The following is a 49,573-nucleotide window of genomic DNA, read 5'->3' as shown; positions in this document are numbered from 1 at the left end:
GAGGTGGAAACGCCAGAGGCTTACCTATCGCTATTCGGCCAGATACCCAACTTTGACAAGCTGATCGCCACCATCCGAAGCCGTGAAATCTCGGCTTCTATTATTTTGCAAAGCCAGTCACAGTTAAAGGCCATCTACAAGGACGCTGCGGAAATCATTTCCGATAACTGCGACTGCACGCTTTTTCTTAGTGGGCGGGGCAAGAACGCCAAGGAAATCTCTGACGTGCTGGGCAAAGAAACCATCGACAGCTACAACCAGAGCGAAAACCGGGGCGCACAGACCTCTCACGGATTGAATTATCAGAAGTTAGGAAAGGAGTTGGTGCCACTTGTAGAAAAACTGCTGCAACGTGCCAAACAAAAAGGTGAAATCCATTTCGATGATTTGCAGGCCGCCGCGACATTTTGCGTATATGGGCAGCTTGGTATTCTACTGGCAGACGATCTTACACAAGAAGATAAATCCAAACGGATTCGTGAATTTCTCATATTTGCACTTCACCTTTGAGATGATCCCCCGTTTTGGGACGGGGGATTTTCAAAAAGCAGGAAATGAATAGCTTTCATTCAACTAAGCGTGCCGCAAACAGCGGTGCTTATTTTGGGCTTCAATATGAATGTTGTTCATTCATTATCTATGGAAAGGATAGACTATTTATGCCAACGAAAATTGATTTTATAGGTGGTAACACAAAGCGTTGCCTTATGGCAATGGCGCTGCCGATGATTGCCGCCATGTTCCTTAATATGATGTATAACCTTGTAGACAGTCTGTGGATCGGAAATCTGCTCGGTGAAACGGCCTATGCCGCTTTAACAAATTCTACCCCTATCATTTTAATTTTGACTTCTGTTGCAATGGGAGCAACAAACGGTGTGTCTATTTTGATCTCCCAAGCCATTGGTGCAAAGGATAAGAAAAAGGCCGAAAGTTTGATAGCCACATCGTTCTGCGTAGCAGTGACATTTTCCCTACTTGTCACCATTTTGCTTGAAATTTTTCTTCCGGGAATTTTGAAAGCCTTGAACACTCCTGCCGAAACTTATGATATGGCATACAGCTATTTGGCAATTTATATCCTTGGCTATCTGGCAGTTTACCTCTACTTGTATTTCACTGCGGTTTTGCGTAGCTTTGGTAATTCCATGTTTCAGGCTGTTGCAATGCTGGTATCAACCATTTTGAACGCCGTCTTTGATCCTGTTTTTATTCATTTCATCGGGTTTCATGGTGCCGCGATTGCGACATTGCTTTCACAGATGATTTGCCTGCTGTTTATGCTGACCTATCTGAAAAAGAAAAAGTTATTTACATTCAAAATCTCTGCTTTTAATTGCAGTGATGTCCTGCTGCTGATTCAAAAAGCAATTCCCTCTGTAATTCAGCAAAGTATTCCAGCAATCAGCACAACTTCCCTTACGGCACTCGTTAGTACATATAGTGTAACGGCAATAGCGGCTTATGGGGTAACGGGAAAACTGGAAACTATCCTGTTCTATCCGGCTATGGCTCTGAACATGGTTTTAACTACAATCATCGGCCAATGCGCTGGTGGAGCGCGATATGATCGAGCAAAAGACTATTTGAAATGCGCTTTGGGATATGGGTGTGGCCTGCTTGTGATCCTCTCTGTTCTGGTGGTTGGATTTTCCAAACAGCTTTCCGGCCTGTTCGTCAGGAGCAGCGATGTCGCGGTCATTGTCGGTACATATTTCCTGATTGTCAGCATCGGGTATGTTCTCAACACAGTCACAAACTGTTATTTGGGTGCGCTTAACGGCATGGGAAAACCGTCAATAAGTATGTTCTTGATGATTTTCTATTATATCGTGGTTCGGATGCCTTTGGCCTATTTGCTATCTTATTTGGGATTTGGCCTAAACGGGATTTGGGTTGCGGTACTGGTTAGTCATATAGTAGCCAGTCTTGCAGCTACTATGACGGGGACAGTTCTTATAAGGAAGAAAGGAAACATTAAAGCGTAACGACTTCTTTCGGACATAATATGTTGAAATAGCTGCCGGACGACGGCAAAGAAAAAAAGCCGTCGCCCAGTAGCCCTTTTGACGCGCCCATACGACCAACGGCGGCTTTGAGTAATCAAGGCCGCCGCTTCTCTTTGCCCGGCACAGGATCGGCGGCCCACGGAGGGAGCCGCCATGCTGATATGTCCTGTTTTTCAAAGGCATAGCTTGTTAAAAAAAGCCTATACCCAACAGGGGGCAGCTCCGGCCAACAGTATGAACTATACAATGTAAATAAACTTCATATTGCTTTCATTTTCGCTCGGTGGGTCTACGACCTGTCGGGCGAATTTTGTCATTTCTGCGGTTTCAAATTTGCTCTGGAAGTTTTTCAAAAAAAAGTCCAAAAAGGAGGCGTGCAGCGGGCAGCAAAGGGTATCGCAGGATTAGTAGTAGCGGAAAGGGAGAGAACCACCCAATCCCCCAACAGAAAGGGGGTGAAAATGATGGAAGCTATCCCCCGCGACTATGGACAAGGCCAGTTCGATGCCTTTTGCAAAAAAGTGTTGAAGAATGAGGCACGGGCTTATCTGCGGAATATGAAGCGTCAAAGAGATCGTGAAACGACGTTCAGCGACCTGCCGCAGCATGAGTTGGACAAGCTCTGCACCGTAGACCGCTACCCCAGCGACAGCTTTGTATTTAGCTCTCATGGGTACGATTTACATATCGACAACGAGCTTGTGGCCGACGCTTTTGCCAACCTGCCGCAACAGGAACAAAGCATTTTGATCCTGTACTGCGTACTGGATATGGCAGACGGCGAGATCGCCAGCCTCACAGGGATGTCCCGCAGCGCCGTCCAGCGCCACAGGACAAAGACACTGAAAGAGTTGCGTGTAAAATTGATGGCGCTCATGCCGGAAGGAGGTTGACGCGGATGAAAGAACCTGCCTACAAAGGCAAAGAGCCTTTGCCCCTTTCAGTGTATGTGTCCGCCCGTGCAGGCGATCCCCAAGCCGTAGAACGGTTGCTTCGGTACTATGACAATTACATGAATTGTCTGTGTACCCGGACGCTCTATGACGAGGACGGCTATCCTCATTTGTGTGTGGACGAGTACATGAAACGGTGCTTAGAAATCAGGTTGATCCAAGCTATCGTTAAAGTTTAACGATAACCGCCCGGCTGGATGCAGCGGCTTACCCTTTCCCCGCCAGCAAAAGGTCTGTGGCGTCACAGTTCCTTGACAAAAATGCCCGCAAGATAACGGCGGCGCATCATAGGGCAGCGGACACATTCTGCAACTTCCGCATCGGCGTGGTGCGCCATGACCTCATATCTTATGAGAGAGCGAGAACCACCGGGCCGAGGGCAAGGCAGCTCTTAAACAGCGGAGGTAGCGACAATGATACTCCCTTATAGCTAAACGAAGCTCCGTTTTTTCCGGGGTTTCCAAGTCCGAGCGTTAAAAGCGTCGCAGGCAATAGGTAGGGCCGCGTGAGAACCACGCGGGGGTGAAATTCCCGTGGAGCTGCGCCAACAGCCGTCCGTACTGCCCATTTCGTTTTACACCAATGTAAGCGAAAGGGGGATTACTGTATGAGTACAGTAACAAGTCAGAACCAGACCGCCCCCGTAGTACGTCAGTACGAGATCGGAGGCGTTCGATATATTGTGAAAGCGACCGTCAAAGACGGCGCGAAAGAAACCGCAGTCAAGAAAATCCGTCGGCTGCTTCAAAATGATTTGAGCAAGGCAGCCACTTAAAAATTAAAGATTTTTTCATTTCCTACAAGCAGACGGATGGGGCATGATATGGTATAATATACTTGTATCATGCCTCGTTTTCCGGCTGCGGAATAGGAGGAACTTATGAGCAAACAGCCGGAAATGGTGATTGCACGGAACTCCCGTGCGACACGGAATAACGATACTACTTTGAACCTTGACAATCAAATGTACCAACAGCCAGTCACTTCCTTTCAGCGCGTATCCAACGACGCGCCGTTGAGCGAGGAAACCAAGACGGCCATCCAAAACACGGTGCTGCAATTCTATGTCCACAGCCAGCCGCAGGAGGAAGCCGAGGGCATTACCGCCTGCTATGAGCGTCTTTCCCAAGAAGATAAGCTGGACGGCGAGAGCAACAGTATCAGCAACCAGAAGCGGATTTTGGAAAAGTATTGCCGGGATCACGGCTATACAGCCATCCGCCACTACGACGAGGACGACGGATATTCGGGAACCAACTTCAACCGGCCCGGATTCCAGAGGATGCTTGCCGACATCAAGGCGGGCAAGATCAAGCGCGTTGTCGTTAAGGATATGAGCCGGTTCGGGCGTAACTATCTGCAAGTCGGGATGTATACGGAAATGCTGTTTCCAGAGTACGGCGTCCACTTTATTGCCGTCAATGACGGTGTGGACAGTGTGCGCGGGGACAGCGAATTTACCGCCATCCGCAACGTATTCAATGAAATGTACGCCAAGGACACCAGCAAGAAAATCCGGGCAACGTGGCAATCCAAAGGACGCTCCGGCGAACACCTTACCACTATCCCGCCTTATGGGTACAAGAAAGACCCGGAGAACAAGAAGCGGTGGATCGTGGATGAAGAAGCTGCCGCTGTTGTCCAAAAGATTTTTGCACTGTGCATGGACGGCATGGGGCCGACGCAAATTGCAAAATGGCTCCAAGAAAATAAAGTTCTTTCGCCTGTTGCTTACTGCTACGAAAACGACTTGCCGACAACATCTAAACGGCCAACTGACCCTTATAAATGGGCAACAAAGACGGTAGTACATATTTTGGAACGCCTTGACTATTTGGGCCATACGGTCAACTTCAAAACTTCCAAGCAATCGTTCAAGAGCAAGAAAGTATTATGGAATGATCCGGCGGATTGGGTGATCTTTGAGAACACACAGGAACCTATTATTGAGGAAAGCGTGTTTCTGATCGTCCAGAAAATCCGACAAGGCCGCCGCCGTCCCACTAAGATGGGCGACATGGGTATGTTCTCCGGCCTACTGTTCTGTGCGGATTGCGGCGGAAAGATGTACTTGTGCAGAGCCAATCACTTCAAACCTGAACAGGAATATTACCTTTGCTCAACTTACCGTAAAGACCGCACTTTATGTTCGACCCATTCTATCCGGCGCGTTGTCCTTGAAGAAATCGTGCTGCGAAACCTGCGGGAAGCCATTCAGTATGTGACGCAGTATGAGGACGACTTTGTGCAGCGGGCCGCAGATCAAAGCCTGCGGGAACGGGATAAGGAGCTGGCACAAAAGAAAGATACTCTGGCGCAATCGCAAAAGCGGATTGCCGAGCTGGATGTTATCATCAAGCGACTGTATGAGGATAACATTTCCGGCAAGCTCTCCGACGAGCGTTTCATCAAACTGTCCCGTGACTATGAGCTGGAACAGACCAACCTTACAAATCTTGTCGAACATCTTCGGCAGGAAGTCAAGGAACAGGAGAAGCAGAAAGTCAACGTCAGGCAGTTCATTGCAGCGGTCAGAAAGTACACCGATATGCAGCAGCTTGACGCTTCCATTCTCCGGGAGTTTGTGGATAAAATTTATATCTCCGAGGTTTACACGCCGGACGAGAACGAGCCGCGCATTAAGGTCAGAGAAATTGAGATTGTCTATAACTTCATTGGTGCATTTGATTTTGAGGAAGCAAGGGAGCAATCCCAAGCAGCCCAAAAAGAAAAGAAAACCGGCGTAGCCTAAACTACGCCGATTCTCTCACATAAATGTTTTCTTACGGAACCACGCCTTTTTCCAGTCCCTTTTTTCTTTCGTTTTGTCTCATTATTTCTTTCATTATTGTATACTTTTTCTATGCGTTTCGCAATCCATATGTTATACTATTGAGTAAAGGTATCTCAAGGAGGATTTTACAAATGAAAATAGCAGTAACATACGAAGGCGGATCTATTTTCCAGCACTTCGGAAAGACAGAAACTTTTAAAATGTATGAGGTAGAAGACGGAAAGATCACTTCCATGCAGATTGTTCATGCTGGCGGCGCCGGACACAGTGCGCTTGCAGGATTCCTTTCTGAGCAGAGTGCAAATGTTCTGATCTGTGGCGGTATCGGAGAAGGTGCACAAGAAGCGCTGAAAGAAGCCGGTATCAAAGTTATATCCGGTGCAGCAGGAGAAGTAGATGCGGCAGTGAATGCCTATCTTGCAGGAGAACTGGAATCTGCAGGTACAAATTGTGACCATCACCACGAAGAAGGTCATTCCTGCTGTGGACAGCATGAAGAAACAGCAACAGAAGAAGCTTCTGCTGAAGAAGAACATTCCTGTGGCGGACACTGCAGTGGATGCAGCGGATGTGGTGGCGCACATGTGCCGGATTTTGAAGGTCCGAATGTCGGAAAGACCTGCCGTACCCATTACAGAGGTACCTTTGATGATGGTACCCAGTTTGATTCTTCCTATGACCGCGGAGAGCCATTGGAATTTGTATGCGGAGCCGGACAGATGATCCATGGTTACGATAAAGCCGTTGCAACAATGGAAGTAGGACAGACCATCAACATCCATCTGATGCCGGAAGAAGCTTACGGCATGCCGGATCCACGCGCCATTTTCACGCTGGAAATCGCACAGCTTCCTGGATCAGAAGATTTGGAAGTCGGTGCACGTGCATATCTGACCAACCAGTATGGACAGCCATTCCCGGTAACCGTAACCGAAAAGACAGAAACCAACATCACATTTGATGCCAACCATGAGATGGCTGGAAAAGAACTGAACTTCCAGATCGAACTGGTAGAAGTAAAATAATAAATATGAAAAGTGATTTAAGCGCCCCTTTTATTTCGTCATAAAGGAGGCGCTTAAATACTAAGATTATATTTTTGAAAATCGATAATTTAGACAACGGAAGGGAGATTTGCCCGTGCTAGATTCAGAATTAAAAACATATCCATGGAATCCAACCGTAAAAAAGAAAGCCCGCCGCGTGTTCATGCTGAGATGGTTGTTCGTTATCCTGGCTGCCGCTGCAATCTTTTTTCTGACCTATCAGAAACTCACTACCAATGTCTGGGGACTTACGGCTTTCCTTTGCCAGCTTCTTGCCGTTATCGAACTTGCTTTCGGGCTCCAGTTTGTAGAAGCCGGATGGAGCAGAAAGATATCGAGTAGAATGCCACTGGACGAACACTATGAGTACACGCTTTATATGTATCATATACAATCTGTCCGCGATCTTGCTACGAATAACCGCATGCTGCTCCTGATTGCAAGCCTTGAAATCCAGCTTGGAAAATACGATCATGCTACACAGACAATTACACAGATTTCTGTTGGAAAATGCACACCAGTCCAGTTAAAACAGTTGTATTTTATGCAGATCTTACTGGCAGCAGAAGTGGGAGATACTGATACAAAAAATCAGTTTTTAACCCGTTATACAGGAATTCCTGACACAAACGGTGAATATCCATCTGAACCAGAACTTACCACCTGGATTGAAGCAGAAGAAATGGACAGACTTATTTCTGCATTAAAAAAATTTACTCCGACAAGAAAAGAGCATATCCTGCGTACCTGTCTGATTACAATCGTTCTGGCATACAGTACCTTTTTCTACGGTGCATGGTATGGTATCAATAAAAGCGCAGGATATGCAATCCGCTATTATTTTGCTGAAATATCCGCCATCTGCGTTTCCGTCACCTTGTCCTGCCTGCTGATCTGGGGCATGATCTGTCTGTATAAAAAGCAAAAAAGTCTCCTTAATAGGAAAGCAGCCAGACGAATAATTGCCATTTCTTATGCCGCACTGACTCTTTTCTTACTTTCTCTGATTGGTTACAGCTTTTTAATTGTGAGCTTTGGCGTAGAAGGAACGGAAACCGTAACCGGTCAAGATCAGCATTATATTTATCTTTCCGTACAGCCTGATTACGGCATCGCTACACAGTACAGAACTGATAACCTGATTTATATGCAAAAAACGGGTTTGTTTTTGCCGAATACAGACACTTTAACAGAATCCTCTGTACCGGATTCTGACCTGAATGATTCGGAAACACAAGATAGTAGTACCACTGATTCTACCGAAAATTCTCCGGCACAGGAATCCCAGAAAGCTTCACCGCTTCAGGACGAAATGCGTGCTGTGTATCAATATATCCAGCAACAGAATCCCCTTCCGGATATGAATTTCACTTACACGGCAAATGCAAGGGGAGAAAATTACGCGATCCTCTCTGAGACAACAGAAGAGAAGGATGGTACAACAGTAAATGTCAATTACTGTCTGTATGATAACGGTTCTAAGACAGATGAAAATAATAATACTTTCGAAGAATTGGTTCTGGAAAAGGTATATCCGGATGGTGGATATGAGACAGAACTGGTTGATTTCTATCTGGTAAATCCGGAGACTTTGGAAGTTATAGATGAGCAGAAATCAAGCTGGTAATTCTATTTATCCTATTTAAAAAATACTTACCAAATGATAAAGATTACCGGTCTGCTCATAAAGCGTCTTTCCGGCATCTGTAAGTGTAATTTTCTTTGTACCTCGCAAAAAGAGTGATACCTGTAATTCTTCCTCCAGCATCTTCATCTCCTGATTATTTAAAAATGAAAATATATTATCCATATGATTTTTATTGAATTATCATATAAAAACAATAATTTACATATATATTACATCATGTTAGAATTAAAAAGCATGAAAAATAAAAAGGAATGAATTTACAAATGAAACGAGTCGATTTTGAAAATGGAACGATAACCAGCAATATCCTTGGAGCATCGCTCCCGATGCTGGTCGCCCAGATTTTAAGCTTACTTTATAACATTGTAGACCGGATTTATATTGCACGTATCCCGCACATCGGAACTGCAGCACTTGGTGCAGTCGGTCTTTGTTTCCCGGTAATTGTCATCATTACCGCATTCAGCAATCTATTCGGAAGCGGCGGTGCACCATTATTTTCGATTGAGCGCGGCAAAAATGAGCCACAGGAAGCGAAAAAAATTATGAATATTTCTTTTTCCATGGTCTGTATCTGTGCCATTGTACTCATGGTAATTGGCTTTTTATTTGCCCGCCCGATCCTGGTACTGTTTGGTGCCTCAAAAGACGCTCTGATCTATGCATATCCGTACCTGATGCTTTACCTGATCGGAACTCTGCCTTCTATGATTGCAACCGGTATGAACCCGTTTATCAATGCACAGGGATATTCAACCATCGGCATGCTTTCAGTTACCATAGGGGCAGTAACGAACCTGCTGCTTGACCCGTTGTTTATTTTTGTGTTCGGACTTGGCGTGCGCGGTGCCGCAATTGCAACGGTCATTTCTCAGACACTTTCTGCTGCATTTGTATTTTTCTTTCTTACAAAGAAAGCAGAACTGAAAGTGAGGCTCCTCAAAAAAGAGGAACTTGCCAACTGTACAGCTTATGCAAAAAATATTGTAAGCCTGGGAACTGCCGGATTTATCATGCAGTTGACAAACAGTCTGGTAACGATTGTCTGCAACAATGTACTTTCCGTCACAGGCGGAGATATCTACATTTCTGTTATGACCATCGTATCCAGTGTCAGACAGCTTGTAGAAACTCCGATTTATGCAATCAACGAAGGAACTTCGCCAATCCTGAGTTACAATTATGGTGCAAGACGCCCATGCCGTGTAAGAAAAGCCGGTGCCATGATGGCACTTATGATTCTCGGATACACAGCTGTGATGTGGAGTATTATCATCATCGCGCCGAAAACCCTGATCGGAATTTTCAGTTCAGATGCTACGTTGATGAAAGATGCAGTTCCTGCCCTGAAGCAGTATTTTGCAGCGTTTATCTGCATGGATATGCAATACATTGGCCAAACGGTCTTTAAATCCCTGAATAAGAAGAAGCAAGCAATCTTTTTCTCACTACTTCGGAAGGTATTTATCGTCGTGCCTCTGACATATCTAATGCCGTATGCCCTGCATATGGGAACAGACGGCGTATTTCTCGCTGAGCCGGTTTCTAACGTCATTGGTGGAGGATTATGCTTCATCACCATGTTACTTACCGTATTGCCGGAATTAAAGCGTATGGAGCGGAAGAATGCTCTCTATGAGACAGGCACGATCTTATAAATGCGTAAACCACTGTCAAGCTGTAGCAAATTTCGTTATACCGTATTATAAATCTACAATATTTCAGGAGAAAATGACAAATGAGCAGTAGAGAAGTAATAGAAAATGTACAAGCAGATCTCTTTGCAATACAGGATCTTGCTTATCGGGATTTTCAGGCAAAACTGATGCCGACAGTCAATAAGGAAACCGTCATCGGTGTGCGGACTCCTTCTTTGCGCGCATACGCAAAAAAATTCGGTAAAACAGACAATGTTTCTGCATTTCTTGAAGTGCTTCCACATAAATATTATGAAGAAAACAACCTTCATGGACTGCTGATTGAACAGATTAAAGCGTACCCATCCTGTATTGCCGCACTGGACCGTTTTCTCCCGTATATAGATAACTGGGCAACCTGTGATATGATCGCGCTCCGGACAGTAAAAAATCATCTGGACATATTTATCCAGGAAGTCTGCCGCTGGATAGCATCGGATCACCCGTATATCGTCCGTTTTGGAATTGGAATGCTGATGCGGTATTATCTGGATGAACAGTTTAAACCGGAATATCCCAAAAAGGTAGCCGAAGTTAAATCAGACGAATATTATGTAAACATGATGCGTGCCTGGTATTTTGCTACCGCTCTTGCAAAGCAGTATGACCAGATCATTCCTTATCTGGAAGAGAAAAGGCTGGACACCTGGACACATAATAAGACGATTCAGAAAGCAATTGAAAGCTACCGGATCACGCCGGAACAGAAGATCTATTTAAGGACATTAAGAGTAAAAAAATAATAAAATGCCATCATCATATCAGTTACATCGATGAAATGATGATGGCATTTTATTATTCACCAATTTTCATTTGTAAAAATTTATCCATATTAGGATATTATTTAACCGTACTTTGACAATTTACGGTTCCCGCAATTTTACCACATTTGCAGCACTACGTCGTCTGTCTTCATCGATTGCAGCGTAGTGCTTTTTCGTTGTATTGACATCTTTGTGCCCCAGAACATCCGCTACCAGGTAAATATCCCCCGTTTCCTTATAAAGGGCAGTACCATAGGTACTTCTGAGCTTATGTGGCGTGATTCTTTTATTTGTAATCTGACTGGCATACTTTTTAACCATATTTTCAACCGCCTGCACACCGATCCGGCGTCTTTGGGTTGATAAAAACAGAGCATTTTCATAGCCAGCAAGGGGCGTTACCGCTTTACGGTATGTCTCCAGATAATTGCGAAGTGCTTTTTCCACCTCTTCACCAAAATAAACAACCATCTGGCTTCCACCTTTTCGTGTCACCATGACCCCATTATTGTTGAAATCCACATCTGACAGGTCCAGTCCAACTAACTCCGATACTCGAATACCTGTTCCAAGTAGAAGAGTAATGATCGCAATATCACGTTCTTTCGTCTTATTATAATAGGAGAGTGCTTGACCGGTTAATTTGGAACCACAGGATTCCACATAATCCAAAAGCTTTGCAACCTCATCGGTATCCAAACGTATGATCGCCTTATCATGTAGCTTCGGCATATCTACAAATAAGGTCGGATTTTTCTGAATTATCTGTCTTTTAAAGAAATAATTATAAAAGCTGCGTAATGCAGACATTTTGCGAAATAAGCCGCGTTCAGAGTTTGTGACCTGTTTGGTTTCTTTGGTATGAACATCTGTAGTATCATAGACCTTCAGATATTCCAGATATTCCTCAATATCAACCGGCTGAATAGCTTCCAGATCCTGTACCTGAAAGTCCTTAATTGAGTGATGTTTATAAACAGGATTTTCTTCAATTAAAAACTGAAAGAACAAACGGATGTCATATGCATACGATATTCGTGTCTTTGGTGATGTGGTTGGTTCAATGGCACGAAAATAATCACGTGCAAAGTCAGGCATGGTGTTTAAAACACCACGAAGACGAATAGTATTATCAATATAAGTTTCTTCCTGGTATGTTTTTGTATCAGATGGCATGATCCTAAGAACCTCCTAAATTCCATAAATTTCCCCGATATAGGTATGATTATAGCATGGTTTCGGAAGATTTGTCTATATCTTTTGGAAAAATCGGTATTTGTCGTATAGATTGGTTATTCAAAATACTGCTGTCCCAAGACAACTTTTTGCCAGGGACAGATGATTCTAATTACTAACACGGTCTGTTTCCTTTTTCAAATGGATATTCAATCCCCCAGTCTTTTCTAAGTCCATCCATCTGTTCCATGATGCGAATACTTTCTTCATGCGGCATTTCCATACATTCAAGTTTTCCTTCACGGATAGCCTTCATAGAAGCGCGTACTTCATATTCAAACCCAGTGATCTGTTCTGGCATTGTAATTTCCCTTACAAATTCCCGATCCGGTGTATATACTTTTACCGATGTAATATCATTAATATTTTCCGCAATCAGATACCCCTTGGTTCCATATATCATACCATATTGTTCTGTACCGGTAAGTGCACTGCTTTGTATAGAAGCCATCGATCCATTTTTGTATTTCAGAATAATGGAATTCTGTGCATCCACTCCACTGTCAAATTTTACGCAGGAAGAAAGCGTTTCTTCAACATCATCGCCTAAAACCATGCTTGCAAAATTCAGTGGGTAAATACCTACATCTAATAGCGCTCCACCGGCAAGCTTCGGATCGATCAGACGTTCTTTTGTATGCATATCATATCCGAGATTTGCTGAAATCCCCTTTATTTCTCCGATTTCACCACTTGCAATAATATCATCGATTATTTTACGGGATGGAAGGTATCTTGTCCAAATTGCCTCCGTAATAAAGACATCTTTTTCCTTTGCGAGAGCAAATACTTCTTTTGCTCCAACAGCATTTACAGTAAATGGTTTTTCACAAAGTACCGGTTTCCCATGATTGATACAAAGTTTGGCTTGTTCTATATGAAACGGATGTGGTGTCGCGATATAAATCAACTCTACTTCCGGATCATTTACCAGTTCTTCGTATGAGCCATATGCCTTTTCAAATCCCCATTCTTTGGCAAATTTCTGCGCTCTATCAAGATTTCTTGCAGCAATGGCATATGCAGCCGCATCGTCCATACCGTCCAGTGTTTTCGCCATATTTGCTGCAATTCGCCCAGCACCGATAATTCCAACTTTCATCTGTTCCATTTCTTTACACTCCTTTTTTCACATATTATTTTATTCTACATGGAAATCCATCCAAATGCATTCGCCACAGAACTGATCAAAATAATCAGAACAAAGATTGGACACAGATATTTAATCATAACAGCAAAAATCTTCTTTCTGCGGAATGCACTTTCTCCATGAATAATCTCTTCTTCTATCTTCTTTACCCCAACAACTCTAGCTACCAAAAGACTTGTCATCAGTGCCGCGATCGGCATCATTACCGAATTAGTCAGGAAATCAAAGAAATCCAGGAACTGCATACCAATAATTTTCACAAATGCAAGTGGTCCATATCCAAGTGAAGATAAACTTCCTAATACTATCATGATCACACCAACAAGCACAGTAGACTTTTTACGACTCCAGCCGATTTCATCTTCAAATGTAGATACTGCACTCTCTGTCAATGCGATTGAGCTTGTCAGCGCAGCAAAAAGAACAAGCAGAAAGAACAGAATTCCAATTGCTGTTCCCAATCCCATATTCTCAAACACCTTTGGTATTGTAATAAACATCAGTGCCGGCCCTGCCTGTAACGTATCCGGATTTCCACCTGAAAACGCAAATACGGCTGGGATGATCATAAGTCCTGCCATAATTGCAATCGCTGTATCAAATACTTCTACATTTCTTGTAGAATCTTCAATCGAAATATCTTTCTTCATATAAGAACCAAATGTGACCAAAATTCCCATAGCGATCGATAGGGAATAAAACATCTGTCCCATAGCAGCTACCACAGACATCCATGAGAAATTCTTTGGATTTGGCACCAGAAAATACTTCACGCCTTCCATTGCACCTGGTCGTGTTACTGAGTAAATGGTAATGATCAGCGAAAGCATGATCAAAATCGGCATCATAAACTTTGAAACACGCTCAATTCCATTCCGAACACCTGCATAAATAATAATCAATGTAATCAGACAGAATATGATAAAACAGATTTCTGTAGAAAATCCATTTGAAATAAACTCTGAAAAATATCCATCTTGAGCCAGACTACTGCTGTTCCCTTTTACATATTCCAAAAGGTACTTGATAACCCATCCTCCAATTACAGAATAATATGGTACAATCAGAACCGGAATAATCGCATTAATCCATCCACCAAAAGAAATCCATTTTGACTTTCCGAAAGATTTGAACGCACCTACCGGACTTTTTCTTGTCATACGGCCAATTGCTGATTCAGCAATTATCATTGTATAACCGAAAGTAAGGGCTAACAGAATATAAATAAGCAGAAAAATTCCTCCGCCATATTTTGCCGCAAGATAAGGAAACCTCCAGATATTTCCAAGACCTACAGAAGCTCCTGCTGCTGACAGTACATATCCTAATTTGCCAGAAAATGTACTCCTTTTTTTATGATTATCCATAACAAAATCTCCTCTTTTATTCTAAAATTAAATACACCTGTTTGATTTTATCATGATAATCCTTTAAAGTCACTAGTAAAATCAAGTATAACCTTAAAAATATAAAATAAGTTTTGTCTTATAATTCATCCATACATTCCGTGTATTCTTTTAAAACCTGTTCCAGTAATAATTTCTTAGTATAAAATTAAAAAGTCCGGAAAGACTAAGACGGGGTGAGCGATGGGATCTTGGTTAGAGACCTTAAGAATGTCTTAGTCTTTTAGACTTTTATAAAAAATAGAGTGTATATAATGTGCTATCAGACAGATTATTCGCTGCTACCTGACAGCACAGATGGTCTTTAATAAACAGAATCATCTCCATAATACGAAACAACCAGATAGTCTCCTTCCTGGAGATTATTCCTGTCTTTTAAACTTAAATGATTTGCTTCTGCCAGCTCATCCATATATTCATATATGGAATCTTCTGTTCGTCTGTATCTTTGTGCAATGCTCCAGAGTGAATCCCCTTTTTCAAGCTGGACACTTTTATAATATCTCTCTCCGGAAGGTTCTTCAGCTTTGCTATCGTGCGCACTGGAGAAAAAGCTTCCAAATCCAAAACTCAGTGACATAACCATCACCAGAGCCGCAATCCCTGTCACAAACCGTCTGATAGAATTCGTCTTACGGTGCTTTGCATAATGACAGTGCTTCTGTCCTTTTGCTCCTGCATGATATCGATCTGCATACATATCTTTTCTTTTCTCTGATCTCATGATAAATTCCTCCCTTTTCTTCTGTAATCTTTTCAGTTCTCCTATATACCAGAAAGCATGTTCCCGAACAACTGTTCTGCTACCAATATACAGCAAGAACATACGTTTGTCAATATGCAAATCGAACGTATTTTCTAAACATTTGTTTGCTATTTTTTCTTCTGTATGATATGATAATTTTAATAGTTCAGATAATACTTCAAATTGATATAGATACAGATTTAGGAGGTCTTTTATGAGTAAAGGTAATATTAGCAAGAAACAGGAAGAGATACTTGAATATATTAAGTCCCAGATCCTGCAACGTGGTTTTCCACCGGCTGTACGTGAGATCTGTGATGCTGTGAATCTGAAGTCAACTTCTTCTGTACACTCTCATCTCGAGACTCTTGAGAAGAACGGATACATACGACGTGACCCAACCAAACCACGTGCAATCGAGATTCTGGATGATTCATTTAATCTCACAAGACGTGAGATGGTTCAGATTCCGATCGTAGGCCATGTAGCTGCAGGAGAACCGGTTCTTGCACAGGAGAATATTGAAGATTACTATCCTGTTCCTACTGAATATATTTCATCAAATAAAGAACTCTTTATGCTGAAAGTTCAGGGTGAAAGTATGATAAATGCCGGTATACTGGATGGAGATTATGTCATTGTGGAAAAGCAGGCAACTGCAGAGAACGGTGACATGGTTGTTGCTCTGATTGATGACGGTGCAACGGTAAAGACGTTTTACCGAGAAGAAGGTGTGATCCGTCTTCAGCCGGAGAATGATGCAATGGAACCATTTATCCTTGAAGATGTTACGATTTTAGGGAAAGTTGCTGCTGTTATGCGCTTCTTCCGTTAATTTAAAAAAACAGGTGAGTACACTTGCAGAAGCATCTCAGATAGAAGTGCTTTTTGCAAGTACTCACCTGTTTTTTATATATGTTCTTCTCCATATCCCTTTTTTTCTTACTATCATAAATATTTTTTTAATGCATCAAAAAATCCGGATAAGATGTACAGGTATTCTCAACCTGTCATCTTATCCGGATTTTGTTCCATTGAACAACTCACCCTTCGATGCTCGTATCTATATATGACATATCCAGATGATTCAGTCAGTACTGTTTTCTACTATTTTTTTGCAAGTTCGTACATCGCTGCTGCCGTAATCTGCAGTGCACGGAGAAGCTTTTCTACTTCCACATGTTCATCTGGCTGATGGATCACGTCTGCTTCACCTGGAAATACCGGTCCGAATGCAACCATGTTCTGGAATTTCTTTGCGTAAGTTCCACCACCGATTGCAAGTGGTTCCAAGTGCTCGCCAGTCTCTTCTTCATATACATGAACGAGCTTTGTCACCAGTTCAGAGTCTTTTGGTACATAGAGAATTTTGTGGTTATTTTTCCGGAGCACATCGAATGTGTAACTGTTGATATGATTGATCAGTGTATCATCAACAACTTTCGGATCTGCATTTTTTGGATAACGGACATCTAATGTAAAATAGGTCTCTTCTCCATCATAATAAACAATACCAAGGTTTACGGTTGTCTCACCAGTTTCTTCATCCACATAATGTACTCCCAGTGATTCTCCATTTGTCTCCGTTCCGATCTCTTTCAGAAGAAATTCCATCAGTTGCTGGAATTCTCCACCAAATTCATTCTCTTTCACTGCATTCAAAAGAAGAATTGCTGCATTTACACCAAGATGCGGGGTACTTCCATGTGCACTTCTTCCCACCGCTTCAACGATTGTTTTTCCGTTTTCATGCGTCACAGTGATTCCTTCTGTCTCTGCTACTTTAATGTCTCCTTTTACGATCAGTTTACAAGTTGGAATCACGACATTGTCAGCAATTCCACCACCAAAATATTCCACTTCGATATGACCTTTGTCATAAACCTTAGAACCGCCTTTGATTCCGGTCGTTCCTTTTTCACAGAAAATAACCGGAAAATCTGCATCCGGAGTAAATCCGATCGTCGGCATCTCATATCCGTTCTCTACGTAATATGCCGCGCATGAAGAGCCACATTCCTCATCAGATCCAAAAATAACACGGATTCTACGGTCAATTGGAAGATTCAGGTCACGGATCGCCTTCAATGCGTAAATTGATCCAATGATCGGTCCCTTATCATCCAGACATCCTCTTCCCCAAAGAATTCCATCGTGGATCTCGGCACTATAAGCAGGATAAGTCCAACCGGTATCGCCAGCCGGTACAACGTCTACATGACCAAGAACGCCTACCATCTCTTTTCCTTCTCCATATTCTACCCAGCCTATACGATTGTCTGCCTGCCCAACCTTGAAGCCAAGCTTGCGGCCAAGTTCAAGGGCATCTTCCAGAGCAGCCTTCGGTCCCGGACCATATGGCGCGTCTGGCTGTGCCTCACCACGCACGCTTTCAATTCTCATGTTCTGTTGGATTCCAGCAAGAATTTCATCCTTCATCTCCATAATCCTGCTGTTTAATGCTTCATAACTCATTATTACATTCCCCACTTTCTTGTGTATTCCATCTGTATCTTATTATACACGATACATCTTTAGAAACCAAATAATAATTTAACAAATCTGCTCCGAATCCAGCACGATCGTAAATGGACCGTCATTTAAAAGAGATACCTTCATATCCGCGCCAAAGTTTCCTCTTTCCACAACCGGGATCACTTTCTTACATTCTTCAATAATATATTCATACAGTTCATTTGCCATATCCGGTGCACCTGCCTCAATAAAACTTGGGCGGAATCCTTTTTTACAGTTTGCATATAAGGTAAACTGGGAAATCAGAAGAAGTTCTCCATCCACATCCTTTAGGGCAAGATTGGTCTTTCCGTTCTCATCTTCAAAAATGCGAAGTCCTGTCAACTTCTTTACCATTTTGTCTGCAATCACTCTGGTATCATCCTGTGCCACTCCGATCAGCACCATAAATCCTTTTCCAATCTTTCCGATCACTTCTCCTTCTACCGCAACCTCGGCATGTGTTACTCTCTGAATTACAAATTTCATGTTTTCTTGTCTCCTCTTTCTTCTCTTTATTTGACACTATAATGCCTGTGTTCCGAAATTATCAGAACATAAGTATTTTGCTACAGGTCTAAAAAACGGGGGATTTTTATTTCCCCCGTCTTATAACATTATAATCGCTGTTCTTACTCTTCCAAGCTTGCCTCTAATTCAAGAAAATCTTTGATAGCTTTCACACATCCGTCAACACCAAACTTGGAACTGTTTATACAAATATCATAACTTTCGGCATCGCCCCATTTTTTGTTGGTATAATAATTGTAATAGCTTGCCCTGCGTTTATCTGTCTTATGTATTAGATCTTTTGCTTTGTTATCTGTCAGTTCATTCAGCTTTGCTACATTTTTAATCCTGTCTTCCAGATCTGCATGAATGAATACACTTAGTACATCATCCCGCTCTTCCAGTGCATAATCCGCACATCTTCCTACCAGTACACACGGTCCTTCCTCCGCAATCTTTTTGATCGCATCAAACTGCGCAAGGAAAATCTTGTGATTTAGTGGCATTTCATTGACAGAACCGGATGCAAATCCCATAGAATATGTATCCATTACCAATGAATAGAGAAAACTGTTCGTCGGTTTTTCATCATGTGTCTCAAAAAGCTCTTTGCATATCTTACTGTCCTTTGCTGCCCGTGACAACAATTCTTTATCATAAAACTCAATTTCCAGTTCATCTGCCAGACGTTTTCCAATCTCGCGTCCTCCGCTTCCAAACTGACGACCTATTGTTATAATTGTATGTGTTTTACTCATAAACGTCACGCTCCTTTGCAGGTCATTATTCCATGATTATCCTATACATATTATATAACAATTCATAATAAATGTATAGATTTTCATGACATTTTGCGTAGTTTTTTCAATAAATTTTCAAAATATTCCGGAAGTGGGGCATCAAATTCCATATATTTTCCGGTTCTCGGATGGATAATTCCAAGAATTTTCGCATGAAGTGTCTGCCCCTGTAGTGTCCACGGACATTTTGCCGGACCATATACACAGTCTCCAAGCAACGGATGATGGATACTTGCCATATGCACACGGATCTGATGTGTGCGACCGGTTTCAAGCTCACAGGCAATATAAGTATATTCGCCAAAACGCTCCAGGACCCGGTAGTGTGTCACTGCATTTCTGCCATTTTTCTCATTGATACTCATTTTCTTCCGGTCAATCGGATGGCGTCCGATCGGCGCATTCACAGTACCGGAATCCTCTTTGATATTACCGTGTACAATCGCATGATAAATCCGCTTAATGCTGTGCTCTTTTAACTGTTCTGCAAGGATCTGGTGTGCGGTATCATTTTTACATACCAGAAGAGAACCGGTAGTATCCATATCGATCCGGTGTACGATTCCCGGACGCATTACACCGTTGATTCCTGAAAGCCGGTCTTTGCAATGATACATGATCGCATTGACCAGGGTTCCGGTATAATGACCTGCTGCCGGGTGCACTACCATACCTTTCGGCTTATTAACCACCAGGATATCATCATCCTCATAGAGAATATCCAATGGTATATTTTCCGGCAGGATATCCGGTTCCGTCAAATCCGGTATCGTAATCTGAATTTGATCTCCTTTTGCAACCTTATAGTTAGATTTGATTACTGTGGAATTTACCTTTACATTTTTTTCTTTTATCAGTTTTTGAATATAAGAACGGGAAAGCTCCGGCACTTTCTCTGTGAGAAATTTGTCGATTCTCTCCCTTGCATTTTCTTCACTCTGAAATTCTTTAATCTGCATGTTTCTGCTCCTGTCTGCGCGAATAAATAGAAAAATCTTCGTCCTTATAATAAAAAAAGATCAGCAGAACCAGAACGATAAACGTCACAGTCACATAAATATCCGCCACATTGAAAATCGGAAAATCAATCAGTGAAAAATAAAAAAAGTCAACCACATATCCTCTGGTCAGACGGTCAATAAAATTCCCGATTGCTCCGGCTGTCAGAACGATCATACAGATTCTGAGTGGCAGATATCTTTTTTCTACCGGAGTTCTGCCATAAAACCAGCTCACAATAACAAGGATCACAACGGTCATGATGACAAAGAACCATCGCTGGTTCTGAAAAATCCCAAATGCAGCTCCTCTGTTTTCAAGATAATGCAATTCAAAAACATTATTCCACAACACAAATGCAGACTGATCCTTCAAATGTGCAATTGCCAGAAGCTTTGTATACTGATCCAGAAGCACCAGGATTACGACTCCAAGTGCTGCAAAAATATATTGTTTTAACCCTGGTCTGTTCTTCATATGCTCTCCTTTACTGCTAATGCCATTAGATATACTTTCGGATTGTAACATAATAACGTCCTTTTTTTGTCTCGGAAAGAACTCCTTCGTACTGAAAACGTCCCAACTGTCTTACGGAAATGATATCATTGTCCTTTACATGATATCCATTACTGGTAATCAGCTTTCCGTTTACATATACACGCCCAGCCTCAATCAATGCAGTAAGTTTACTTCTGGACGAAGAAAAAGCCAGGGAAAGAAGGGAATCCAGGCGTACTGATGCAACAGTCCCCTTAATCTCTTCGTACTTAGGCTCCCATTTAAAATCTGCATTTTCTACTTCTACGGCACGAACGGTTGTATGACGTACCCTGGTCAGTTCTTTTACAAGAAACTCCGTCAGTTCCTGATGTACAAAAACATAAGCTTCCTTATCGTGAATCAGAATATCTCCCGTCTTTGCCCGTGTGATCCCAAGGTTCAGAAGTGCACCCAGATAATCTCTGTGTGATAATTCCTCAGCAAATTTCGGCTGCAGCGGACTGATCTTCAGAATGCGGATCGGATATGTACTGCGGATACTTTCCTCATCCATATACATATAAAAAGCATCAGGTAGAAATGCTGCCATCTGACGCTCTGACGGATCATACCCGCCAAAGGTCCTGTATGGAACAGGGAAAGAATCCTTCGGCGTAGTATGTAATATATTCAGTTCATTCAGGTTCAGGAAATCGGAATACATAATGATTCCTCTCTGATAAGCATTGTTAGACAGCTCAATCAGACGTTTACGAAGTAAAGTCTCTTCTTTTTCCATACCCTGTCTTCTTTCTTCTAGTAACGGTTCTGGATCGGCACATCGAACGAAGTATTCAGAAGATCCTGCATATCGCCGGAAATATCAACATTTGCCGGTGTTACCAGAAAAATATAACTTGAAATCTTCTGAAGATTACCATCAATTGCAAAAGCAGATCCTGATGTGAAATCAATAATTCTCTGCGCGATCTCAAGATCCATACCTTCCAGATTCAAAATAACAGTTCTTCCCGCGAGAAGAGTCTCTGTAATCTCGCGTGTATCATCCATTGCGTTTGGTTTGATTACACAAACTTCCATTGCAGGAGCATTTCTGCGTGTAGAAGGCTGGCGCATCGGGGTGACTTTATTTGAACGACCTGATTTTTTAAGCTGATAATCTTCCTCTTCTTCTTCGTAAGCAGCCGGTTTATCTTTCTTTCCAAAAATATTCTTTTTTGGCTTTTCTTCTTCATATGGCTCATCTTCAAAATCGTCATCGTCATCGTAGAAATCATCATCATACTCATCATCGTCGCCGTTTAATTTCATAACGTCTAAAAACTTATCTAATACTCCCATTTTTCTTATACACTCCTATCTGTGGTATCTAAATCTGATGAGCATAATTTCGCTCGCCAAAAATTGCTGTCCCTATCCGAACCATGGTGGCTCCCTCTTCTATAGCAACTTCAAAATCATTGGTCATCCCCATTGAAAGAATACTCATGTTAACATTATCAACTTTTTCCTTTGCAATGTCAACAGATAATTTTCGTAAGTTTGCAAAATGTATACGATTTTCTTCCGGGTTTTCTACAAACGGAGCAATTGTCATCAATCCTTGTACTTTTATGTGTTGAAATCTGACAATTTCATGAATAAAATCCATAACTTCCTCTGGCATCAGACCGAATTTTGTATCTTCTTTTGCCATGTTTACTTCGAGAAGCACATTTACAACAATACCTTTTTTCGCTGCTTCTTTATCAATTGTTTCCGCAAGACGAATAGAATCAACAGAATGGATCAGCTCTGCCTTATCGATGATATATTTTACTTTGTTGCGCTGCAGATGACCAATCATCTGCCAGTGAATATCCTTCGGCATTATGTCATATTTTTCATCCAGTTCCTGCACTTTATTTTCACCAAAATAACGGCAACCGTAAGCATACGCTTCTTCCAGCATTTCTACCGGTTTGGTCTTGCTGACAGCAATCAGTGTTACATCCTCCCGTTTTCTGCCGGAGCGTTCGCATGCAGCGCATACACGTGCTTCCACATCTTTTAAGTTTTCTGTGATCATTTCTTTCACTCCATTTCTTATTGACTTACTATCTGATTATCCCGAACAGAATCTCCGTTCAGGGCAATATGATCATAATTGGATAGACTGTAGCTGTTTCCTTCTGCAATAATATAGTATTCATCACTCTCACTCAGGATCTGAACCTGCTTGAATACAGCATAGCCTTTATTGACATTATAAACTCCTTTGATGCTTTCGGTTTTCAAAAGATCCATCGTATCGGAAGATTCCGGCAACAAAAGAGTATCTCCTTTTTTCAGATTCTCTGTATCCAGATATGCAATACCCGATTCCGTATCCTCGTTAATGATCGTCACCGGAATAAATTCCGTTGTCGTCTTTCCTTTTTTGGTCGTCTGCCTGTAGACACCTTCGTTCTGAGAAGCCCCGCCGCTCGTAATATAATCTATCGGAACAGCATAACAGTCTTTCTCCGTTACCGAGGTTTTCGGAATCTTAAGCCCGGACTCGTCTTCCAGGATCAGTTCAATATTCACGAACCGTTCATCTGCATACCGGATCATGGAATCCTTAAAAGTAATATTGGCATAAATATCATTTTTCTTTTCCGTAAGTCGCATAGTTCCCCACAGGTCCTTATTATCCTTCAGGAATCTGACCTCAACAGAAAGGGAATCTTCCCCGTTCATTTTTTTCTGGAAGGTTTGTGCCAGATCAGAGGTCAGGCGTACCGTTACCGTCCACTCTTCATCTGTGACCAGGCGATATACCGGCTGCCCTGCATCAATCTTCTGATTGCCTGAAAGCTCTGTGACACTGTAATTTGCCTTATCAAACATCTCATCCGTGATATTATCTGTCGTCAGATTTTCATAGCCATCTACCGAAAGCTCCACGATTCCGTCATCCGGGCTTTGAAATGCATCTACATTTCCGGACTGCAGAATAGAATTCAGCTGTGCAACCCTGCTCTGTGTCGTATTGTTCTGTAAGATCGCTGTTACTTCACTTTTCAGATTTGATGCCGTCTTAAACTCCTCCGGTGAATAGGATTCATTAAATCCCTGTGCCTTCAGCAGAATACTGTTCCATTCATCTGCATTCAAGGAAACTTCTTCATTGCTGTCCTGATCCGTCTGTGTCTCGAGCTTGGAAGACGTAATGGTGTAAATATTGGTTCCAAGTGCAACCTTCTGTGCATCGTCTACAAAATAATTGACATATCCGCTTTTTTCAGCATTTACCACCGTTTCTTTTCTGAGAACCATTCCGGTAAGATTCCTGTCTTTTAAAATGCTTCCTTCCCGTACCTCATATACACTCACTCTATCTTTTGTAAAATAGATCAGAACGGTAAAAACAAGATACAAAAAAATAATTCCAAACAGAATCGTACCAATATTTAAATGTCCTTTTCGTTTATATTTCTGGAGGCTGACGACCTCCGTATTCTTCTTTTTCCCAGCCAAAAATCAAGCCTCCAAATCTATTCGGATTTTAACAGGCACAGTGCCGCACCATTCAGATAATCACAGCACCTGCCCTGATACCTGCCTTCCTCTTCCATCTTCTGCAACAGTTCGTCCCTCAGCCTCCACCAGCTGCATCCCCAGTTACAGAACACCGCATCTTTCTCAGGAATTCTTGAAAACATTCGTTCTACTGCCACGGTTTCCGGAATCTGTTCAAGAAACGTAATCACTCTTTCAAAATATTCTTCCTTTGAACATACCGTTATTTTACCATTTTCATACCAATCGCACAACCGTGTATTTCTGGCAATATAAAGCGAATGCAGTTTCACAATATCCACACCAAGCGCAGTAAGGATTCTTGCAGTCTCTTTTGCATCCGCTGCCGTATCTCCCGGAAGATTAAGAATCACATGGGTACAGATTGAAATACCAGTATATCTTTTAATCCGCAGTACTGCATCGATAAATTCTGCAAGACCATGTCCCCTGTCGATCATCTGCAGTGTATGATAATTTGCTGTCTGTAATCCAAGTTCTACATTCATCTGAATTCCGGTCATCGCGCGGATATCTCTCATAATATCAAGATACTCAGCCGAAACACAATCCGGTCTTGTGGAAACAGATATCTCCACGACACCCGGAATCCTGGTAGCCTCCATCAGATAACTGCGAAATCTGTCCGGAGGAAGAAAGGTATTGGTATAATTCTGAAAATATGCAATATATTTGTTGGCATGGTATTTTCTTGTAATCATCTGTCTGGTCCGTGTCAACTGTTCTGTGACAGAAACTGTAGCCGCCATTGCCTCAAATCCGGTTCCTGCACCGGCACAGAATGCACATCCATCTCCGTCAAGACGGTTCGGACATGTGACCGGAAGGTTCACCGGAAGCTTGTATACTTTTTCACCATATTTGTTTTTCAGGTAATCCGAATATTTATAATATAACATATTTTTCCTCTCATTTATGAATAATCACAAAGTTTTAACACATACTAACCGTATAGAATCGTATAAGGAGGATATTTACATGAAATGGTTTGATAATACAGCACTCACCGTCGTGATCATCGGTGCTGTGAACTGGCTTCTGATCGGTATATTCCGTCTGGATCTTATTGCCTGGCTTTTTGGAAACATGTCATGGCTCTCACGTATCGTCTACACGATCGTCGGACTGTGTGGACTCTACCTGATCAGTCTTTTTGGTAGAATCGGATCCATGTCCGAATCTTAATACGCCCAGGTAATGTACCTGATACCATCTCGGTGTATTTTCTACATGCTTGAAAAAAAGAAAGGGGCTCCCAGACAAGAGATGCCCCTTTTTGTGTATACGATAAGATTCACACACCACATTTACTGCTGACCAGACGGGATTGCCTCGATCAATGATGTCATATCCTCATACAGAACCGGTTTTTCTGAGGCTCCCATAACAATCGATATGTATGGATTGTCACTGGAATCTTTTTCCATCAGAATCAGACAATATCCTGCTTCATCCGTTGTCCCGGTCTTCCCACCTACGATCGTAACATTCTCCGGCACATCCACCTCTCCCTGCGCATAGAGATTGGTCGGTGTAAACAACGCCTCCTGACTGTTACCGTCCACATCTGTATAATATGCGGTATATGCTTCACTCTGTATGATATTTACAAAATCTTCATGCTTTATGCACTCATTAAATATCAGATAAAGGTCATACGCTGTTGTATAATGATTGTCATCATGCAGTCCGTGCGGATTCATAAAATGAGTCCCGTTCGCCATCAATTCCTGGGCTCTGCGGTTCATCATATTAACAAACGCTTCTTCTGATCCACCTACATATTCCGCGATTGCAGTTGCTGCATCATTTCCAGAATACAAAAGAAGAGCTCCCAAAAGATCCCTGAGTGTCCAGACTTCTCCTTTCGCAAGGCCGCACACCTGTGCATCTGCCGGAAAACTGGATGCATCTGCGTTTCCACTGATCGTCACCTGGTCATCCAAATTTGCATTCTCAATAGCGAGAAGTGCCGTCATGATCTTGGTTGTACTGGCAGGATACAGTCGTTCATGCGCTTTGTAAGAATATAATACACGTTCTCCTGTAAGATCAAATAATGCAGCACTGTGCAATTCAGTATCTTCTGTATAGCCTTCTAACGCCACATCATTTTGTGCTACACACAGCTCCTCTGCATAAAGCTTTCCCTGGTATAAATCCTGATTATAATTTTTAAGTTCATATGCTGTCACAGGTGTTGCTCCTTTTCCTCCGATGCAACCACCTGTAAACAGACTTATCGATGCCACACATACCAGTGCGGCACTTTTTGCTCTACTTATACATCTCACGCCAATCCAAGTCTCCTCTGTCTAATGCAAGTATAATGATTTCTGCCGTTGCAAGATTGGTAGCCATCGGGATGTTGTGCATGTCACAAAGACGAATGACATCATTTACATCCGGTTCATGTGGCTTTGGATTCTGTGGATCCCGAAGAAAGATCAGAGCATCAATTCCATTCTGTGCAATCTGCGCACCGAGCTGTTGTTTGCCGCCCAGCGGTCCCGCAAGATATTTGTGAATAGAAAGATTAGTAACTTCTTCGATCAGCCGGCCGGTTGTACCGGTCGCATACAACTCATGCTTGCTCAAAATCCCACGATATGCAATACAGAAATTCTGCATCAGTGTTTTCTTAGAGTCATGCGCAATAAGTCCGATATTCATTTTCTCAGCTCCTTTTACTGATATTTTTTAGGCTGAAGCCCTATATTTAATACAATGCCAATTCCCATATATAAGCTGATAAGCGAAGTCAGTCCGTAACTAACAAACGGAAGGGGAATTCCTGTATTTGGTAAGATCCCTGTTGCCACGCCGATATTGATAAACGACTGAAATCCTATCTGCGCGGCTACACCGCAGCAAATAATCCGCCCCGCCAGATCTTGTGCCCTGAGTCCTATCAATATGCATTGTACTACAATCAATAATAACAGACCAATCACGATACAGCAACCCACAAAACCTAATTCTTCACCTACAATTGCAAAAATAAAGTCTGTCTGTGGCTCAGAAATAAAATTTCCGTTCTTCACGGATGTGGTTGTATTATTATTCAGTCCTTTACCGGTAAGCTGTCCGGAACCAATCGCCATAATTGCATTATTCTGCTGGTAAGCTTCATCACTTGCATATTTCTGCGGTTCCAGCCATGCCAGAATACGCTTTTGCTGATAATCGTGCAGAAATGGCTGATTTGGCTGTACAACAATACTGATAAAAATAATCGTAACCGGAACCAGAATCGCAATCAGGGTTCCGATAAATCGATAACTCAGTCCCGCCAGATACATCATAGCACAAAAAACAAGCGCTATGGATAAGGTTGTTGAAAGGTCTGGCTGAAGAACGATCAGGATCAGTGTTGGTGCAATCAGTCCTACTGCTTTCAGGATGGTTGCAGCACTGTTCAGATCATCCTCATGATTCATCAGAAATTTTGCAAAGAATACGACAACCAGTATTTTGCTGAGCTCTGATGGCTGAAAATTCGTCACTCCGATATCGATCCACCGCTGTGCACCATTTACATTGGTTCCAAACAGCTTTACACATACCAGTGCAATGATATTGATCCCGTATAAAATCCAGTAAAAGTTCAGAAGCCATACATAGTCTATCATCGAAAGAATGATCATCAGGATCACTCCGGCGACAAGTCCTATGATCTGTCTTCCCTGTACTGCCTGCTTTGCACTTCCGATTACCATAACTCCAATAATCGATATAGCAATAACAGAAATGACCAGACCGAATTTCACATCTTTTAAATGATAAGGTTTTGTCTTTTTTGGTAATCTCACGATTTTTCTCCTGTCAAGTTGATTCTAATCTGTGAACGTGTTATTTCCACTTTAAAATTATCTTCGGTTATCTTCATGTATTTTCCGATTGTGTGGTATAATTCTCCGCACAAAAGTTCATAAGTATCTGGCTGACACTGCACCCGGTCCGAAACAAGAAGGCTTTTCAAACGTTCTTTTGCAATGCGGACAGATGAATGGTGCATACCTCTTTCAAATACATGCATGATACATCCTCCTAATTTCTTTTAAACATATGGGAAAGTTTGTAAAACAAACTTTCCTGTTTATCCAGATCGAGAAATGGCACTTCTTCACCGGTTATACGCCGGCAGATATTGGTATATGCTTTTCCTGCCAGCGAATCCATATCTACAACCGCCTCTCCCTGGTTCGTTCCGATCACGACCTGTTCATCATCCGGAATTGCTCCGATCAGATCGATAGGAAGAATCTCTGTCACATCTTCTACTGACATCATCTCTCCTCTTTTCACCATATCCATCCTGATACGGTTAATAATAAGATTCAGTTTTTTCATGTGATTCTGCTCCAGCAGCCCAATGATGCGGTCAGCATCACGAATGGAGGATACTTCTGGCGTTGTCACAACAAATGCTCTGTCAGCTCCGGCAATCGCATTCTGGAATCCCTGCTCAATCCCTGCCGGACAATCCAGTAAAACGTAATCAAATTCATCTCGAAGCTCATTTGTAAGCTTGATCATCTGCTCCGGTGTGATCGCTGACTTATCCTTTGTCTGTGCCGATGGCAGCAGATACAGATTTTCATGACGCTTATCACTGATCATCGCCTGCTTCAAACGGCAGCCACCTTCGATCACGTCGACCAGATTATATACGATCCGGTTTTCAAGTCCCATGACAACATCCAGATTCCGAAGACCCAGATCCGTATCGATCACCAGTACCTTTTTCCCGAGCCTTGAAAGTCCGGCACCTATATTTGCTGTCGTTGTTGTTTTTCCGACACCGCCTTTTCCCGATGTCACTACAATAATTTCACCCATTTTTCAGATCCTCCTACCACTCTAAATTCTCCAGTGGATCGATATAAATGCGCTTGCCGTCAAGACGGGCGATACTTGGTCTTACGGTTTCGTCCTGAAGATATGTATGTGTTGATACAATATCTGCAATCTTCATTACATGCGGTCTCATCGACAACGCCGTAATAAACGCATTCCGATCTCCTGTTGCCCCGGCATGTACCGTTCCCCTTACCGCACCCAGCACAACAATATTGCCCTTGGATACTACGGTTGCGCCAAACTCTACATCGCCAAGTATAATAATACTCTGTTCTGTCTCCAGTACCTGCCTTTGTCTGAGCGTACCTTTGTAGAACTGACCTTCTTTTCTGGTTAAACTGTTAAGAGAGTCTTCTACTACTTTTTTGTATAATCTTTCTGTATTTTCATTAGCATCAAAAATACAGACAATATGGATATGAGCGACATCAGTGATCAGACCAATGACCTCTTCTTCCTGTGGTTTTGTAAGAATCCGCCCTTCAAACGTAACCGCCATGGTCGCATCTTTGAAAAAGCGGGCAGATTCGGTAAATTTTTCTCTCAATTCCTTCAGAATCTCTGTATACTCTGCATCAGGATCCATATGAACAATCAGACCGTATTTATTACTTTTAATGATGACTTTCTGTTTCATACCTGTGATCCCCCTCAATCTAGTCTCCATGTGTCGATGATGAACCTGCTGCTGATGCATGCCCTGTGATCAGCTCATCACGGCTTGTCTCTCCATAATAATAGCGCATCAGGTCTCTTCCAATCTCTGACGGATATAAAGATTCATAACCATTTTTGATACGGATCGCAAATGCGACTTCCGGATCGTCACTTGGCGCATAGCCAACAAACAGACCGTGATCCGGATGTGTAGTACTCTGCTGTGCCGTACCGGTTTTACCTGACATTGTAATATTTCCCAGCGAAGAATATGTACTGTTGCTGGTAACAACTGCCCGCATTCCCGACTGAACAGCATCCCATGTATTTCCGGAAACACCCTCTATCTGGTTCAGCACATTCGGTTCGTAAGTTTTTGTTACCTTACCATCCTTATTTTCCACATGATCCAGAAGAGAAAGATTATAAACAGTTCCTCTGTTTGCAATTGCTGTAACATATCTTGCAAGCTGAGTTGTCGTATAGTTATTAGTACCCTGACCGATTGCAGAACGTACAGAGTCCTGATCAGATACCTGAGGTGACGATTCCGGAATTTCGATTCCTGTTGTCTGGTTCAGTCCAAACATAGTCGCATATTTCAGAAGCGTCTCACATCCCTGGTCAGAAGAATATCCCGACTCGCTGCTCTTTGCATTACTGAGCATCTGGTTTGTAAGTCCCAGACGGTATCCAACTTCATAGAAGAACATATTGCAGGAATGCTGGATCGCACTCGTCACATTCAGACTTCCATGCGACCCCGGATAAATCCAGCATCGTGGACTCGGTGAAATTTTCTCATAGAGTCCGCCGCAGCTGATATACGTACTGGTATCAATGACATTTTCTGTCAGTCCGGCAACAGCAACCAGTGGTTTGTAAGTAGATCCCGGTGCCGTCTTCTCCTGCGTCGCATTATTATATAACGGTGCTGACTGATCATTTAAAAGCTTTGTATAATAGCCTGAATCCATGGTATTTGCAAGCCGGTTATTATCATATCCCGGGTAGGATACACAGGCAAGAAGCTGTCCGGTCTTCGTGTCAGTTACTACGACCGATCCGGTAGATGGTTCCAGTCCAAGCTGTCCCGGTGTGATTTCCAGATCTTCAATCTTGGAATACATGAAATCATAGGCGGTCATTGTACCATCCGCAAGCTTATTATAAACATCTGCATCATAATTCAGAATTCCCTGCTCATAAAGCATCATACCAATCTGGCTTCCTGTGATTTCTTCATTGCGTATCATATACTTGTAGATCAGTTTGTCAAATCCGGAATCCTTAGGAAGATTTGCACTGATATACGCCAGAATCCCCTGATATACTTCATTCTGATCCGAATACTCACTGTCACTGTTCATATAATCAGTCAGTTTTGATGTATCGATCCAGTTCTTGGAGATCGCATAATTCAGATAAGTATAGAGACTGATGCTCTCATCATTTTCCCACGCAATATAGGTAGAATCATTGGTATCAATCGAATCTTTCTGAATGATTGCTGCATTCTGGGTAAGTACAGTACTGATAATATAACTGAGATATGCCTGCATATCCTCATCACAGTCTTTATATGCCGGCGCACCTGAATCACTCAGCTGTGCCATCACATCTGCAAGCACTGCCTCCTTTTTGGAAGAAAATGACGCATACACACTTTTCTCAGTCTCCCCGGCATCCGCAGTTTCAAAATGTCCCACATTCAGAATCTCATTGGAAATAAATGCATTGTAAACATCACCAATCGGTATCTTCACATCACTTCCCTCTTCTGCCTGTGTACGGTCATAGGTCAGAGACGTAGTCAGATTGGAAAGGATGATTCCGGCAAGCTTTTCTTCCAGGAGATCATAAGCCGCCTTTTGCAGATTGGCATCAATAGAAAGGTAGACATCATTTCCTGCTTTTGCCTTTTTCCCCTGCTTGGACTCAATGACCTTTCCCACACTGTTAACATAAAGTTTGATTTCACCTTTTTCACCTTGAAGTGTTTTATCCAGTGTCTGCTCCAGCCCTGCTTTTCCAACCACATCCGTAAGAGAATACGAGTCCGACTCCTTTTCATCCAACGCATCATATTCATCTTGTGAAATCACGCCCGTATAACCAAGAATAGACGCAAAATATTTGCTGTCCGGGTAATAACGGATTGAATCCTCTTCAATATTAACTCCCTGAAGAGTATCCAGGTTCTCCATAATAGCAGCTGTTGTACTTTCACTGACATCACTTGCAATCGTTGTAGCCACATACTTCTGATAGCGATTCAGTCCCATGGAATACCGGATTGTTACCAGCTTTAGGATTTCTTCTTTGGACAGCTTCTGTTCGTCCAGCCCATAACCGTAGGTCTCATCTGTACAGAGATAATGCATCAGATCTGCCGCACTGTATGCCTTCTGCTTGTTACTGAGCTTATCAATGGTTGCTTTTCCAAACACATCCGCAAGGAACCGCAGACGCTGCACCTCGCTTGTCATGGAATAAGCATATTCTCCATTATCATTGAGAATAATTTTGAAATCATTGACAATAGAATCTCCATTCGATTCAACAATACTGATCACTTTCTCAATTGTTGCATTGATGATTTTATTTTTCTCTTTAACCGTATCATAGTCACCGTTGTCTTCAATCGTGACGGAATATGCGAGCTTGTTATCTGCCAGAACCACTCCGTTCCGGTCCAGGATACGACCTCTGGTTCCCTGTACCTCTTTTGTTTTCTGGATCTGAAGCTTATAGTCATCCAGATATGCCTGTCCGTTTACGATCTGTAAAACAAACACACGCTGTATCAAAATTGTAGAAAGCACAATAAACACAAGCATCAGCACAAACACTCTAGATTTTACCAAGTCGATAAACCATCTTTTCAGACGATCCAATAAATCAAACAAATCTGCTAGCACTCCTTTTTTCTTCTTCTTCAAGTCTTCGGTTAATATGCAGAATGATCTGATACAGAACAAGTGTAACCAGAATCGTGTAAACCAGTTCCGGCATGATCACATGTCTCAGATAATTCAAAAAATGGAAATCACTTTTTAACATGAATAAAAGGACATAAATCACCATACCATATAGAAACTCACTGCCGGCAATAAGTGCCAACGGGAGTTTGATGTCTTCGTCATAAAATACTCTCTGGAAAAATCCGTTGCCATATCCGATCAGCATATAGATCAGCGCATAAAATCCAAGCAGATTTCCACCTAGTATATCTTTTAAAAGTCCACAGAAAAAGCCGATGATCATCCCTTCTTTTTGTCCCCTCATAAATCCAAAAGAGGACGTCACGATAATCAGGAGATTCGGAATAATCGAGGCAAACGCCAGCTTTTGAAACACCGTTGTCTCCAGAAGAAAACAGACAGTGATCAACACAGCACAGATCAGGATCCTTTTAATCTTTTTCATGTCTATTCGCCTCCGTTATCGCTTCCACTTTCACCTTTTCCATCGATCAGATCCTGCTTTGTTGTTGTAATAACAAGAACTTCCTGTAATTCCTTAAAATCCGTAGCAGGAATGATATATCCGGATCTTGTCAGGTTATTGGAATCTACATTTACCTCTGAAATATATCCAACCAGAAGTCCCTGCAGATATTTGCTGCTGATATTCGATGTTACAACCTGTTCTCCAACCGCCACTTCATTTTCATTATTGGCAAGCTGTTCAAATTTTAAAAGTCCGTCCTGCACCGTCTGCAGATCTCCGCTTACAATACATTTGTCAAAGGTTGTCAGGATCATGGCACTTACATTTTTATCATCGATAATCGAACTTACTGTTGCCCAGTTCGGTCCGACTTCTGTGACGATTCCAACCAGTCCGGTTCCAGATAGGACATTCATATCTTCTCTGATCCCATCATTGCTTCCCTTATCAATCGTAAATTTCGAAAACCAGTTGCTATTCTCGCTGGCGATTACATTCGCAGCAACTTTCGGATAATCCGCTGTATTCTGATCCATCTTATATAGTTCTTTATATCTTTCCAGCGTTGCTGAATTCTGCTGCAACCGGTTATTCTCAGTCGTCATCTCTTCCAGGCGGGATTTCAGTTCTTTGTTTTCTTTTTTTATTTCCTGAAGTGTTGCAAAATTCTCTGAAACATCGCCGATCCACATCCCGACACGGTTGATTCCTTTCTGCATCGGCACGATCGTGTAACCTGCTGCCCAGGAAAGCGGTCCTTTCCCGGACTCTGCAAATCCGGAAAGTCCCATCAATACAATACATATGATAGCAAGGATCAGCAACCAGTATTTATTTGATGTTGAAAATTGATTCTTTCTTTTCATCTATCTTATCCACCTATAATTTTCATCCAACATTGAGTACGAAAGTTTTTTAAGTTCTTTTGAATTGATCATCCGTCGCAGCCCTTCTACTGCACACAGATCCGGCTTAGCAGCCACATGCACCGGATATCCAGTCACAGCTTCTATGTACCGGTCAAGCCCCGGTAGCCTGGAAACACCACCCGTCAGACAGATTCCATTCTTTCTGATTGAACGGGCTACCTCCGGTGGGGTCCGTTCAATCAACTGACCAATCTGCGAAGTGCAGGTTTCCAGAGATTCTTTCATCGCAGCCCGTACCGCACTGCTTGGGATTTCCTGGTATCTTGGTACACCAACAACCAGATTACGTCCGGCAACCACCATGGAAGCTTTTCCATTTCCGCCAAGCACTCCAAAACGTTTTCTGAGAGCCTCAGCTGTCTGTCTTCCGATCAGAAAATCATAATTCCGGCGGACCATATTCTGAACTGCCACATCAAATGTCATACCACCGATCTTAAGCATTTTATTAAGTACCATGCCACCTGAACCTACTACAGATAATTCGGTTGTAGCCGCACCAAAATCAACGATCAGCATCCCTTTTGTCTTCCGGACATCAATTCCCATTCCGATACACTGCGCAACACCGCGTTCTACAATACTCACTTCTTTTGCTTTCGCCGTTGAATGAACAACCAGATCAAAAAACGCCCGTTTTTCAACTTCTGTGACATCCGTAGGTACTGCGATCAGATATTCTGATCCTCTTGTAAAACGGCGCTCTTTCTTCAGCAGATTCTGAAGAAGATACTGCATATCCGTAAATCTGCTGATTACACCTTCTTTCATCGGAAACACCACTTCAATATTTCCCGGTGTTCTCTCGAACATCGCATATGCTTCATCGCCGACAGCCAAGATCTCTTTTCCGTCCACAATAGCAATTACATTCTTCTCTTTCCACGTACTGTCCTGCTTTTTATCATACACCTTGATCTCATAAGTCCCGAGATCAAGACCGTAAATATTTCGCGCCATAATCTAAAGTTCCTTTCCATACTACTTTTCCTTAAGCAGCTTCTGCTCTGCGAGTGATACATAGCAGTTATCACCAATAATGATATGATCCAGAAGTTCAATTCCAAGAAGGCTTCCGCCCTCCCGGATGCGCTGCGTCACAAGAATATCTTCCCTGCTCGGCATCGGATCACCACTTGGATGATTGTGCAACAATATAATATAGACTGCGTTCTTTTGCAATGCCTCTATAAAAAGCTCTCTCGGGGAAATTACGGACATATTTACTGTCCCTCTCGAAATTTCGCTTTCTCCGATCAGTCTGGAACGCGTATTCAGCATCAGCAGTTTCAAATGCTCCTGCCTGTAATAGCGCATATCTTCCATATAATATGCTGCAATTGTATCCGGTCTTGAAAAATCCAGATCTTCTCTGGCTGAAAGCTGGGACATTCTCTTGGAAAGCTCACAAAGGCATAAAATCTGAATAGCCTTTACTCTTCCGATTCCACTGATTTTCAGCAGTTCTTCTTTTGTCCAGCTTTGAAGATGGGCTTTGGCTTGTGGCTGTGTACCTTCTCCGGGATAAAAAAGCTTCCTGGCAAGATCCAGTGCACTCTCTCCCTTTGTTCCAGTCCTTAACAAAACAGCGAGCAATTCAATATCTGTTAAACTGCCCGCCCCAAAGCGTTCACATTTTTCATATGGCCGCTCTTCTGATAACATTTCTCGAATGGTATTTTTTTGATTCATCCTTTTGCAGGATTTGTTGATTCACACCAGACTCTCCACCCTTGTATATGGGATGCTTTATACATCCTATAAGAAACGATAAATGAATATGGAGATAATCACTCCAATAATGCTTGCGATCGTGATCTTAATCGTAAGACCAAACGTAATAACGACAAGTCCGAGGTTCAAAACAATCGGTGTCTCTACCCCGAAAGTCTGTCCATAAGAAAGCCAGCTAAGTGCTGGAACCCCTTCTGCAAGCACACCGATAAAGCCACCCAGAACAATTCCTGCCAAAATCAGCAGAAATAACGCCCAGGCATTCTTACTTCCGGCTCCTCTCATCTGTACTCCTCCTCTTTTGAATCACAAACTGGTATCATTTTAGCATATTTTAAAAAACGTGTATAGACTTTTTAAATATTATTTTTTTCTTAACACAGCTGTTTTCTATAAAAACGGTGCATATTTTTGTCGAATTTTTTCTGCGATTTTAATACCGTCTGCTGCCGCCGACGTAATCCCGCCGGCATATCCTGCGCCCTCTCCGCAAGGATAAAGTCCTCCAATCACGCTTTCCAGCGAATGATTATCTCTTACGATCCGTACCGGCGAAGAGGTTCTGCTCTCCACTCCGGAAAGAATGGAAAGAGGATGCGAAAAACCTCGAATTTTCTTGTTAAAATCTTCCATCCCATCCACCAGCGCGCTACTGATCTTTGCCGGAAAAATTCCCGCCAGGTCTGTCTCTTCATACGCACCCTTCATACATGGCTCATGTCCCTGATACCAGACTTCTGCTTCGGTTTTTCCCTTTTCTTTTCCGGTCACACTCCGGTAAAAATCCCCGTATCTCTGTACCGGAATTTTCCCTTTTCCTGCTTTGTAAGCTGCCTTTTCCAGTTTTCTCTGGAATGCAATTCCGGCAAGCGGATGGTCGCTTTCAAAATCCTCCGGTGTAACCGTCACAACGATTGCGCTGTTGGCATTGTGGCTGTCGCGGGCATGATAGCTCATTCCGTTGACCGCAAGATATCCCTCCTCCGAAGACGCATTAACCACATAGCCTCCCGGACACATACAGAACGAATATACACCTCTTCCATCCGGCAGTTTTGCAGTCAGCTTATAGGCTGCTGCCGGAAGAGATGCCTTTGCATCCCCATACTGGGAATGATTGATCAGCTCCTGCGGGTGTTCTGCACGTACACCAACCGCAAAGGATTTTGCCTCCATCGGAACCTTTTTCTCGAAGAGCATCGCAAAGGTCTCCCGCGCACTGTGTCCCGGTGCCAGAACCAGCGTCTCCGTCTGTATTTCTTCTTTTTCTTTTTTCAGAAGATCTTCATATACGATCCCTCTGATCCGCCTTGTATTTTCCGTAAAAAGGACCTCTGTCATCTGTGTATGGAAATGGATTTCACCACCCCACACAAGGATTTTCTCACGCATATTTCTGATCACAGTCCGTAGAATATCCGTTCCAATGTGTGGTTTATTCACATAAAGAATGTCTTTTGGTGCTCCGTTTTCCACGAAAATCTCCAGCACCTTACGATTGCGCCCCACCGGATCCTTGATCAGTGTATTTAGTTTTCCGTCTGAAAACGTCCCTGCTCCGCCTTCTCCAAACTGCACATTGGAATCCGGTTTCAGCACCCCCGTCTTCCAGAACTCCTCAACATCTTTCTGTCGCTCTTCTACCGGTGCCCCCTGTTCCAGAAGAACCGGCTGATACCCATATTCTGCAAGAAAATACGCACAGAAAAGTCCGGCAGGACCGCATCCGACAACTACCGGACGTGACTTCAATTTTTCGTTGCCTCCTGCCGGAAAAACATATGGCATTGCTTCATGGAGTTGCACATTGCCTGCACGCTTTTTTCGGGTAAGCATCTTCAAAAGCTGTTTTTCATTGTCCGCTTTTACATCCACAGTATAGACATAGAACAGCTCTGGCTTCTTTCTGGCATCCAGAGACTGCTTGATAATCTCATAGCTCTGTACCGCTTCTGTCCTGCACATCAGTGTGTGCACAATCTTTTTCTTCAAATCCTCTTCCGTATGCGTAACCGGAAGCTTCAGCTGACTGATTCTAAGCATTTGCCGCTCCTTTCCCTGCCAGATAACCACTGGTCCATGCCCACTGCAGATTGTAACCTCCGCAGATTCCATCTACATCCAGAATTTCTCCTGCAAAATAAAGTCCTTTTACAAGCTTCGACTCCATCGTGTCCGGATCAATTTCGCTTGTATCTACACCACCCGCACATATCTGCGCCTGTTCAAACGGATTTGTCTTATCAATATAAGTACGGAAATGCTTACAGATCCGGCAAAGTCTTTCCAGATTCTCTTCACTAAGGTCATGCACCGGCATTGTTCCTGAAATTCCAATTCTCTTAAGCAACGCACCGGCAAGCTTTTTGTGGAATAACCCATTAAAATACTGTTCCATCACAAGACCATCCAGCCTTATCTTCCGTTCCTTTAACATCTGCAAAAATTCTACATCTCCAAAATCCGGCATAAAATCCAGTTCTGCAAAAACTTCTTTCTTTTCATACAGACCTCTCGCTGCATAACGGCTGATCTGAAAGACCGGAATCCCGGAAATACCATAATCCGTAAGCTGCAGCTCGCCGATATCAGAAGCCGTTTCTGTCCCATCGATAAAAACCGTTACTTTTCCATGAGTACGAACGCCTGCGACTTGCCGGTACAGCTTTTCCCTGCACCGGAGCTGTACCAGAGCCGGGACAACCGGAACCAGCTTATGTCCCAGCATTTTTGCCAGGTCATATCCACTTCCGTCACTCCCTAGCTTTGCAGCTGCCTTTGATCCGGCCGCAAGGATCACAGCCTCACCGGAAATCATTCCTTTTTTCCCATCTTTTGAAAAACTGATCTGAAAACCATTTTTCTTTGGTATGATCCCAAATACGCGAACTCCGGTATGAATCCGGATCTTTGCCAGTTTCAGCGCAGACTCCAGCGCTTCCCTCACTGCCGAGGCTTGCTCGGACCAGGGATACAGATAGCCATTTTTATCCTTCGGATAAATTCCAAGATTTTTAAAAAAAGATGTTGTCTCAGGCTCAGAAAATTTTCCGATTGATTTCCATGCAAATCCGCTATTATCGCTTCGATAGCAGGATGGATCCTGAAAACGATTGGTAAAGTTACATCTGCCATTACCCGTCGACAGTATTTTTCTGCCAATTATTTCATTCTGTTCCAGAAGCAGTACATCTGCGCCGTTCTGCGCCGCCGTAAGTGCAGCCATACTGCCAGCTGCTCCGCCGCCGATGATGATGACTCTTTTTTTCATTCTATAATTCCTTTACAATTCCTTTTTCATATAACTTCTGAAGAGACATTAAAATACCAAGTTTTGCATGCGCCCAGGTGAGACCTCCCTGAAAATATACTGCATACGGTTCTTTGATCGGTCCATCTGCACTCAGTTCGATGGACGATCCCTGTACAAATGCCCCTGCCGCCATAATCACATCACTGTCATATCCCGGCATTGCCCACGGTTCCGGTGTTACATAACTGTCAACCGGTGCTGCCGCCTGGATTCCCTGACAGAATGCGATTACACCTTCCGCACTTCCAAGTGTTACCGCCTGAATGATATCGTGGCGTTCCTCTTTTCCGTCCGGTACAACTGCATAACCAAGCTTTTCATATACATTCGCCGCAAAAATAGCACCTTTTAATGCACCTGCAACAACAGTCGGTGCAAGGAAAAGTCCCTGATAAAACGACTGCATCACACCAAGTGAAGCACCCACTTCTTTTCCAAGTCCAGGAGAAGTAAGGCGGTAAGCACACTGCTCGATCAGATCCTTTCTTCCAGCCACATAGCCACCGATCGGGGCAAGTCCGCCGCCCGGATTCTTGATGAGGGAACCGACAACCAGATCCGCACCCACATCACTTGGCTCCTTTTCTTCTACGAATTCACCATAGCAGTTATCTACCATACAGATGACTTCCGGTTTGATCTTCTTGACAAATGCAATTGCTTCCCCAATTTGATCCACAGAAAAACTCGGTCTTGTCTGATATCCTTTGGAACGCTGAATCGTGATCAGCTTTGTTTTCTCGCCAATCGCTTTTTCAATCGAATCAAAGTCAAAGCTTCCGTCCGGCAGCAGGTCCACCTGGTTATAGATTACTCCATATTCTGCAAGGGAACCTGTGGATGGGCGGATTCCAATGACCTCTTCCAGTGTGTCATAAGGCTTTCCTGCGATGGAAAGCAGTTCATCACCAGGTCTTAAATTTGCAGAAAGTGTTAAAGCAAGTGCATGGGTTCCACAGGTAATCTGTGGTCTTACCAGCGCATCTTCGGTATGAAAGACATTTGCATACACCTTTTCCAGCGTATCTCTTCCGAAATCATTGTATCCATAGCCAGATGCATAGTTAAAGCATTCTGCATTCACCCTTGCTTCCTGCATGGCATGAATGACCTTCAGCTGGTTCAACTCTGCCATCTTATCGATCTTATCAAAACGTTCTTTCAGTGATTTTTCAATTTTTTCTCCAAAGTCATGAACTTCCGGTGAAATTCCGGTCTGTTCATATAATTTCTGTATTTTCTGACTGATATCCATTAATCTGTAATCTCCTTTTCTTTCAGTATCGCAAGCATTGCCTGCAAAATCTTCTCTTCATCGTATCCGAATTCCTCTTTCTGGATCCAGTTCACATCCCGCTCTCTGCGGAACCAGGTCAACTGACGTTTTGCGAAATGACGGGTATCCCTTTTCAGGATCGTTACCGCTTCTTCAAGTGAATTCTTTCCATCCAGATAATCCAGAATTTCCTTATATCCAAGTCCCTGCATTGAAACCATTTCCCTTGTGCATCCTCTGGTCTTTAAAGCAGTCACCTCATCTACAAGCCCCTGCTCCACCATCAGATCCACACGACGATCAATCCGCTCATACAAACGGCTACGCACATCATTCAGAACAAAATACGCAAACTGATACGGGGAATCCTTCTCCCGTTCTGCTTCATTATGTTCGGAAATCTTTGTTCCTGTCTCATGATAATATTCCAGAGCACGAATCACCCGTTTTACATTATTTGCATGAATTGCATCTGCCGACTTTGGATCCGCTTCCCGTAGCCTGTCATGGAGTGCCTGCGCACCATGCTCCTTTGCATACGTTTCCAGCTTCTTTCGATAGGCAGTGTTTTCTTCTCCCTTTTCAAAATCAATGTCATACAAAAGCGCCTGGATATAAAATCCCGTGCCACCTACAACAATCGGAATACGTCCTCTCTTATAGATCTCTACCATTGCATCTTTTGCCATCTTCTGAAAAACAGCTACATTAAATTCCTCTTCCGGATTAAGCACATCGATCAGATAATGTTTCACACCTTTCATCTCTTCCGGCAAAATCTTTGCGGAACCAATATCCATGTGCCGGTATACCTGCATCGAATCCGCCGAAATGATCTCTCCTCCAATTGCTTTTGCAAGGCCAATCGACGCAGCTGTCTTTCCGACAGCAGTCGGGCCTGTCAATATGATCAGTGGCTTTTTCTTCTCTGTCATCTGTGTCATGTTCTTCTCCTACACAATACGCTTAAATTTCTTTTCCAGTTCCCGCTTTGTCATCGCAATGATCGTTGGTCTGCCATGCGGACAATGATATGGATTATCCAGGGACAACAGTTCATTGATCAGTTCATCCATTTCTGCATAGGACAGCTTCATATTTCCTTTGACAGCCGCCTTGCAGGACATGGACGCAATCTTCTCATCAATCAGCTCTGGTTCCAGACTGGTCGATAACCCATCCGACAGGGAATCCAACATTTCAAGAAGCAGTTCCTTTTTGGCGATTCCAAACAGATTATCCGGAATTGCGCGAACTGCGTACTCGTCACCACCAAATGGCTCAATTTCAAACCCGATTGCCGTAAAGCGGTCTTTAAATGTCTCCAACACATCAATCTCCTGCATAGAAAGGCTCAGGATGATCGGTGGGCTCAAGTATTGTGAAGTATACTCTCTCTTCTTCATTCCTGCAAGGGCCCTTTCATAAAGGACTCTTTCATGTGCGGCATGCTGGTCTATAATATAGAGGCTGTCACGATACTGGATCAGCCAGTAGGTTTCAAAAACCTGTCCGATGATCCGGTATTCCTGTCTTGCCTCTTTCTTTAAAATCTGCTCTTCAAACAAATCTAACTGTTTTACTTTTTTTGCTTTCAAATCCTTCAAAAACAGATTTGACTCTGTTTTTTCTGGATCACGCTCTGTTTTTTCTTTACTTTTATCAGAATACGCTCTGTTTTCTGTTTCTTTATTCTGGATATCTACAGCCGGATTTTCATCTAATGCAGCCATCTTTGACTCTTTGGCACCGATATTCTTCTCTTGCTCTTCTTTTGCTTCTGTAAGATGACTGGCATAAACCCGCTCCCTCATCTTCTGCATAAAATAATCCAGCTTTTCGTCACCGGTTGAGACTGTCTTTTCTGTACTTATCTGTGTCTGAAGTTCTGCTGACGGCATCTCTGACTGCGACCAGGATTCCGCTCGCTCTGCCCCCTCCTGAACGGAACTCTTTCGCATCTTAGGTGAAGTGCCATCTGTTCGATATGGATTTCCCGCATCTCTTATAACAGTTTTCTTTTCCTGTCTTTTTTCAGACATTCCCGGTACTTTGATCTCAGACATTTCCACTTCCGGAATCAACTCCGGCTCATGCAATCCTTTACTGATCGCCTCATAAAGCAGATTGTAAATCCCCTGCTGGTTACTGAACCTAAGTTCCATCTTGGATGGATGCACATTTACATCAATTTTTTCCGGATTGATCTCAATCTGGAATGCAACAAACGGATAACGATGCTGCATCGTAAAATCTTTGTATCCATCTTCAATCGCTTTTGCAAGAATACTGTTCCTTACATAACGCCCGTTGACAAAATAATTTTCAAAATTTCGATTTCCACGGTTAATCACTGGCTTTCCCAGATATCCGGACATCCTTACGCCATCTTTTTCAAATTCCAGTGGGATCAGATTGTTCGCAATTTCCCGTCCGTAAATGTGGTAAATGACATCTTTCATCTTCCCGTTCCCGGAAGTATGCAGCTTTACCTGTCCATTGTTGATAAACCGGAAGGAAATATCCGGATGGGAAAGGGCAAGTCTGGTCAGCAGATCACTGATATGGCTTGCCTCTGTCATCGGCGTCTTCAGGAATTTGCGCCTGGCAGGTGTATTGAAAAACAGCTGACGCACCAGAAAGGTCGTCCCATCCGGCGCTCCGGTCTCCTCCGGCGTTCTTCCTTTTCCGCCTTCTATGATATATTTTGTCCCAAATACGTCTTCTCTTGTCTTCGTGATCAATTCCACTCTTGCAACTGCCGAAATACTCGACAACGCTTCTCCGCGGAACCCAAGAGAAGACAAACGTGTCAGATCCTCTGCACTGCGGATTTTGCTGGTCGAATGGCGCAGAAATGCATTTTCCACGTCCTGTTTCGCGATCCCACAACCATTATCCGTAATTCGTATCAGAGAAATCCCGCCCTCTTCAATCTCCACAGTCACCGCTGTAGATCCTGCGTCAATCGCATTTTCCACCAGCTCTTTCACAACAGAAGCCGGGCGTTCAATCACTTCCCCGGCTGCTATCTTATCAATTGTAATCTGATCCAGCAATTCTATATGCGGCATTCGATTCTTCTTTCCTTTCTCTTATGGACCAGCCTACCATCTGTTCCGCAGCTTATTCTGCAGCTGATACAGTTTGTTCATGGCATCCATTGGCGTCATATGGCTGATATCCAGTTCCTTTAACTCATTTAACACATCATCATCTTTTACGGTATCAAACAGAGAAAACTGTGTCAGATCCACCTCATCCAGCTTCTTCTGCGTTTTTTTCTTCGTCTCACTTCCCTGTACCGCAATATCCTTTACTTTTCCGGTAATATCCGCTGTCACCAGCTCTTCTACGATCTCTTTGGCGCGGTTAATGACCGGATCCGGCACTCCTGCAAGCTTTGCGACCTGGATACCATAACTCTTGTCTGCTCCACCCTTTACGATCTTACGCAGGAATACGATATCATCACCTTTTTCCTTGACCGCAATACAATAGTTGTTGACATTGCTAATCTTGCCTTCCAGCTCGGTAAGCTCATGATAGTGGGTTGCAAATAAGGTCTTTGCCCCAAGAAGCTTGCTGTTGCTGATATACTCGACAACCGCCCAAGCAATACTCAATCCATCAAAGGTACTGGTTCCTCTTCCAATCTCATCCAAGATCAGAAGGCTCTTGCTTGTCGCATTTCGCAGAATATTTGCCACTTCGTTCATCTCCACCATGAAGGTGCTCTGTCCGCTTGCCAGGTCATCTGACGCTCCCACACGGGTAAAAATGCGGTCCACAAGTCCAATATTTGCTGAAGACGCCGGCACAAAGGATCCCAGCTGTGCCATCAGTACGATCAGCGCAGCCTGACGCATATAGGTGGATTTTCCAGCCATGTTTGGTCCGGTAATGATGGAAATGCGCTGTTTTTTATCATCCAGATAAGTATCGTTGGCAATAAACATATCATTCGGGATCATCTTTTCCACCACCGGATGTCGCCCATCACGAATGTCGATCACGCCCTTTTCATTGATCTTTGGCCGTACATAGTTGTTGCGCTCGGCAACCAGTGCAAGAGAAGCTATCACATCCAGCTTTGCAACTGCCTTTGCTGTTCTCTGTATCCTGGTCAACTCTGCTGCGATAGTATTTCTCACCTCACAGTAAAGCTCATATTCCAGTGCACAGAGTTTATCCTCTGCTCCCAGAATCGTATCTTCCAGCTCTTTCAGTTCTGGAATGATATAACGCTCCGCATTGGCAAGGGTCTGCTTTCTTGTATAATAATCCGGAACCAGATCTTTGAACGAATTGGTAACTTCCAGATAATAACCGAATACTTTATTATAACGGATCCGCAGGTTTTTAATCCCGGTCTTTTCCCGTTCCCTGGTCTCCAGATCAGCAAGCCAGTCCTTTCCTTCGGATTTTGCTTTTCGAAGACGATCCACTTCTTCATTATAACCGTCTTTGATGATTCCGCCTTCTTTCATGGCAAGCGGCGGTTCTTCCTGAATCGCCCGTCCGACCAGATCACAAAGTTCTTCCAGCGGATCCAGTTCTTCATAAATTTCTTTTAAAAGGTCACTCTCCATATCCTTTAATATGCATTTTACCGACGGGAGCATGGAAAGGGAACTCTGAAATGCAATCAGGTCTCTTGGATTTGCTGACTGATAGGTGATTTTCCCAACCAGACGCTCCAGATCGTACACCGGATTCAAATATTCCCGGATTTCTTCTCTACAAATAGCATTGTCCTTCAATTCCGCAACTGCATCCAGCCTTTTGACAATGGATTCCTTGTCGATCAATGGCTGTTCTACATATTTCCGAAGGGTTCTCGCCCCCATTGCCGTCTTTGTCTTATCCAGTACCCACAGAAGGGATCCTCTTTTCTGCTTTTCACGCAAAGTCTCAACCAACTCCAGATTACGCCTTGTAGCACTGTCCAGAACCATATAATTACCCGTTGCATAACGTGTCAGACGGCTCATATGAGACAGGGAATTCTTCTGCGTCTCTTCCAGATACTTTAAAAGCGCACCGGACGCGATCATCCCACATTCACAATCCGAAAGTCCAATCCCTTCAAGAGAAGCCACTTTAAAATGTTCCTGCAAAGTTTCCCGGCAGAGTGCATCATCAAAATACCATGCTTCCAGTGAATAAATTGCCATATGCAGACGGTTTTTCAGATCATCCAAATCCAGTCCACTCATGTAAAATGCTTCATTGCAGACAATCTCAGACGGCATAAATTTGTAAAGCTCATCCATCAGTTTTGTCTGGGAATCCAGTTCTGTCACCAGATATTCCCCGGTTGTAACGTCCGCAACCGAAAGTCCGTACCGGTCTGCCATATAGACAATACACATAATGTAATTGTTCTTTGTTTCATCCAGTCCCTGAGTATCCAGGTTGGTTCCAGGTGTTACTACACGGATAACTTCCCGTTTTACAATTCCTTTTGCAGTTTTCGGATCCTCTACCTGCTCACAGATTGCTACCTTATAGCCTTTTGATACCAGACGGTTCAGATAACTGTCAACTGCATGGTACGGGATTCCGCACATCGGTGCCCGTTCTTCCAGTCCGCAATTCTTTCCAGTCAGAGTAATTTCCAGCTCTTTTGACGCTGTGAGAGCATCGTCGAAGAACATTTCATAAAAATCTCCTAAGCGGTAAAAAAGGATACAATCCTTGTATTCCTCTTTTGTCTGCATATATTGCTTCATCATCGGTGTTAGGTTGTTAGTCATGTCAAAATCTCCTTATTTTATAAGGGTTTCAGCGTTTGTGGTATGCTAATTTGACCATCTTTTGACCAAATTTGTAAATCCTGATCAATTGTTGCATTTGAACGGAATGAATAATTATGCATATAACCTGTATATTTATTAAACTCGCTGTTAATAAATACGGAGTCCGGATGTGTATAATGTTTCATCATATCAATATCATTATGTCCGGAAATAAGCATTATAGACGCTGGATCCATATGAGATTCATAACACAATGTAATAAACGTATGGCGGAATAAATGAGGATGAATATTGGAAATATGATATTCCCTATTTTCTGTTAGTGCCTGTTGTTTTTCATGATTATTCATTATGGAAGTTATCCGTCGGCACTCTTTTTCTGCCTGTGTCGGCATAAAACAATTTCCCTCTTGTGTCGTAAAAATCAATTGAGGATAATCATTTAATAACAAATTTTTAATCCCCCACTTTTTTTGTACTTTCTTTTGTCAGCAAGCTGTTTTTCGCGCCAACTATATAACGCATCAACTGCCGCCTTGAATAGAGGGATTTTTCTTATACTTGCGGTTCTTTTTGGAGATGTAATTTGCTTGATGTAATAAGGTCTATCTAGTTTGTTCCCGTTGTCATCGTAATAAACAGGGACAATATTGATTGTTTTATACACATGGAGATAGTTGTTTTGAAAGTCAACATCTTTCCATTCCAATGCACACGCCTCTCCAATCCGCATTCCTGTAAAAAGAAGCAGCATATATAATTCGTAATATCGAGTATCTCTTGCTACATCAAAAAACCTTATGATTTCGTCGTTTGTCATGCGTTTCAAATTCTGTCCTGCTATTTTGACCGGTTTGAAGTTTTTATTCGTTATTTCCGGATAAACAATCCCTCTGCATGGATTGAATAAAAGCATTTTTCCGATTACAGCTCTTTCAAGACAGCTGGATACGACAGAAACAGTAGAACGGATAGTGGATTTTTTATAGCCTTTGTTAGCTAGTTCAATAACCATATTTTGAACATGCGTGATTTGAATATCTGCTAATTTCATATAGCCTATATATTTTATACACCGATTATACGAATCGATATAATTCCGAATTGTTGTTTTTTTTATCCTATTTACGATATAGAGTTCCATCCATTTTTCAAACCACTGATTTAGAGTTATTTTGTGTGTGTCTATATCTAATCCGTATTTTGTTTTTTCTAATAATTTTCCCTTTTCTTTTTAACTTCTTTTAAAGTATGACCATATAGGCATATCGGTTTCTTTCCTCCTCCAAGTGATATGCGTGTTTGATAACGCCCATCTTTTCGTTGGGTAAACCCTTTTCCTAATTCTTTGCCTGTTAGATCTTTTCCCATGACGATCACCTGTCTTTTCTTGACCCATGGACAGGTACTTCATCCGTTTAATAGTATCAAATTTTAATGAGCTTTTCAAGAAGCTCTTTTTGGGTACTATAGGATAAAATACTCAATGCCGCACTTGATAGTCAATCCATTTTTCTAATTTTTTTTTGTGAATTAAAGTTCTTTTTCCTATTCGCACCATCATTTTTTGCTCATAAGCTAAAGAACGCATTGTTTTTTCGGACACTCCTGTTAACTTGCAGGCTTCTTTTACTGATAAAAGAAGTTTTGGATACCTGCTTTTGGTCAGGTGAAGTACGTGTATCCATGCCCAGAAGTCTCTGAACAATTTCAAAATCACGGTCACTCACCAGTGGCTCATGATTTTTCTCAATCCGGATCCAGTCATCTTCCGGTTTCACATAAGTCTGCTTCACTTTATGGTTCGGTGTTGTCCTTTTTCCCTGCACAAGATTTCCGATATAAACCTCGTTTTCCAGTATCCTACGGACTGTAACAGAACTCCAAAGTGCCTGCTCTTTCTGCCGGAAGCCAGTTTCATAATGACTGTCGCTGCTGATTTTATATTCAAATGGTGAAAGAATACCCAGTTCATTTAAACGATTAGCGATCGCATCCTGACTCATTCCCCGTAGCTTCATCTTAAAAATATCCTGTACTACACTGCCTGCAGATGGGTCAATCTCTAATTTATGCTTATCTGTCTTTGTCTTCCTGTATCCAAATGCTACAAACGGAGTCACGCATTCCCCTTTTTCCCTCTTAATCTCAAGATTACTCCTGATCTTAATAGAAATGTCACGGCACGTATGTTACAACCGGCAATCGAGAAGGATTTGAACGTTGGGCAAAACTAAATAATCTAAAAGAGACAGCCCGCACCTTCAACTATCTTTCCGAAAATAATCTGCTGAATTATGAAGATTTCCAGCAGCATATTTCTGACGTTGATGCTTCTGTTAAAGCGGCTGAACAGAGAATAATACAAATTAACAGTGCGCTAAGCACACAGAAAATCATTCAAAAGCACTGCGATTCTTACCGACTCTGCCGTAAAGTGATTGAAGATTGCAAATCTGCCAAAAACCCAAAAGTATACCGCACCAAACATCAGGCAGAATACCAGCTCCACGATTCACTAAAAAAAGAGCTTCAGGATCTCGGTATTACCAAAATCCCAAGCTCTAATAAAATCCAGAAGCAGATTGAAAATCTTGAATCTGAACAGACTTCTACTGTTCGGGAAAAACAGGAATTACAGAAAAAGCTGAAAACTCTGGAAATCATTCAGCAGAATTTCACAGCACTGCTCAATGCTCCGGAGATACAAATTCCTGTATCAGGGAAAGAGCCAACTCTTTAAAAAGAAGAGGTACCTATGTAACGGTGCCTCTTCCCTTTCCATCTAATCTGTTTTATTGCTCTACCCTATCACCCTTAATATGCTGGTGGAAGATGTATTCCATGTGGAAGATTGAGCTGGGTATTTTATCCAGCTCAATCTTCCGCTCCCTGTAAATGAGAATTTGTCCGCTCCTTTATATAAAATAATTCCATTTTTCAGAACTACTAACTATTTTTCTTCAGCCCATAAAATTAAATGATCAGAACACTCTGTTGGTTGCGACACTCTACATGTATTTTTTATAAATCCTTTAATAAAGATATGATCAATAGGTGATGCTGGAGTAGTCAATTTAGTATTAATTGGGGAAATCAATGCTCGTATGATTCTGTATAATTTCTGTGAATTAGTGACTTCTCACGCTGTGGTAAAAACATCTAAAAATACCAAACACGTCTATAAAATTAATTTCGCCACCGCAGTAAACATATGCAGGGCATATCTCAAACACGGCGGTGATGAAAC

The 49,573-nt window shown here is 42.6% G+C and carries 48 protein-coding genes and 3 pseudogenes; 13 read left to right on the top strand and 38 right to left on the bottom strand.

The window, feature by feature from the left end:
• The 8 genes and pseudogenes from PG418_RS15845 to PG418_RS15810 all read left to right on the top strand — a co-directional run.
• A pseudogene (locus tag PG418_RS15845) lies at nt 1–327 on the top strand (TraG/TraD/VirD4 family protein); the annotation flags it as partial.
• Nucleotides 328–659: 332 nt separating this feature from the next.
• Nucleotides 660–1,988 carry an MATE family efflux transporter gene (locus PG418_RS15840; protein ID WP_069988587.1) on the top strand — a complete coding sequence of 443 codons (1,329 nt, stop codon included), beginning with the start codon at nt 660–662 and terminating at the stop codon, nt 1,986–1,988.
• Nucleotides 1,989–2,470: 482 nt separating this feature from the next.
• Complete coding sequence (locus tag PG418_RS15835; RefSeq protein WP_083256506.1) at nt 2,471–2,902, top strand: sigma-70 family RNA polymerase sigma factor; 432 nt, start codon at nt 2,471–2,473, stop codon at nt 2,900–2,902.
• Between the two features lie 5 nt (nt 2,903–2,907).
• Entirely contained in the window at nt 2,908–3,141 is a 234-nt protein-coding gene (locus PG418_RS15830; RefSeq protein ID WP_069988586.1) for a helix-turn-helix domain-containing protein, read from the top strand.
• A 428-nt stretch (nt 3,142–3,569) separates the two neighbouring features.
• The gene (locus PG418_RS15825; RefSeq protein WP_083256431.1) at nt 3,570–3,737 is read left to right on the top strand and encodes a transposon-encoded TnpW family protein; all 168 of its coding nucleotides are present in this window, start codon (nt 3,570–3,572) and stop codon (nt 3,735–3,737) included.
• 105 nt (nt 3,738–3,842) lie between these two features.
• Nucleotides 3,843–5,714 carry a recombinase family protein gene (locus PG418_RS15820; protein ID WP_243138329.1) on the top strand — a complete coding sequence of 624 codons (1,872 nt, stop codon included), beginning with the start codon at nt 3,843–3,845 and terminating at the stop codon, nt 5,712–5,714.
• A 173-nt stretch (nt 5,715–5,887) separates the two neighbouring features.
• Nucleotides 5,888–6,781: a NifB/NifX family molybdenum-iron cluster-binding protein gene (locus PG418_RS15815; RefSeq protein ID WP_008370312.1), complete on the top strand. Its 894-nt coding sequence runs from the start codon at nt 5,888–5,890 to the stop codon at nt 6,779–6,781.
• A 115-nt stretch (nt 6,782–6,896) separates the two neighbouring features.
• Entirely contained in the window at nt 6,897–8,429 is a 1,533-nt protein-coding gene (locus tag PG418_RS15810; RefSeq protein WP_498837680.1) for a hypothetical protein, read from the top strand.
• Between the two features lie 15 nt (nt 8,430–8,444).
• On the opposite strand, the gene PG418_RS15805 is transcribed toward PG418_RS15810, so the two are convergent.
• Nucleotides 8,445–8,570, bottom strand: coding sequence for a hypothetical protein (locus PG418_RS15805; protein ID WP_259812406.1), 126 nt, complete (start codon nt 8,568–8,570; stop codon nt 8,445–8,447).
• Nucleotides 8,571–8,713: 143 nt separating this feature from the next.
• On the opposite strand from PG418_RS15805, the gene PG418_RS15800 reads away from it, so the two are divergent.
• Nucleotides 8,714–10,108 (top strand): MATE family efflux transporter, encoded by a 1,395-nt coding sequence (locus tag PG418_RS15800; RefSeq protein WP_195251644.1) that lies wholly within the window; start codon nt 8,714–8,716, stop codon nt 10,106–10,108.
• A gap of 80 nt (nt 10,109–10,188) precedes the next feature.
• On the top strand, nt 10,189–10,890 hold the full coding sequence (locus PG418_RS15795; RefSeq protein ID WP_055157079.1) for a DNA alkylation repair protein: 702 nt from the start codon (nt 10,189–10,191) through the stop codon (nt 10,888–10,890).
• Between the two features lie 120 nt (nt 10,891–11,010).
• Here the strand turns inward: PG418_RS15795 and PG418_RS15790 are convergent, their stop codons facing one another.
• The 4 genes and pseudogenes from PG418_RS15790 to PG418_RS15775 form a co-directional block, all read right to left on the bottom strand.
• Nucleotides 11,011–12,087: a tyrosine-type recombinase/integrase gene (locus PG418_RS15790; RefSeq protein ID WP_055157081.1), complete on the bottom strand. Its 1,077-nt coding sequence runs from the start codon at nt 12,085–12,087 to the stop codon at nt 11,011–11,013.
• A 175-nt stretch (nt 12,088–12,262) separates the two neighbouring features.
• Nucleotides 12,263–13,261, bottom strand: a pseudogene (locus PG418_RS15785) (Gfo/Idh/MocA family protein); the annotation flags it as partial.
• 32 nt (nt 13,262–13,293) lie between these two features.
• Nucleotides 13,294–14,664: a sodium-dependent transporter gene (locus tag PG418_RS15780; protein ID WP_498837679.1), complete on the bottom strand. Its 1,371-nt coding sequence runs from the start codon at nt 14,662–14,664 to the stop codon at nt 13,294–13,296.
• A gap of 343 nt (nt 14,665–15,007) precedes the next feature.
• Entirely contained in the window at nt 15,008–15,427 is a 420-nt protein-coding gene (locus PG418_RS15775; RefSeq protein WP_055157086.1) for a LysM peptidoglycan-binding domain-containing protein, read from the bottom strand.
• A 235-nt stretch (nt 15,428–15,662) separates the two neighbouring features.
• On the opposite strand from PG418_RS15775, the gene lexA reads away from it, so the two are divergent.
• Complete coding sequence (gene lexA / locus PG418_RS15770; RefSeq protein ID WP_055157087.1) at nt 15,663–16,283, top strand: transcriptional repressor LexA; 621 nt, start codon at nt 15,663–15,665, stop codon at nt 16,281–16,283.
• 272 nt (nt 16,284–16,555) lie between these two features.
• Here the strand turns inward: lexA and pepV are convergent, their stop codons facing one another.
• From pepV to mnmL, 10 genes are all read right to left on the bottom strand, one after another.
• A complete protein-coding gene (gene pepV, locus PG418_RS15765) occupies nt 16,556–17,923 on the bottom strand; it encodes a dipeptidase PepV (RefSeq protein WP_498837678.1) in 1,368 nt (455 codons plus the stop codon).
• Nucleotides 17,924–18,001: 78 nt separating this feature from the next.
• Entirely contained in the window at nt 18,002–18,451 is a 450-nt protein-coding gene (gene dtd, locus PG418_RS15760) for a D-aminoacyl-tRNA deacylase (protein ID WP_055260960.1), read from the bottom strand.
• Nucleotides 18,452–18,594: 143 nt separating this feature from the next.
• Nucleotides 18,595–19,230 carry a cytidylate kinase-like family protein gene (locus tag PG418_RS15755; RefSeq protein ID WP_055260962.1) on the bottom strand — a complete coding sequence of 212 codons (636 nt, stop codon included), beginning with the start codon at nt 19,228–19,230 and terminating at the stop codon, nt 18,595–18,597.
• Nucleotides 19,231–19,313: 83 nt separating this feature from the next.
• A complete protein-coding gene (locus PG418_RS15750) occupies nt 19,314–20,231 on the bottom strand; it encodes an RluA family pseudouridine synthase (protein WP_498837677.1) in 918 nt (305 codons plus the stop codon).
• A complete protein-coding gene (gene lspA, locus PG418_RS15745) occupies nt 20,221–20,748 on the bottom strand; it encodes a signal peptidase II (protein WP_270203678.1) in 528 nt (175 codons plus the stop codon). The genes PG418_RS15750 and lspA overlap by 11 nt, the downstream gene beginning before the upstream one ends.
• A gap of 25 nt (nt 20,749–20,773) precedes the next feature.
• Nucleotides 20,774–21,550 (bottom strand): YlmH/Sll1252 family protein, encoded by a 777-nt coding sequence (locus PG418_RS15740; protein WP_498837676.1) that lies wholly within the window; start codon nt 21,548–21,550, stop codon nt 20,774–20,776.
• 17 nt (nt 21,551–21,567) lie between these two features.
• Complete coding sequence (locus tag PG418_RS15735; protein ID WP_498837675.1) at nt 21,568–22,113, bottom strand: cell division protein SepF; 546 nt, start codon at nt 22,111–22,113, stop codon at nt 21,568–21,570.
• A gap of 28 nt (nt 22,114–22,141) precedes the next feature.
• Nucleotides 22,142–22,840: a YggS family pyridoxal phosphate-dependent enzyme gene (locus PG418_RS15730; protein ID WP_008370261.1), complete on the bottom strand. Its 699-nt coding sequence runs from the start codon at nt 22,838–22,840 to the stop codon at nt 22,142–22,144.
• 17 nt (nt 22,841–22,857) lie between these two features.
• Nucleotides 22,858–24,273, bottom strand: a complete 1,416-nt coding sequence (locus PG418_RS15725; RefSeq protein ID WP_195502632.1) for a biotin/lipoyl attachment domain-containing protein — start codon at nt 24,271–24,273, stop codon at nt 22,858–22,860.
• Nucleotides 24,274–24,290: 17 nt separating this feature from the next.
• Nucleotides 24,291–25,235: a tRNA modification radical SAM protein MnmL/YtqA gene (mnmL, locus tag PG418_RS15720; RefSeq protein ID WP_055248553.1), complete on the bottom strand. Its 945-nt coding sequence runs from the start codon at nt 25,233–25,235 to the stop codon at nt 24,291–24,293.
• A gap of 79 nt (nt 25,236–25,314) precedes the next feature.
• Between mnmL and PG418_RS15715 the strand changes: the two genes are divergently transcribed.
• On the top strand, nt 25,315–25,521 hold the full coding sequence (locus PG418_RS15715; RefSeq protein ID WP_022221010.1) for a DUF378 domain-containing protein: 207 nt from the start codon (nt 25,315–25,317) through the stop codon (nt 25,519–25,521).
• Nucleotides 25,522–25,643: 122 nt separating this feature from the next.
• Here PG418_RS15715 and PG418_RS15710 read toward each other — a convergent pair whose 3' ends face one another.
• The 23 genes and pseudogenes from PG418_RS15710 to PG418_RS15600 all read right to left on the bottom strand — a co-directional run.
• Nucleotides 25,644–26,630 (bottom strand): D-alanyl-D-alanine carboxypeptidase family protein, encoded by a 987-nt coding sequence (locus PG418_RS15710; protein ID WP_055157101.1) that lies wholly within the window; start codon nt 26,628–26,630, stop codon nt 25,644–25,646.
• Complete coding sequence (locus tag PG418_RS15705; RefSeq protein WP_008370250.1) at nt 26,614–27,009, bottom strand: methylglyoxal synthase; 396 nt, start codon at nt 27,007–27,009, stop codon at nt 26,614–26,616. The genes PG418_RS15710 and PG418_RS15705 overlap by 17 nt, the downstream gene beginning before the upstream one ends.
• Nucleotides 27,010–27,023: 14 nt before the next feature.
• Complete coding sequence (locus PG418_RS15700) at nt 27,024–28,148, bottom strand: FtsW/RodA/SpoVE family cell cycle protein (RefSeq protein ID WP_055157102.1); 1,125 nt, start codon at nt 28,146–28,148, stop codon at nt 27,024–27,026.
• Nucleotides 28,145–28,375 (bottom strand): cell division topological specificity factor MinE, encoded by a 231-nt coding sequence (locus tag PG418_RS15695; protein WP_022221008.1) that lies wholly within the window; start codon nt 28,373–28,375, stop codon nt 28,145–28,147. Before PG418_RS15695 ends, PG418_RS15700 begins: the two co-directional genes overlap by 4 nt.
• Before the next feature lie 11 nt (nt 28,376–28,386).
• Complete coding sequence (minD, locus tag PG418_RS15690) at nt 28,387–29,178, bottom strand: septum site-determining protein MinD (protein WP_008370246.1); 792 nt, start codon at nt 29,176–29,178, stop codon at nt 28,387–28,389.
• 13 nt (nt 29,179–29,191) lie between these two features.
• Nucleotides 29,192–29,836, bottom strand: a complete 645-nt coding sequence (locus PG418_RS15685; RefSeq protein ID WP_022221007.1) for a septum site-determining protein MinC — start codon at nt 29,834–29,836, stop codon at nt 29,192–29,194.
• Nucleotides 29,837–29,855: 19 nt separating this feature from the next.
• Complete coding sequence (locus tag PG418_RS15680; protein WP_498837681.1) at nt 29,856–32,696, bottom strand: penicillin-binding transpeptidase domain-containing protein; 2,841 nt, start codon at nt 32,694–32,696, stop codon at nt 29,856–29,858.
• Nucleotides 32,697–32,757: 61 nt separating this feature from the next.
• Nucleotides 32,758–33,285 (bottom strand): rod shape-determining protein MreD, encoded by a 528-nt coding sequence (mreD, locus tag PG418_RS15675; RefSeq protein ID WP_173826051.1) that lies wholly within the window; start codon nt 33,283–33,285, stop codon nt 32,758–32,760.
• A gap of 2 nt (nt 33,286–33,287) precedes the next feature.
• Nucleotides 33,288–34,175: a rod shape-determining protein MreC gene (mreC, locus tag PG418_RS15670; RefSeq protein ID WP_008370236.1), complete on the bottom strand. Its 888-nt coding sequence runs from the start codon at nt 34,173–34,175 to the stop codon at nt 33,288–33,290.
• Nucleotides 34,176–35,198, bottom strand: coding sequence for a rod shape-determining protein (locus PG418_RS15665; protein WP_008370233.1), 1,023 nt, complete (start codon nt 35,196–35,198; stop codon nt 34,176–34,178).
• Between the two features lie 21 nt (nt 35,199–35,219).
• On the bottom strand, nt 35,220–35,930 hold the full coding sequence (gene radC / locus PG418_RS15660; protein WP_008370231.1) for a RadC family protein: 711 nt from the start codon (nt 35,928–35,930) through the stop codon (nt 35,220–35,222).
• 66 nt (nt 35,931–35,996) lie between these two features.
• Nucleotides 35,997–36,257: a DUF4321 domain-containing protein gene (locus PG418_RS15655; protein ID WP_008370229.1), complete on the bottom strand. Its 261-nt coding sequence runs from the start codon at nt 36,255–36,257 to the stop codon at nt 35,997–35,999.
• Nucleotides 36,258–36,362: 105 nt separating this feature from the next.
• Nucleotides 36,363–38,015, bottom strand: coding sequence for an NAD(P)/FAD-dependent oxidoreductase (locus tag PG418_RS15650; protein ID WP_195479429.1), 1,653 nt, complete (start codon nt 38,013–38,015; stop codon nt 36,363–36,365).
• On the bottom strand, nt 38,008–39,243 hold the full coding sequence (locus PG418_RS15645) for a BaiN/RdsA family NAD(P)/FAD-dependent oxidoreductase (RefSeq protein WP_349123699.1): 1,236 nt from the start codon (nt 39,241–39,243) through the stop codon (nt 38,008–38,010). The genes PG418_RS15650 and PG418_RS15645 overlap by 8 nt, the downstream gene beginning before the upstream one ends.
• Before the next feature lies 1 nt (nt 39,244).
• Nucleotides 39,245–40,540: a methionine gamma-lyase family protein gene (locus PG418_RS15640; RefSeq protein WP_008370218.1), complete on the bottom strand. Its 1,296-nt coding sequence runs from the start codon at nt 40,538–40,540 to the stop codon at nt 39,245–39,247.
• Nucleotides 40,540–41,505, bottom strand: coding sequence for a tRNA (adenosine(37)-N6)-dimethylallyltransferase MiaA (gene miaA / locus PG418_RS15635; RefSeq protein ID WP_172676610.1), 966 nt, complete (start codon nt 41,503–41,505; stop codon nt 40,540–40,542). The genes PG418_RS15640 and miaA overlap by 1 nt, the downstream gene beginning before the upstream one ends.
• A gap of 9 nt (nt 41,506–41,514) precedes the next feature.
• Entirely contained in the window at nt 41,515–43,635 is a 2,121-nt protein-coding gene (mutL, locus tag PG418_RS15630; RefSeq protein ID WP_498837674.1) for a DNA mismatch repair endonuclease MutL, read from the bottom strand.
• Nucleotides 43,636–43,668: 33 nt separating this feature from the next.
• The gene (gene mutS, locus PG418_RS15625; RefSeq protein ID WP_498837673.1) at nt 43,669–46,320 is read right to left on the bottom strand and encodes a DNA mismatch repair protein MutS; all 2,652 of its coding nucleotides are present in this window, start codon (nt 46,318–46,320) and stop codon (nt 43,669–43,671) included.
• A gap of 17 nt (nt 46,321–46,337) precedes the next feature.
• Nucleotides 46,338–46,775, bottom strand: a complete 438-nt coding sequence (locus tag PG418_RS15620; protein ID WP_022221001.1) for a tyrosine-type recombinase/integrase — start codon at nt 46,773–46,775, stop codon at nt 46,338–46,340.
• A complete protein-coding gene (locus PG418_RS15615; protein WP_256171318.1) occupies nt 46,766–47,497 on the bottom strand; it encodes a tyrosine-type recombinase/integrase in 732 nt (243 codons plus the stop codon). The genes PG418_RS15620 and PG418_RS15615 overlap by 10 nt, the downstream gene beginning before the upstream one ends.
• A gap of 38 nt (nt 47,498–47,535) precedes the next feature.
• A complete protein-coding gene (locus tag PG418_RS15610) occupies nt 47,536–47,694 on the bottom strand; it encodes a hypothetical protein (RefSeq protein ID WP_008370207.1) in 159 nt (52 codons plus the stop codon).
• A 112-nt stretch (nt 47,695–47,806) separates the two neighbouring features.
• Nucleotides 47,807–47,914 (bottom strand): hypothetical protein, encoded by a 108-nt coding sequence (locus PG418_RS15605; protein ID WP_368281639.1) that lies wholly within the window; start codon nt 47,912–47,914, stop codon nt 47,807–47,809.
• Between the two features lie 40 nt (nt 47,915–47,954).
• Nucleotides 47,955–48,509: pseudogene (locus PG418_RS15600) on the bottom strand (recombinase family protein); the annotation flags it as partial.
• 251 nt (nt 48,510–48,760) lie between these two features.
• Here PG418_RS15600 and PG418_RS15595 point away from each other — a divergent pair.
• The gene (locus PG418_RS15595) at nt 48,761–49,066 is read left to right on the top strand and encodes a hypothetical protein (protein WP_242859502.1); all 306 of its coding nucleotides are present in this window, start codon (nt 48,761–48,763) and stop codon (nt 49,064–49,066) included.
• The last annotated feature ends 507 nt before the right edge of the window (nt 49,067–49,573 follow it).

Origin of the sequence: Bariatricus sp. TF06-38A (assembly GCF_027690675.1) — a bacterium.
Taxonomy (GTDB): Bacteria; Bacillota; Clostridia; order Lachnospirales; family Lachnospiraceae; genus Allocoprococcus; species Allocoprococcus comes.
This window is presented reverse-complemented; position numbering and strand designations above follow the sequence as displayed.

Coding starts and splice junctions, on each gene's coding strand:
- PG418_RS15840 (WP_069988587.1), top strand. CDS start 660: ATGCCAACGAAAATTGATTTTATAGGTGGTAACACAAAGCGTTGCCTT.
- PG418_RS15835 (WP_083256506.1), top strand. CDS start 2,471: ATGATGGAAGCTATCCCCCGCGACTATGGACAAGGCCAGTTCGATGCC.
- PG418_RS15830 (WP_069988586.1), top strand. CDS start 2,908: ATGAAAGAACCTGCCTACAAAGGCAAAGAGCCTTTGCCCCTTTCAGTG.
- PG418_RS15825 (WP_083256431.1), top strand. CDS start 3,570: ATGAGTACAGTAACAAGTCAGAACCAGACCGCCCCCGTAGTACGTCAG.
- PG418_RS15820 (WP_243138329.1), top strand. CDS start 3,843: ATGAGCAAACAGCCGGAAATGGTGATTGCACGGAACTCCCGTGCGACA.
- PG418_RS15815 (WP_008370312.1), top strand. CDS start 5,888: ATGAAAATAGCAGTAACATACGAAGGCGGATCTATTTTCCAGCACTTC.
- PG418_RS15805 (WP_259812406.1), bottom strand. CDS start 8,570: ATGCTGGAGGAAGAATTACAGGTATCACTCTTTTTGCGAGGTACAAAG.
- PG418_RS15800 (WP_195251644.1), top strand. CDS start 8,714: ATGAAACGAGTCGATTTTGAAAATGGAACGATAACCAGCAATATCCTT.
- PG418_RS15795 (WP_055157079.1), top strand. CDS start 10,189: ATGAGCAGTAGAGAAGTAATAGAAAATGTACAAGCAGATCTCTTTGCA.
- PG418_RS15790 (WP_055157081.1), bottom strand. CDS start 12,087: ATGCCATCTGATACAAAAACATACCAGGAAGAAACTTATATTGATAAT.
- PG418_RS15780 (WP_498837679.1), bottom strand. CDS start 14,664: ATGGATAATCATAAAAAAAGGAGTACATTTTCTGGCAAATTAGGATAT.
- PG418_RS15775 (WP_055157086.1), bottom strand. CDS start 15,427: ATGAGATCAGAGAAAAGAAAAGATATGTATGCAGATCGATATCATGCA.
- lexA (WP_055157087.1), top strand. CDS start 15,663: ATGAGTAAAGGTAATATTAGCAAGAAACAGGAAGAGATACTTGAATAT.
- pepV (WP_498837678.1), bottom strand. CDS start 17,923: ATGAGTTATGAAGCATTAAACAGCAGGATTATGGAGATGAAGGATGAA.
- dtd (WP_055260960.1), bottom strand. CDS start 18,451: ATGAAATTTGTAATTCAGAGAGTAACACATGCCGAGGTTGCGGTAGAA.
- PG418_RS15755 (WP_055260962.1), bottom strand. CDS start 19,230: ATGAGTAAAACACATACAATTATAACAATAGGTCGTCAGTTTGGAAGC.
- PG418_RS15750 (WP_498837677.1), bottom strand. CDS start 20,231: ATGCAGATTAAAGAATTTCAGAGTGAAGAAAATGCAAGGGAGAGAATC.
- lspA (WP_270203678.1), bottom strand. CDS start 20,748: ATGAAGAACAGACCAGGGTTAAAACAATATATTTTTGCAGCACTTGGA.
- PG418_RS15740 (WP_498837676.1), bottom strand. CDS start 21,550: ATGGAAAAAGAAGAGACTTTACTTCGTAAACGTCTGATTGAGCTGTCT.
- PG418_RS15735 (WP_498837675.1), bottom strand. CDS start 22,113: ATGGGAGTATTAGATAAGTTTTTAGACGTTATGAAATTAAACGGCGAC.
- PG418_RS15730 (WP_008370261.1), bottom strand. CDS start 22,840: ATGATCACAGAAAACTTAAAAGATGTGGAAGCACGTGTATGCGCTGCA.
- mnmL (WP_055248553.1), bottom strand. CDS start 25,235: ATGTTATATTATAAATATTCGGATTACCTGAAAAACAAATATGGTGAA.
- PG418_RS15715 (WP_022221010.1), top strand. CDS start 25,315: ATGAAATGGTTTGATAATACAGCACTCACCGTCGTGATCATCGGTGCT.
- PG418_RS15705 (WP_008370250.1), bottom strand. CDS start 27,009: ATGAATATCGGACTTATTGCGCATGACTCTAAGAAAACACTGATGCAG.
- PG418_RS15695 (WP_022221008.1), bottom strand. CDS start 28,375: ATGCATGTATTTGAAAGAGGTATGCACCATTCATCTGTCCGCATTGCA.
- minD (WP_008370246.1), bottom strand. CDS start 29,178: ATGGGTGAAATTATTGTAGTGACATCGGGAAAAGGCGGTGTCGGAAAA.
- PG418_RS15685 (WP_022221007.1), bottom strand. CDS start 29,836: ATGAAACAGAAAGTCATCATTAAAAGTAATAAATACGGTCTGATTGTT.
- PG418_RS15680 (WP_498837681.1), bottom strand. CDS start 32,696: ATGCTTGTGTTTATTGTGCTTTCTACAATTTTGATACAGCGTGTGTTT.
- mreD (WP_173826051.1), bottom strand. CDS start 33,285: ATGAAAAAGATTAAAAGGATCCTGATCTGTGCTGTGTTGATCACTGTC.
- mreC (WP_008370236.1), bottom strand. CDS start 34,175: ATGAAAAGAAAGAATCAATTTTCAACATCAAATAAATACTGGTTGCTG.
- PG418_RS15665 (WP_008370233.1), bottom strand. CDS start 35,198: ATGGCGCGAAATATTTACGGTCTTGATCTCGGGACTTATGAGATCAAG.
- radC (WP_008370231.1), bottom strand. CDS start 35,930: ATGAATCAAAAAAATACCATTCGAGAAATGTTATCAGAAGAGCGGCCA.
- PG418_RS15655 (WP_008370229.1), bottom strand. CDS start 36,257: ATGAGAGGAGCCGGAAGTAAGAATGCCTGGGCGTTATTTCTGCTGATT.
- PG418_RS15650 (WP_195479429.1), bottom strand. CDS start 38,015: ATGCTTAGAATCAGTCAGCTGAAGCTTCCGGTTACGCATACGGAAGAG.
- PG418_RS15645 (WP_349123699.1), bottom strand. CDS start 39,243: ATGAAAAAAAGAGTCATCATCATCGGCGGCGGAGCAGCTGGCAGTATG.
- PG418_RS15640 (WP_008370218.1), bottom strand. CDS start 40,540: ATGGATATCAGTCAGAAAATACAGAAATTATATGAACAGACCGGAATT.
- miaA (WP_172676610.1), bottom strand. CDS start 41,505: ATGACACAGATGACAGAGAAGAAAAAGCCACTGATCATATTGACAGGC.
- mutL (WP_498837674.1), bottom strand. CDS start 43,635: ATGCCGCATATAGAATTGCTGGATCAGATTACAATTGATAAGATAGCA.
- mutS (WP_498837673.1), bottom strand. CDS start 46,320: ATGACTAACAACCTAACACCGATGATGAAGCAATATATGCAGACAAAA.
- PG418_RS15610 (WP_008370207.1), bottom strand. CDS start 47,694: ATGGGAAAAGATCTAACAGGCAAAGAATTAGGAAAAGGGTTTACCCAA.
- PG418_RS15605 (WP_368281639.1), bottom strand. CDS start 47,914: ATGCGTTCTTTAGCTTATGAGCAAAAAATGATGGTGCGAATAGGAAAA.